The sequence below is a fragment of the Marinomonas sp. S3726 genome (genome assembly GCF_000967665.1).
Classification (GTDB): Bacteria; Pseudomonadota; Gammaproteobacteria; order Pseudomonadales; family Marinomonadaceae; genus Marinomonas.
In genome coordinates this window covers 1-57,671 of sequence record NZ_JXYC01000010.1, presented here as the reverse complement: position 1 = coordinate 57,671, position 57,671 = coordinate 1, and the positions used below count along the sequence as shown (strand labels likewise).

The window sequence follows — 57,671 nt, the reverse complement described above, 5'->3', positions numbered from 1 at the left end:
GGCTTTGTTTATGTTGGCCCAATTGGTGACCATGGCTGGAGCTATGAGCACAACCGAGGGCGAGAAGAGCTACAGTCTTTTTTCGGTGACAAGATAGAAACGACCTTTGTTGAAAACGTACCTGAAGGCGCCGATGCTCAAAGGGTTATCACGCAACTCGCAAAAGCCGGTAACGATCTCATTTTCACTACCTCCTTTGGCTTTATGAACCCAACACTCAAAGTATCTAAGCGTTTCAAGAAAACAACGTTTGAGCATGCCACAGGCTATAAACGTTCTAAAAACATGGGAACTTACACTCTCAGAACCTATGAAGGTCGTTATGTTTCTGGCGTTGCTGCAGGCATGCTAACCAAGACGAATACTATTGGTTACATTGCCTCCTTCCCTATTCCAGAAGTATTTAGAGATATCAATGCCGTCTATATGGGAGCAAAAACTGTCAACCCAGATATTGATATTAAAATCGTTTGGGTTAACACCTGGTACGATCCAGGTAAAGAAACAGATGCCGCTAATGCACTCATCGACCAAGGTGTTGATATCATGCTGCAGCACACAGATAGTCCAGCACCTCTTATTACTGCCCAAAAAAGAGGCATTAAAGGCATAGGTCAAGCTTCCGATATGAGCCATTTCGCACCTGATGCGCATATTTTCTCTATCAGAGATAACTGGTTTCCTTATTATTTAAAAACCACTCAAGCTGTCATGGATGGTACTTACAAGCCACAGGATTTTTGGGGTGGTTTTAAAGACGATATGCTAAATGTCTCTTCTATTAATACAAACCTCCCAATAGAGGTAAGAGCTAAAATAGATGAAACCTATAACGCTATTCGTTCAGGTGAGCTTAAGCCTTTCACAGGTCCGATAAAAGACAACAGCGGCAAGCTGGTGATTGAAGCCAATCACACGCTGACAGATAAAGAGCTCTCACAAGTAAACTGGTATATAGAAGGTATCAAGGCTAAAATGCCTAATTAATTTCTAACCTATTTTGTTGAATTTAAAGGGGTATCACAATTTGGTACCCCTTTTTTGTTTGCAATACTAGCCAATTCTTCTTACCAAGGTTAATATATGAAACTATAATTTCATAATTAATAAAAACGAAAGGAAAGTAACATGGGATATTTAACCACTCACGTACTTGATACAACCAATGGTGTTCCAGCAAGCGGTGTCGCAATTAAACTCTTTAAGATTACCGACACAAAAGAACTCATTGCAGAAACAACAACAAACAGTGATGGTCGTTGCGATAGCCCAATTTTAGCTGAGGCAGACTTTGCTAAAGGCAAATATGAGCTTGAGTTTGCAATTGGCGATTATTACCGTCGTCTTGGCGTTCAACAAGAAGAGCCTCTATTTTTAGATGATGTTGTTCTTCGTTTTGGTATCAATGATGAAACTAGCCACTATCACGTACCTGTTTTAGTTTCTCCATATAGCTACAGCACATATCGCGGCAGCTAGTTTGATATAATAAAAGAGGGTGGCTATTACCCTCTTTTAGGCACACTTTTCATTTACGACAAATAAAGAAGACTTAAGTATGAATACTCATTGGATCAAAGAAGCGGCGAGATTGGAGCAGTCAGGGATAGACTTTGTTATGGTCTCTGTTCTTTCAATCAAAGGCTCTACGCCCCGCGAAGTGGGTGCGCGTATGCTGGTTACAGCCAATCACAGTTTTGGCACAATTGGTGGTGGTCATCTTGAATTTAAGTCTATTGATAGTGCTCGCCAGCAACTGAAACAAAATCAAGCTCAAATTATCACCCAAGACTTTCCTCTTGGTGCAACATTAGGCCAATGCTGCGGTGGCTTTGTAACCGTCTTATTTGAAACTGTGATCCAGCCTAAATTCCACTTGGCCATTTTTGGCGCTGGCCACGTAGGACGAGCTATCATCAATTGCCTAAGTCAGATTCCTTGCCAAGTTAGCTGGATAGATAGCCGAGCTGATGAATATCCAGAGCATATCCCACAACATGTAAATCAAATTATCAGTGATTACCCTGTCGATGAAATCGCCGATATGCCAGAAAATACTTACTATCTTGTCCTTACCCATAATCACCAGTTAGATTTGGAATTAAGTGAAGCAATTTTAAAACGCGAAGATAGTGCTTTCTTAGGTGTCATTGGCTCAAAAACGAAAAGCGCTCGTTTCAAGCATAGATTGAGAGACAAGGGTTTTAACAAAGAGCAGATTGCTCATATGCAATGCCCTATGGGTGAAGTTGAAATTATTTCAAAACAACCAGGCGAAATTGCCATTTCAACACTTTCTCACATATTAAAAGTACGTGCAGAACTTGAAAATAAGCAGAACAAGGCAGAGAATACTGAATTAGAGTCATTGGATATAATAGACGATGTTAAGCTGCAGGAACAAAGCGTTAAGACTGAAAGCAAGGCGGAGTCAAAATAAGAATAGGACCTCCTCTTGATAGAAAAATCTAATTTGTTAGAACTTGCTTTTAGCATGCCAAAAACCGAGCTTCATTTGCACATTGAAGGTACATTTGAAGCTGAACAAATGTTTGAATTTGCCCAGCGCAATAAGATCTCCCTCTCTTACACCTCAATCGAACAACTTAAACAAGCTTACTCATTTAGCAATCTACAAGAATTTTTAGACCTGTATTATCAAGGTATGTCAGTTCTTATCACTGAACAAGATTTTTACGAACTCACTTTAGCCTATTTAACTAAAGTTCATAGCCAAAACGTGGTTCATGTAGAGATATTCTTTGACCCTCAAGGTCACCTTGAAAGAGGCATCTCCTTCTCTACCCAAATTAATGGCATTTATCGCGCCTTAAAAGAAGCAGAAACAAACTGGGGGATGAGCTTTAAACTTATCATGTCCTTCTTACGACATTTAAGTGAAGAGAGTGCTTTTAGCACCTTAGAACAAGCGATTCCTCATCTTGAAAAGATTTATGCCGTTGGATTGGATAGTTCAGAACTTGGCCATCCTCCTGAAAAGTTTTTAAGAGTCTTTAAAGCCTGCAAAAATCTGGGACTAAAAGTGACTGCTCATGCGGGAGAAGAAGGCCCACCTAAATATATATGGCAAGCGGTGAATGACTTAAAAGTAGATCGTATCGATCATGGCAACCGCTGTTTAGAAGATGACGAGCTAGTTCAGCATATTAATCACGAGCAACTTACTTTGACCGTCTGCCCTCTATCAAATCAAAAGCTTTGTGTTGTTAACGATATGAGCCAGCATCCAATTAAAGAGATGCTACATCAAGGCCTAGCGGCAACCGTTAATTCTGATGACCCCGCTTATTTTGGCGGCTATATGAATGACAACTATCAAGCCTTGATAGAGCAAACACAACTGACAAAAGATGAGCTAAAACAATTAGCCAAGAATAGCTTTAACGGTGCTTGGATTAGCCCAGATAGGCGACAACATTTTTTAAATCAAATAGATACTTTATTCGCTTAAAAATTGGGTAGGATTTTTTATTTCGCTAAAGCGTATTATCACCTGCCGCTATAATCATCATTCTTTCAATTAACTCAAAATTTTGATTTTCGTCCTAATCCAATATGATATTATGATGAAAATTTTAAACTAATAGGTATAGCAATGGGCTTTGACAGCCAACAAATCGAAACTTTTTTTCGTCTTCAAACAAACTCTCGTTATGACGCCATTATGAGCCACTGTAAACAGCAAAAAGACCTTTGGGTTTTACATGATGAAGATGGCTGTATTCTTGTTGATCTTGGTAAAGACAAGGTACTTCCAATATGGCATGACCAAGAGCTAGCCAACCAATGGCGTGGAAACGAATATGAAAAGTCCCAAGCTTTACATATTAAGTTTACTGACTTTGTCGATAAATGGTTACCTGGCATGGCAAAAGATGGATTTAACCTAGGTATTGCGCCTAACCTTGCTGGCGAAGGCATTGTTGTCAGCCCTGAAGAGTTCGCGACAGACATAGGCGTTAAGCTTTAATCAAGCTGATTAAAGCTTAAAAAAAGCCCGATTGTTTTACCTCAAACAATCGGGCTTTTTTATTCATCTCAATTAGTCTGTTTTAAACTTGCCCACCAAAGCCTGAATTTTCAAACTCAAATCAGTAGTATGTTGGCTACTATTTGCCGTTTCTTTTGAGCCTGCTGCCGTCTTCTCAACATGCTCATTAATCACTTCAACTGTTCTTCGTATTTCTTCAATTGCAGTATTCTGCTCTTCGGTCGCCGCGGCAATTTGCTGGTTAATATTACTAATAGAAGCAACTGATGTCGTAATTTCAGTCAGTGATTCACCTGAATCACGGCTATTACCAACACAAGCCAATGCACGAGATTTACTTTCATCCATACGCTCTACTGCATTTTTAGCACCTGTTTGCAGCTTTTCTATCATCAACTGTATCTCAGATGTCGAGTCTTGGGTTCGCTTAGCCAAGGTTCTAACCTCATCTGCAACCACAGCAAAACCACGGCCCTGCTCACCTGCTCGAGCAGCTTCAATCGCTGCATTTAGCGCCAGCAAATTAGTCTGATCAGCAATACCTCGAATAACATCTAATACAGATCCTATATCATCTGAGTCTTGAGCCAGTTTGTTAATGACACCCGCAGCACTGTCAATATCAGATTGTAATAGATGGATGTTTTGAATCGTTTCATCGACAACCAATAAGCCTTTACTGGCAGCTTGATCCGAGGTGTTTGCTAAGTCTGCACCTTTAGCCGCATTTGAAGCCACTTCTTGCACAGCCGGTAGAATCTGCTCTAATGCCACCAGCAGTTGCTCGATCCCTACTTTTTGCTCAGCTACAGCGATGTCGGTAGAGTTAGCGGTCGCACTTAATTGAGTTGATGAAGAAGAAATATCATCAATCACTTGGCGCAATTCAATCACCACATGTTGAATTTGATTGGCAAATAAATTGAATCCGCGCCCTAGCGTTGATAATTCATTTGTCCCCTGATCATTCAGACGCTTACTTAAGTCACCGTCTCCTTCTCCAATATTCAACATGGCATTAATCGCTGATTGAAGAGGTTTAAATAACGCCTGCATGATGAAGAAAATCAAACTGATAATTAACAGAGCAACGATAATTTGACTAGCAAAACCCGCTTTTAACCACAACGATGCAGCACCTTGTGATTTAGCTAAGTCGGTAGCAGTTCTTTGATCCAGCGCTTTAAAGAACTTATCGACTGGGCTAAAGATAGCTTTCACTTCCTGATGATATTGATTATCAAATACAATTCTTGCGGCGAAAGCTTCTACTGACTCTCCTGGATAAGGTTTAAAAGGGCCCTCAACAAGGCGACCTTTACGAATCGACTCCATTGCCTGAGTTTCTGTTGCAATTAAAAGGTTAGAGTTTTTTGTTGCCTGATCCAGTAACCTGAATTCAGCGCTGGAGAAGTGTAGCTCCTCCATTATATCGCTTTGCTTTTTTCGTTGGCCTGGATATAGGGCTGGGTTCACATTATTTGGTCTGGCTTTATCGCCTGCTCGCCACTTCGCAATATCCCAATAGGCATCCCAATACTTTTGCTCACCAGTAACCACATAAGTACGACTTAATCTAGTAAGATCCAAGGATGTTTGTCTAAACTCGTCAGCTAATAAATAAGATAAATAACGGGTACGGCTACTTTCGTTTTGTTCTTCATTTTTGTACGTAGCAATATTTTGACAAAGAATTGCAATCAACATGAGTACCATAATGGCAACAAGGATAGCAATTAACCGAGTTTTAATTTTCATCTAGAAACCTTATAAAGAAAAATATAATGAATTTTCCTTAACAAATAAGTAATCACTATTTAAATAGCTAAACAGCCATTCTAATTTGCTAAAGCGAGATTCATTTTCTAACAACACAACATCAACAAAGCGTACATTTCATAACACTTAGTAACAGTGGCGAACGATTATAGAAAATTTTTTTTCATCATAATAGAAAATAAAACAATTAAATCAATAATTAGGTTGGTTTTTCTCACATTTTGAAATTTGAATCTCATTTGATAGAAAAATTTAAATTAAAAATTTAACCAAATAAGAAAAACATAAACTTACAAATAACAATCAATCATAATTGAGATGAATATTTTGCATAGCGCGATTTAAAAAAAGAAAGATGCAGCTGATACAGATGCAGACAAGGTAAGGTGAGATAAACTGTGAAGAGATACTATTGCTTCTCTTTTGATTAAATTAGGAAAAATCTAATTTAGAGATGCTAGCACTACTAGCACTAAATGGTCCGCAAAAAATACGCTCACATCAACATGTGGGTAACAGCTATTACTTTACAATCAAAAGACCATATCAATAGTTACTCTATTAATATGGTCTTCAGTTAAGAAGCAAGGCCCTTAAGCCATGCTCTTAAAGTTAAAGTTTTTGAATCGTGCTTATACAGCATTTCAAATAAGTAATGCTCTTCTATAGCTAGGTAATAAGACACCAACTAGTATTTCAGGCCTATTTTAAGGTAGATAAAACTCATCAACCAAGCAGGTCCTATCATAAGAAACTGTAGATCTTTAAAGAATGATGGCTTCTTCCCTTCAACCTTGTGTCCATAAAACTGTAAAAGCCAAAGAAAGGCGAACCATAAAATAGCAAAGCTGAGTAGAAAACCAGGAAACAAGGCTTCAAAACCTAGCATGGAAAAGTAACAAGCGAATAAAAAAACTGTCATTCCAAGCGTTAAGGATAAAGATAATCTTGAATAAAATAACAAAGTCAGTACACAGGCAAGAGAAGCAAAATTTAGATACGGAGAAACTGAAGCCATTACCTCAGGTATGGGAATGACGTACATAAACACCATTACCGTCCAAACTATTTGAGGGACACAGAACCAGTGAATCGCTTTATTCAATTTATTTTGATGACTCTCACCGTATTCATCAAGCCAGGTTTGCATAGATTTAGACATTTGAAGCACCTTCTTTTTATTTTAATTTCATATCTGCCTTAGCGTTAAGGCGAGTCATATTAAAGATAACAACTCCTTCAAGAAAAACAGTCACCCAAGATAGCCAGCTAATTGACCTTACGAGCCAAAGCAAGATAATCTAATCAAAACTTTGCTAACTATGAGTATCATGAAATCTATAACACGCGTTTCAATTCATTGGATTAAAGCCATACTTGCCTCAGCAAAGTCCCTTGGCATTGAAACAGAAGTAATCTTATCTAAAGCTCAAATAGCACTGGATCTAGATAACAATCAGCCTGAATACTTATCCCTACAGCAAACACAAAAAATCTGGTATCAAGCAGAACAACTCAGCGGCCATGAACATTTTGGGCTAATCATGGGGCAAGCATTTAGACCCTCCTATTTTCATGTGGTTGCTTACCTAGCAATGACAAGCTCAAATTTAAAAGAAGCCTATCAACACTTTATTAAATTTTTACCTCTTATTACTGAAGCTGCAAGTCTGTCTTTGCATTATCAGGGCAATCAAATATGTATTGTCTTCACCCCACAGATAGAGCAAACACCTTTTAGCCGCCATCAGCACGAATCAGCTCTGACACTCTTACTCACCTTCACCCGCTGGTTAGTAGGAGATGTCAGCCTAGTACCTAACAAGGTGATGTTTGAACATGACATCACTTCTAATATAAGCGCCTACCAAGATGCCTTTAAACTCGAACCTGAGTTCAATCAAAAACAAACCTGTATTTATTTTCCCATAACATTATTAGATAAAGAGTTAATCGATAGTGATGCAAGTTTAAATCAGCTGCACTTATCCCATGCTCAAACGTTATTGGCTAGCCACCAAAATCGAAACTGGCGTGATAAAACTCAGTTGGTATTCAGTCAATTTAATGGATTAGACCTGAGCAAAAAAGCGGTAGCAGATCATTTAAATATTAGCCCTAGAACGCTGCAAAGGCGCCTTCAAGAAGAAGGTTGTAGTTTTCAATCCCTATTAGATGAACATAAACGAGAGCAAGCAATACATTTCATTCGTCACACAGATTTAGCGTTTAAAGTCATAGCATTACAACTGGGCTTTGCTGAGCCTTCTACATTTTATCGTGCGATAAATCGCTGGTTTAATAAAACACCTCAAGCATTAAGACAAGAAAGTAAAAAACAGGAATTTAGTGAAAGATAAAGCAATGATTTTTTGCTTACCTTTATTTTTCAACTTTTCTCCCCATCATATAAAACAATAAGTTAATTTTATTCGAGATAGCCTTACTAACAGGAAGCTAGGTATATGCAATATTCAAAACTAGGCAGCAGTAATTTATCCGTTTCAAGAGTATGTTTAGGCTCTATGACTTGGGGCTCACAAAATGTCCAAACAGATGCCGATGAGCAAATAGAGTACGCGCTAGCACAGGGAATCAACTTTATTGATACCGCCGAAATGTACGCGGTTCCCCCAACAGAAAAAACCTATGGCCGTACTGAAGAAATTATTGGTGACTGGATATCACGTCACCCTGAGCGTCGTGGCGAATTTATTCTAGCGACTAAAATTGCAGGCCCGGGCCTTCCCTATATTCGTTCAGGTGCACCTATTAGTGCCGAAGGCATTTTTGCCGCTGTCGATGCCTCTCTAGCTCGATTACAGACAGATTATATTGATTTATACCAGCTTCATTGGCCCAACCGCACGACTCCTCATTTTGCTAAGCATCACCCAGGCACAGTAACATTTAGTGAAGTGAACGGAGCAGAACATTCAAGCCAAATGTTAGAAATTCTACAAGCCCTTGATGAGTGTATTAAGGCCGGCAAGATTCGCCATTATGGTTTGTCAGACGATACACCTTGGGGCATAAATGAATATATCAATTTAAGTGAGAAACACGATCTAGCAAGAGCAGTTTCGATTCAAAATGAGTTTAGCCTATTGCATGCGAAGGATTGGCCTTACCTAATTGAAAACTGCATCCATCAAGATGTGGCATATTTACCTTGGTCTCCTTTAGCAACAGGGGCTTTAACAGGTAAATATCTTAATGGTGCGAGGCCAGAAGGTGCTCGCTGGAGTTTTGCCACACAGCGTCATGGACTCTTTAGAGATACAGATCTAGTCAATCAAGCGGTATCTGAATATATTAATGTGGCGCAAAAGCATCAATTAAGCCCTGCTCAATTAGCGCTAGCTTGGTGTAATCAGGTCGATGGTGTGACATCGACAATTATTGGTGCCACCAGCATGCCTCAATTAAAAGAGAATTTAAGTGCATTTGAGCTAAGCCTTAGCGATGAAGTATTAAAGGATATTAATTCTGTATTTCGTCAGTTCCCTGCACCATTTTAATCGGCTCAAAACTTTTTCAGATTAAGAGTCATAAATAGGAATCTCAATCACATTAAAACCGAATATCAAAAGGAAACCTTTACCGTCTTTTGTGATTAGTATTCACAAAAGACGGTAAATAAGGTAAAACGGCCTCATGAAAATACCAAAACGATTACAGCCACTTGTTGAAGATGGCTTGATAGACGAAGTTATTAGTCGTCTCATGAGCGGCAAAGAAGCCGATGTTTATGTAGTTCGCTCCAATAACGAAATACAATGTGCCAAAGTCTACAAAGAAGCCGCTAAACGCAGCTTTAAAAAAGCCGTTCTTTATCAAGAAGGGCGTCGAGTTGGAAATAGTCGACGTGCGAGAGCGATGGAGAAAGGCTCAAAGTATGGCAGAGCACAGCAGGAAGAAGTTTGGCAAAACGCCGAAGTGGACGCCCTTTATAAATTAGCAGCGGCAGGTGTTAGAGTACCTAAGCCTTACGGTTGCTATGATGGTGTACTTCTAATGGAGTTGGTTGCAGATGATGAAGGGGATGTAGCGCCACGGCTGAGTGATGTTTTTCTCACCCATGAACAAGCCATTGAAGACCATGAACTGGTTATGCATTATGTCAAACTCATGTTATGTGCAGGCATGATACATGGAGACCTTTCAGAGTTTAATGTTTTGGTTGATAGCTATGGCCCTGTGATTATTGATTTACCCCAGGCCGTCAATGCTGCAGCCAACAACAGTGCCTTTGAGATGTTAAAGCGCGATGTTGAAAATATGGCTCTATATTACGGCCAGTATGCGCCTGAACTGAAGCATAGTCGTTATGCAGAAGAAATGTGGTCACTCTATGAAGACGGCAAACTCACACCAGAAACCCAATTAACAGGCTTGTTTGAAGACCCTAGTGACGCGGCAGATGTTGACAGTGTGCTTGAAGAAATTAAAGCGGCTTTCGCAGAAGAAGAGGAAAGAATCGAACGTATTCGTTTTGCTCGCGAGGGCGAAGCAATAGATTAATCCTTATCAAGCCGCTATAACCTTCAGGAAGGTGATAACTCACCTTCCTCCTCTCTTCCTAAGATTATTCGCCTAACTGCCAACCATTCGAAATAGGATAACGACGATCACGGCCAAAGCTTGCTTGTGTTACCCTAACGCCTAAGGGTGATTGGCGTCGCTTGAACTCACTGGCGTTCACCAAAGCCAAAATACGACAAACATTTTTACGACTAATTTGTGTTTGTGCTGCTATCTCTTCTAAATTTAAATTCTGCCCTATATAGAGACTTAGCACCTGATCTAAAGTTTGATAATCATGAAGCGACTGAACACCCAGTAGCTGAATAATGTCGTTATCTAAGCTGTTATCTTGTACCCAATCAGGAGGAATTATTTGCTTAATGCTATTTCGATATTGGCATAAACTAAAAATTTGGCTTTTAAAGATATCCTTCAGCACAGAAAAGCTGCCCGACATGCCCCCATACAAAGTAGTACAACCTAAAGCCATTTCACTCTTGTTTGCATTTGATAATGCCATTACTCCCAAAGAGCTCGCCATTGTCATTAAAGTTAACGTTTTAATACGCGCTTTTAGCTTAGGCCCTGAGCTTTGTTTCTTTTTACCTTCCAAGGGAGCCATAACCTGATAAGCAAGCATCATGGGTTCAATATCAACTTGTTCAATCATGACTTTTAACTTGTTAGATATAGCCACTAATGTATCCGAATCAGCTTTACTTGTTTGCTCATCTAGCATTAATGCCGCTTTTACGCGATTAGCGCCTAAAGCATCAACAGCAATGATAAAGGTCAATAAGGACTCAAGACTCGTATTTAGGGCAACTAACACTCCTTTGAATTGGTTCTTTTCCACATAGTCACGTAACCCCAGCACAAGCGCTTGATATAAGCGGCTTTCAGTTGATAAGTTAGGACTCAAAGTACCAGCAAGAGGCTCTATTAAATATGCATTTTCACCTCGAAGAGTAATGGTAGAATGCGCACTCAAATCTAAATAATACAAACCCGCTTTATACCAAGGTGCTTGAAAAACTTTTACCCCTCTATGATCAACAACAAATGAACCGCCTTCGTACACCAGCTCATCTTGCGCCCCCATATAATTCACATAAAGGATAGGTAGATTTACCTCTAATGCCCTTTTATGCAATAAAGCTTCACGAACATTTACTTTTTCCATATGAAAAGGTGAGGCGTTTAGGTTAAAGATAATTTGCGCACCAGCCTCCTTAGCTAAAGCGCAAGGTTCTTGATGCCAGATATCTTCACTAATGCTTAATCCAACACGAATACCATCAATATCAACAACAAGGGCCTGATTTCCAGCTTCAAAATAACGTTTGTCATCAAACACCCTGTAGTTGGGCAATTTTTGTTTGTTATATTCTGCAATTAAAACCCCATTAAAAAGCACCCCTGCACAGTTAAATAAAGCCCCATCCACATGTCTTGGATAACCTAGAATCACATAGATGTCATGCACCTGATCCAATATGGCATCTAATGCAGTCTCAATTGCCTGCTCTAAACTTGGCTTTAACAACAAATCTTCAGGTGGATAACCCATCAAAGTAAGTTCAGGGAAGACAATGACTCTAGCCTGCCCTTCATCTCTTGCTTTGAGCGCTTTAGTGATCACGGTTTGACTATTTTTATGAATATCACCGACAAGCATATCAACTTGTGCCATAGCTACTTTTAAGGTCATTGCTTTGTTATCCTATCAAGTCTGTTAGAATAGCTTGGTTATGTTTTAGAGACCCAATAAAGGGAATATTGATGATCGTACGCTTAATTGTTTTTACTCTTATTTTTCTTCTTCTCTGGTGGCTATTTAGAAATATTCGAGCCCTCATCAACCAAAGAAGCGAGCAAGTAAATAAAAAAGAAAATAAAAGTAAACCTGAAGAGGAAATGATTTCCTGCAAGGTCTGTGGCGTTTACACCCCAAGAAGTCATGCGGTTAAAGGCCGGAACAATCAATTCTACTGTAGTAAAGAACACTATTTAGAAGATCAATAATTAGAGAATAGGAAACTTCCTCTCATACTTCTAATGATTGATGGGTAAACTTGCGAACCAGTAAAGTTGCCCATCAGATTGCGTTAACCACCAACAATAAGTTAAAGAGTGCAATACAGCTTTAGCACAGAGTCTATAAGTACTCTTGCCACCTAGATACTTTTCAAAAATCCAAACTAAGCTTTCATCCTGATATTCATATACATTAGGCCAAGCTGCTGTCGCCAAATCGCTAATATCTAAAATACAAAAGCCAGCACAAGTTGAATCGCTTGCTTGACTAGGCCCCACATTTGAAACAATTTGAAATTCAAATGCTCGCCATATGAGCTGTTCTTCTAATACTTGTGCTTGTTGGTAACGCCATTGTCTCTGCTGTGATTGCTTTTGATTAAACTGATATGAAAGCGAAATAACAAATAGGAATAAAAGTAAGACAGGTAAGCTGATAAAAGCGAAAGTGACTTTTGGCTGTCGCATTAGCTCACCACAAAACGAATAATAAATTCACACTTAGGGAAAAAGCGCCAGACCTCCCCTCTGTAATTCATAAACTCTTGCTCAATTTCTTTTTCTGCTTGAGTACAAGTCTTCTCTTTAACAATTAACTCTATCCATAACCCCTTTAACTGTGAGACAAAATAAGTCCCATAATTAGTTGTCATGGTGTCAAAAGTGCCATCAGAATCTATATCTAATAAAGGGTAAAATGATAAATAACGAACACCGCTCCAGAGTTCAAGTGAGTTACCAGAAGTCTCTGGTGTGTGCCAAAAAGCGTCCTCTAACTTACCCGGTGCCAGATACCAAATAAAAGCCTGCTTTGATAACACAAAACCACTTCTACCTATCACATCTGAGTCATAGAATTTCACATCGGTACTGATATCACCTACCCGCTCTACAACACCTTGAGAAGACATATCACAGTTTGAAAAAATTATTTCATCTGCCCATTCACAGCCATAATTAATCGTTTGAGATAAATTCGATACTTCAACGGGATACGCGCATGTACCTATATGCGTGGCATTAAGCCAATCACTTTGAGCTAATACTGATTTATTATCTATACGCTCTGGTAAGGTCTGATCAGCAGCTCCAATAGTGAAAGTTAAGTCACTAGCGTTTCCACAAGCTCGCCAAAACATTGGCGCAAGCTGAGATTGAAAGTGGTCTATCACAGCGGCTTCTAATTCAATTCGTGATAACAAACGAAGCTTGATATTAGTTTGCTGTCTTACATTGCTCAAAACAGGCAATAACAATTGCATTAATATCAGAAGTACAGCGAAGGAAACTGCAAGTTCAAACATCAAATAACCTGCAAAAGCATTAGCAGAAATCAAAGGTTTCACTCAGAAACTCCCAATATCTCCTCGCTTGGTAAAAATTCAATCACACCAATAGGCGCTATCCAATACAAAAACCAAGCATCTAAAGACGTATCCGTACAGGTTTCACACTCACTAAAACCGCCAGTATCAAGGCTAGCCTCAAGCCAGGTATAATCCTGCTTTAGTCGGCGCAAGGTTAATATCTGCTGTTCACGGTAGGATTTTTTAGTGGATAGTTTGAGTTCTGTCAGCTGCTCAAAATCATGCTCATTTTGCTGATTCAGTAAACCAACCACCAAGGCGAAAACAGCTAAACTCATTAAGGTTTCTATAAGAACCCAACCAGAAGAGTTTGAGTTATCAACTTTGTAAGTCTTTCTGAAAGTATGATTCATTTGCATCCCTCAATGGACTCAGACAGTTCACTAACAGGATACAGGTAGAAACGACCACTTTGATTAACAACGATTCGCGCCATTAATCCAAACTGACACAAGTAAAAAGTGCCATTTTGATAACCAGAATAACCCGTATGATAAAAATCGATTTGTTGTTTTGTAGCAGGAAAACCAGACCAGATAATCGAAATGCCTGAAGGAAATAAATGATAAGTTTTAATCATACCCTCAGATTGAATAAACCAACCTTTTGACCAATCTCCTTCACATTCTTGATCTTGGTAATCACCAGCACAAAGAGAAATTGTCTGCCTAGCTTGCACAGCATATTGACGGGCTATGGTTAACCCTCGCGCCAAACTTTGTTGAGCAGATGATAGTTTTTCATAATCCGTTTGACTAAACCAACCGAGTAAACTTGAGCCAACAAGCTGCTTTGCTAACAAAATTAAAATGGCGAGTACGACTAAGACCTCAACTAAAGTAAAGGCCTGAATATCGCACTTAGATTTTAAAGACACAGGAAACCTCCTTGTTTCCAACGTTTTAAAACTAAGATAAGTCTTACTAAATTACGACTAGACTTATAAATAAGCACTTCTATTAAGGAAGCTTTTTTACCCTAAAGTGAGAAGCACTATGAGTCAATCTACATCTAAAGTGAAACAGCAAGTATCAAATCAAGCTATTGATCTCACTCAATTTTAGGTCTTTCTATTTATTCAGAAGCAAACCATTTATTCATTTTCTTCGCTATTTGCCTTGGCTTTTGAAAGGGTAAAGAATGATCACAACCAGATAAAGCTTCAAAAGCCCAGCCAGAATGTTGCTGGGCAAGTAGGTCATAATGCTGCTTTAAAGCAGCATGACTTAAATCACCGGCAAGCAATAAGGTGGGTGGGGCAAGTTTTAATAGATCCGCTCTCAAATCATGCGTATCAAGCTGAACATAATCAGTTACTGCATCCAACGCATAAGAGAAGCCATCTGCCCTGTGCGCTAAACGGGATTGAGTCGTTGCTTCTGCAATGGGATGTTTACGCCTATTTGGCGCGACACTGTCAACAAAGTGAGCAATACCCTGCTCCACATCACCCGTTTCTCTAATCGTTTCAGCGGCTTTTTTATAATTCTCTCTCAAGGCAAGCAATTCTTTATTGTCTTCTCTATCTAAACTTGCAGGCTCTAATAAGCACATTTTGGTAATGGTTAAATCTAGTTTTTTTCCGGCTTGATGCTCTTGAGCCAGCAACTGGTTAAGTTTGAGTGAAACAAGGCCTCCTAATGAATAACCAACCAAGTCAAAATGCTTTAATTCTAAATGCTCTATTAGCTGCCACACTTCTTGTGTCAGAGTATCGATAGAAACAGCCTCTTCGCCTTGATGATGCGCATAGGTATCACCCATACCTTTTAAATCAGGCACGATAATTCTGTGCCAACTTGATAGGTGTTCCATGATTGCAGGCCAAGTAATTTCTCCTCCCACTCCAGCCCCATGAATAAAGACACCGGTACGCTGGGCAGAAACATTAGGGTTTTCATAAACTCGATAGGCAAGCTTAGTATTAGCAAGGTTAAGATAAAAAACTTGGGACAATGGGAATATTCCTTTGTGAATGACGTTCAAGTGATACCACTGATGAGCGAGAGTCGATACAATAGCGTTTTTTCTTGTTTCGATATTATTATGACAGATATTAAGCTTGTAAATCTTCCTTACCTAGAAGAACTCTTTCACCTTTACCCTTTTTATCGAGATCTACCACAACCTATACTGTTAGATAGTAACCACCCTAACTTTCCTGATACAAAATGTGACATTCTAGTTGCAGACCCTTTAGCTAAACTAAGTGCGCACCTAAATGACACACAATGCCAGCTTGAATGGCGTGACCTGCCCTTATTTGATCTAGATGGCACCTTACCTGTTATGGAAGGCATTGAAAGCATCATAAATAAAGCATGTCAGTTTGACTGGGCAAAACAAGCAGACGAAGAGCTCCCTTTCACTGGCGGCCTTGTGGGCTATTTTGGCTACGATGGCGGCCACTTTGTTGAGAGCTTGCCCAACACTGTTACACATGATGTTAACCTACCTATCATTCAAGCCGGTCTTTATGGCTGGGCAATTATCAGTCTACATGCATCTAAACAAACCTTTTTAATGTACACCCCTTGGTGTGAGGAAGAGGGAGTTAATGAAATCTTAGATCGCCATAAAAGTTTTCAACAGGCGCAAGCCAATCTAGAGGCTAACAGCACATCAAGCCTAGACCTAGCAGGGCAATCAGAGACAAAGTTTGAGCTGAAACATAAGTTTGAATCAAACATGGAAGCCAATGAGTACGCAACCAAGTTTGAAAAAGTCATGCAATATATTCAGGCTGGTGACTGCTATCAGGTCAATTTAGCTCAACGCTTTAGCAGCCAATACCTTGGTGATACGCTACAGGCTTACCAAAGTCTACGAAAAAGCTGCCCTACGCCGTTTTCAGCCTATATGGAAATCGATAAACTGGGTAGCATTCTCAGCCATTCACCAGAACGTTTCCTGCAAATTGATCAAGGTAAAGTTGAATCAAAGCCAATAAAAGGCACACGAGCTAGAGGTAAAACACCAGCAGAAGACGAAGCATTGGCACAAGAATTGCTAAATTCTACTAAGGATAAAGCAGAAAACTTGATGATAGTCGATTTGCTACGTAACGACATGGGAAGAACCTGTGATACAGGATCAATTAAAGTACCTAAGCTATTTGCCCTAGAAACTTACCCAAATGTCCATCATCTTGTTTCAACTATTACTGGCAGCATCCAAGAAAAGCATAAACACTTTAATGTGTTTAGACATAGCTTTCCGGGTGGCTCAATAACAGGCGCGCCAAAAATTAGAGCCATGCAAATCATAGATGAGCTGGAGCCACACGAGCGTTCAGTTTACTGTGGATCGATTGCATACTTCAGTTTAAACGGGCAAATGGATTCGAGCATCACGATTAGAAGCTTGGTTGCTGATAAAGAAAATATACACTGTTGGGCCGGAGGCGGCCTTGTTGCCGACTCAAAATGCGAAGAAGAATTTCGTGAAACTTTCACAAAAGTGAAGCGTTTGACCCATACTTTGGAAACAGAATTTCTAAGTTAAGGGATACTATGAAGGATGTAGAAACATTTTTGGCTTCCCCTGCGATCTCTCCCAGCATCGAAGAGATCTCACGGGCGCTCGATAGTAAATTTTACACACCTGACGTTCAGAACCCAGATCAGAAATTAGCACCAAGCGAATACGATCTAACCTTTAAACCAGCCTCTGTACTATTGCCTATCTGGCATTCGCCCACGGCAGGTTTACAAGTACTATTAACTCAAAGAGCTAAGCATATGCGTAACCATCCGGGGCAAATTGCCTTCCCGGGTGGTCAAATGGATGCCACAGATGCCACAGTTATTGCCACAGCATTAAGAGAAACAGAAGAGGAAGTGGGTCTAAAACCACAAAACTTTAATGTTATTGGTCAGTTAGGTGACTATTTCACCACATCAGGTTTTTGTGTGAGTCCAGTCATTGCTGAAGTAACCAAACTCACTCCTATTATGATTTGTTATGATGAAGTTGAGTCAGCCTATTGGGTTCCTTTAGATTATTTACTCAACCCAAAAAACTTTAAGTTTGAGCACAGAATACTCGCTGACAAACCAAGAGGCTTTTTTGAAGTGACTTATGAGAATATTCATATATGGGGCGTCACCGCTGGTATTCTATATTGCCTATACCAAGCCCTCACAAATGAGCACTAATTGCACCCAGCTCTGATAAATAAAAATCATTCTCACAGTTAATCCAAGAAAGCATAAGGTTAGTGTGCTTTCTTATTTCATTAGCGTGTCACATCTTGCTATGGTTGCGCTAAAAGAGGCTAACCATTTTAGGCACAATACATGACATCATTTGATTTAGATGCTTTTACTCAAGCAAACACGGAAGATGCGGCACAAAAAATTATTCACAACGCATTAAAAGAATTCGACAACATTGCTATTTCCTTTAGTGGCGCTGAAGATGTTGTTCTAATTGATATGGCGGTAAAGGCAAAAAAAGACATTCAGGTATTTTCACTTGATACTGGACGTTTACACCCTGAAACTTATCGCTTTATCGAGCAAGTTAGAAAACACTATAACCTTAAAATCGATATCCTAAGCCCTGATCGTGAAGAGCTAGAAGCCTTTACCCGTGAAAAGGGATTATTTAGCTTTTTCGATGACGGCCATAAAGAATGCTGCGGTATTCGTAAAGTCGCCCCTCTACGTAAAAAGTTACATACACTTGATGCATGGATCACAGGCCAGCGAAAAGATCAAAGCCATGGCACACGAACTCAGCTTGCTATCGCGGAACTTGATGATGCATTTAGCTTAGAAGATAAGCCTTTGTACAAGTTTAACCCTCTTGCCAATTGGTCATCTGAAGATGTATGGAACTATATCAAGATGTTTGATGTACCTTACAACGAGCTACATGCAAAAGGTTACATCAGCATTGGGTGCGAGCCTTGTACCCGCCCGGTACTTCCTAATCAGCATGAAAGAGAAGGTCGCTGGTGGTGGGAAGAATCTGAGCACAAAGAGTGTGGTCTACACGCTTCAAACCTTATCCCAGTAAACAATCAATAAAACATCTAACGTTATAAAGAGAAGCTTCATAGGCTTCTCTTTATAAGTTGCAGTGTTATCATAGAGCTTTGATAACAAAGAAGCCCTATGTACAAAATTCTTGTAAGTGCCTGCCTTGATGGTCACCCTGTGCGTTATGATGGCAAAGACAATGCTTTACCCTCTCTGATTTGGAAAAAATGGCAGGAAGAAGGACGCCTTATAAGCGTATGCCCTGAAGTAGCTGGAGGGCTCAGCACGCCAAGAGCCGCTGCTGAAATTATCTCAGATAAAGAATCAAGCAATTATCTTGAAGTCATGACCATTGAGGGTGAAACAGTTACCCAAGCATTTAGACATGGCGCTCAACTGGCTTGTGATCTCGCAGTCAAAGAAGAGATTAAGCTTGCCATTTTAAAAGCTAACAGCCCCTCTTGCGGAAATGAAGAAGTTTATAACGGCCAATTTTCAGGCGCAAAAATACCTGGCCAAGGCATTACCGCCGAGGCACTTAACAAACTTCAAATCAAAGTCTTTAATGAAAATCAGTTAGAACAAGCTGAGCAATACCTTAACCTACTTGAGCAAGAGCACTTATCTAAGCAGTCTGTGGCCAACGAGTCATAAGATCTAGATATTCCTTTTCTAAATCTTGAGCATGCTGATACAGGGTTTTACCTGCTACAGTCAGTTCGATTTTACGACCATGACGAATCAACAATACTCGTCCAAGCTCTTGCTCTAACTTTTGAATATGCTGACTAACTGCTGGTTGAGTTATGCCTAGTGAACGTGCTGTTTGGGTAAAACTTTCTTGTTCCACCAAAAGTTTAAACGTAATTAAATGTTGGCTGTTTAACACGGCGTCATCCATAAGATTTCAAATATAAGCTCAAATTATGGCAGCTCTATTTACAACGAACATTGACCTAAATCGTCTTTTCGTGAAAGATGAAGACTAACTGCCTAAATCCTTAGCGAGGAGATCCTAAAGTGGCTGATTCTGAACAGCAGAATATGTTCAATGTATGGCAAGAACGTCAATCAGGTCCGGTTGAGTCAAGAGATAATGACTATCGAACCCCCTACCAAAGAGATAGGGCGAGAATCATTCACAGCGCAGCCTTTAGACGCCTGCAATCAAAAACCCAAATACTCGCTATACGACAAAATGACTATAGTCGTACTAGGTTGACCCACTCTTTAGAAGTCGCTCAAATTGGTAATGGCTTAGTACACCACTTACGAAGTGCCAATTCTAGCCAAGCTGAATTTCAGACCTGGCTACCTGATGAATCTTTGATAGAAACCATTTGTTTAAGTCATGATATTGGTCACCCTCCTTTCGGCCATGGTGGAGAAGTGGCACTAAATTATCTCATGACTGAACATGGAGGCTTTGAAGGTAACGCCCAATCTTTGCGTATTCTAGGAAAACGTGGCTCCTACTCTCTTGAATACGGTATGGATGTTACCCGTCGAAGTTTATTAGGCATTTTAAAATACCCTGTGGCTCATCAAGATGTCGTAGGCAAGTATGAGGGCAAGCAAGCTTCTTTCCGTCAGTTCAAAGCTGAACTTTGGGCACCACCAAAATGTGTTTACAATGATGAAAAAGACTTACTTGACTGGATTTTAGCTCCCTTTTCTCAATCAGATAGGGACACCTTTAAGCAAGTAAAGAAACTACCTGGCAGTCGGCACGCAAAGTCATGCCACTCAGGGTTTGATACCAGCATTATGGACCTTGCAGATGATATTGCTTATGGGGTCCATGACCTTGAAGATGCTATAGTGCTTGGCATGGTAACTTTGAGCATGTGGCAGCAACACTTAGAGCCTAAGTTGTTAGAAGCAAACTGCCCCACTCTTACTGATAATATTGCAATGATTCGAGACAAGCTCTTTAGCGGAAAAAGCCACTTAAGAAAAGATGCTATAGGCTTTCTCGTCAGCCATTTCATCACCTCTTGTCAGATAGTTGAAAACTCAGATTTTGAACACCCTTTACTCAAGTTCCAAGCTAAACTCCCTAACCCCGAAGCAACAGCACTTAGCGCATTAAAAGAGTTTGAGATGAAACATATTATTTTTAAACCAGAGGTACAAATGCTGGTTTATAAAGGACAGCAAATGTTGCTTGAAATGTTTGAAGCTCTTAGCGCTGATCCGCAAAGACTCTTGCCACAAGATCTTGCGGTTGAATGGCTAGAAGCCGAAAAGCAAAGCCAGAATGGCCATAGAATTATCTGTGATTACATGGCATCTATGACTGATGATTATGCCAGTCGACTTTATAACAAACTCTTTGTACCTAGCCTTGGCTCTGTATTTGAACCTATGTAGCCAACCCATTCATTACTCTCATTTAATCAGTACAAAAAAAGGGCCACAGGCCCTTTTTTAAAAATAACAGACTATCTCGTTTAGCTCTCTAAATTCTCAACATCTAGATACTTACCCAAAAGGCAAATATCGAATTGCTGACTCGCAACTTTAGCCGCTTTGGGCAATAAGCCCCACTCTTCAAAGCCGTGTAAATTAAACAAAGCTAAGCTGGATTTATTTTGTTGAAAAACAAATGCCATAAGGTGAGAAACGCCTAATAACGTCATATCTTTTTCTAGCCTTTTTAATAAGGCTTTACCTATTCCTCGCCTATGATTGTCAGGGCAGACATAAACACCCACTTCAACACAATCTGAAAAGGTAGGTAATCCGTGAAAATCATCTACATTTGCCCAGCCAAGCACAGTATTTTCGTACTCAAACACCCAAAAAGGACGCTCTAGATGCCCAGCTTCTAACCAATCAAGAACATCTAAAAGCTGAATAGGTGTCAAATGCCCAGTAGCAAATCCAGTTTCAATTGCCTGATTGTAGATAGATAAGATAGCAGAGGCATCTTCCAACTCGGCGAGTCGAATATGCCCCTGCTGAGATAGGTTCACAACTAGCCTTGCTCTAACAAACGACGAAGATCAATGATGGCAGCATTAGCACGTGAGATATAAGATGCCATTACCAGTGAGTGGTTCGCTAGCATCCCAAAACCACTACCATTCAATATCATTGGCGACCAAACAGTTGCCTGGCTTGCCTCTAGCTCACGAATAATCTGACGAAGACTTACAAGGGCATTCTTGTCTTGCAGAGTAAAGACAAAGTCAACCTCAACGGCTCTCAACATATGAATCAGTGCCCAACTCGCACCTCTTGCCTCATAAAATACATCATCAATTTTAAGCCAAGGTGTTTTTACTTTTTGCTGAGTCATTTCTTGGGTAGATTGTTGTGCATTGGCATCACCAGCTAAATCTGTATTTTCACGTGTCTGAGCAACACTGGCAGATAAACGTTGAGATAAACTTCCTAAACGCGTCTCAACATCTTGCAACCAGTTTTGTAAATTATCAGAACGAGCATAAAACTGAGCACCGCCTTCACCACGTACTGCTAGTCTATCCAGATACTTTAACAACTCTTCATTACCACGCTGATATTCACTTTCACTAGAAGGAAGCGCCCAGCTATTGTGATCAAAGTTAAATTGCGGCTCTACAATTTTGAGGTTTTGGTCCTCTGTAGACTGAGATTGAGAACGACTAAAATCTTTACGTAATGCACGAGACAAGTCACGTACTTGTACCAGAACACCAAACTCCCAAGCAGGAATATTATCAATAAAAACACCGGGCGGAGTGATGTCATTACTTAAAAAGCCACCCGGTTTTTCAAGCAAAGTATCAACCAAGGTATACAAGGTATTTGTTGTGGTATAACCCACCACAAGCTTTTTACTGTTATTAAGATAGCCTCTTTGCTCCGCTTGCTGTTTTGCCGCTGACACAACATCGAACTGATCAGGCTCATTACTCCAATAAATACCGAGAGCAGTCCATACAAGACACAAAACACCCACAAGTATGGCGACCCACTTCCCCACACTAGACAGTCGTCCAGCTCCCTGCAAAAAAGACAACTTATCTGCGAATTTCATCATGTTAAATACACCTTAACCTTGTTTAACTTCAATCATATGTTGTGCACGACGATATATCATTCCTCGCACACGAAAATCTTCCGTACGGCTATTGATAATGCGATAAAGCAATCTCGCCTCTTTATCATTCGGCCAAAAGATCTCGATATTAAGTTGATCTTTTTCAATTCTATCAATAATTGGTTGTAACTTTTGAATTACAAGCGCTTCAGGCAAACTAAACAAGTTCTGCGGCAAATAAAATTTAGTTTGCAAACTTTTTGACTGTTTCTGATCATTTTTAGTCGTTTTTGATGTCCTTTTTATACCTGCGCGCCAATCCTTAATCTCTTGCTTTGTTTGCTTTATTAAAGGGTTAGCCTCATCTACAAAACTTGCCGCGGCAAGATATTTATTGGCATTTCTCGTTTGCCCCTGCTTAGCCTTATCCAATGCCCAAGCTGTGTAATAACGGACAATCTCTTTAATCCCAGTTTGAGCTGCAAGGTTATCAGGTTCTCGACCTAAAGCGGCCTGAAAATAAAGGTTAGCGTTATCTTCTTCTGGTGTAAGTAGCTTTTGTTGCGCTAATGCTGTTTCACCTCTTTCTAATAAGCTTAGGGTTATAGGGTCTATCGAGACAGGTGCTTCATCTAGTTTAGTTGCGATAACTTTCGGTTTCTCGACTACTGCAACCTCTTCACCCACTTTTTCCAGCTGCATTAGACTATCTATTTGCTCAACATCTACAGCCTGCTTCAAACTAACATTAGTGATAAAGCCTGAATTATCACTAACATCTTCGGACACAATAGCCTCAGAAGCATTATTTTGTGCTGCATTTGCTTGTGTGGTTGAAACAGATTGGCAAGCACTCAATAATAAAACTAAAAATACCGCCAGCAATGATTTCAAACGTCTCTCCCCCTAACTTTCATAAAAAGTCATATTATTGGCAACTAATTTCACAATCACGTGTCTGACACGTTAACATTAGCCCGTTTCAGATTTTAGCATCACTATACAGATGGATTTTATGCGATACCTTACCCTGCTTATTTTATTCTTAACCAGTGCATCATTGCACGCATTGGATTTAAAACTTCCATTTAATTCAAAAAATGAATTTTTACCCGTACAAGAAGCTTTTCAGTTTAGTTTTAGTCCAAAGGAGAATAACCAAGTTGAGGTGATGTGGGACATTGCTGATGGCTACTACCTTTATCAGCACCAATTTAAACTAGTTGATCAAAGTGAATTAAATAGTCAAATTCGCTTCGAACCTTTTTCACAAGGCTTAGATAAAACTGATCCTTATTTTGGCGATGTGATAGTTTATCGAGACAAATTCAAAGCGACGCTTGTTTACGATGAAAATTTACCTGCAGGCACATTAATTAAAACGCAAGTTAAGTATCAAGGTTGTGCGGATAAAGGACTTTGCTATCCTCCTCAATCCTTACCTATTGAAGTAACAGTTACAAACAGTCAAGCAACACCCTCTATCTCCCCAGTCTTGAGTCTAGACCCGGCTCTGCCTGCACCCTCTCAAACTAGCGAAATTATCAATCTGATTCAAAGCGGTAGCAGTCTTACTATTATAATGACTCTCTTTGGTTTAGGCCTTCTTCTCTCATTAACACCTTGTGTTTTACCTATGGTGCCTATTGTTTCTGCCATTGTCGTTGGCTCGCAGAAAAAACCTTGGCAAGGTGTTTATTATACCCTTTTATATATTCTTGCCATGGCATCTACCTATGCGGCGTTAGGTGCAATTGCTGGCTTTTTTGGTACCAAATACAATATCCAAGCTTATTTACAAAGCCCGATAGTACTCATGATTAGCGCGAGTATCTTTGTCTTATTATCACTTGCCATGTTCGGTATTTTTGACTTAAAGCTCCCTTCCAGCTTACAGAACAAATTAGAGAATCTAGGCAATAGTAACGGCAAACACAAAAGCATCAGTGTCATCATCACAGGTATCGTCGCAACGTTAATCGTGTCGCCCTGCGTATCTGCACCTTTAGCCGGGATTATTTTATATGTCAGCGCTCAAGCAGACCCTCTTTACGGTGCAGGACTTATGTTTGTATTAGCGCTGGGGATGGCTACACCTTTATTATTGGTTGCACTTTTTGGACGCAAAATTTTACCTCGTGCAGGCGAATGGCTAAATGATATTAAAGCTCTCATGGGTTTTGCACTATTAGGTGTAGCAATCTGGTTGGTTAGTCGCCTAAACCTAGGCCATTACGAATTAATTCTATGGAGTGTTTTCTTTGCTTTTTTGGGTGCTTATTTTCTCATGCGCTACCAGCTTAACAAACACAATGTTTTACGCTTAGGCCTAGGTATCATCACGCTTATGATAGCGCTAATACAAGCTATTGGTGGAGCATCAGGAGGTAGAAACGCTTTAGCACCACTGCACCATTTAACCTTGAATCAAACAATCACTAAAGCAGACGCTAAAGAATTAGACTTTACCGACATTTATTCTCTTGAAGAATTAAACAAAATTATTGCCAATAACCCAAAAGGTAAGCCTATCCTGCTCGACTTTTACGCCGACTGGTGTATTAGCTGCATAGTCATGGAAGAAGAAATATTTTTAGCACCAGATGTTGTCCCTCTACTAAATCAATTCACCCTAGTCAGAGCGGATGTCACAGACAACTCAGCCGATAACAAAGCGCTTCTTCAAGCTTTTTCTTTATATGGGCCTCCAAGTGTTTTGTTTTTCACTGACACAGGTAAGCATTTAAAAGACATAGCCTTGGTTGGTGAACCAAGCAAGAAAGAAGTCGTAGATCGACTAAATTATAGCTTGAAGCAAAATCAGTAACGCAAAAACCAAGCAAAGAGTTTACTAAAGAACAAAAAGCAAACAAGAAAAACAAATTATGTGTTTTTTCCCGAAGAACTAGACAAATTCCTGCTTTTTAACGATAATTTCACGTCAATTATCAATTAAGGGAAAAGTGTATGGCGTCATTTTTAGTGCTAAATGGTCCTAACCTAAATTTGTTAGGTACTCGTGAACCAGAGATTTACGGATCAACAACACTAGCTGACGTAGAAAAAACACTGACTCAACAAGCTCAAAATGCGGGACACTCGTTGGACTTTATGCAATCCAACGCTGAACACGACATCATTAATCGAATCCATGATGCTCGCGGGGCCGTAGACTTTATCATTATTAACCCTGCTGCCTTTACCCACACCAGTGTCGCCATTCGTGATGCTATTTTAGCGATTGATACACCTTTTATAGAAGTTCACCTTTCTAATGTTCATGCCCGAGAACCTTTTAGACATCACTCTTATTTTAATGATGTCGCTAAAGCAGTCATTTGTGGCCTTGGCACCAAAGGGTATGAATATGCACTAGATTTCGCTATGACTTATTGCACTCAGGATAAGCATGGCTAGCGTTCGCGCTCATAATTAACACCAAAAGGCTTAGACTTTTTGGAAAAATAAACACAGACAGAAGAGACCAAACATGGACATTCGTAAAATCAAAAAATTGATCGAACTATTGGAAGAATCCAATGTATACGAAATCGAAATTAAAGAAGGCGAAGAAGCAGTACGCATCAGCCGTGGTGGTGCAACACCTGTAGCTTACGCTGCACCAGCACCTGTTGCGGCTCCAGCTGCACCTGTTGCGGCTCCAGCTGCAGCAGCACCTGCCCCAGCGGCGGCACCTGCTACAATCGCTCCAGCAGCAGCACCAGAAGTATCAGGCCATGCCGTTAAATCTCCTATGGTTGGTACTCACTACAGATCTCCAGCGCCAGGCTCTAAAGCTTTTGTTGAAGTTGGCCAAAAAGTAAATGCTGGTGATACTATTTGTATCGTTGAAGCAATGAAAATGATGAACCAAATCGAAGCTGACAAGTCAGGTACTATCGGTGCCATCCTTGTTGAAGACGGCGAAGCAGTTGAATTCGACCAACCGCTTGTAACTATCGTTTAATTACTTCAATAGGTCCTATCATGCTTGATAAAGTCTTGATTGCTAACCGTGGTGAAATTGCATTGCGTATTTTACGTGCATGTAAAGAACTCGGTATCAAAACAGTGGCTGTCCACTCTAAAATTGACAGCGATTTGCTGCACGTTCGTTTGGCTGATGAGTCAATCTGTATCGGTCCAAACCCATCAGCACAAAGCTATCTAAACATTCCAGCTATCATTAGTGCTGCTGAAGTAACAAACAGTACAGCTATTCACCCAGGCTACGGCTTTTTAGCTGAAAACGCTGACTTTGCAGAGCAAGTTGAAAACTCTGGCTTCGCTTTCATTGGCCCAAAAGCTGAAACCATTCGCCTTATGGGTGACAAGGTTTCTGCCATTGTTGCTATGCGTAAAGCAGGTGTTCCGACTGTTCCTGGCTCTAACGGCCCAGTACCAACAGACGAAAGCGAATGTAAGCGTATTGCGCTAGAAATTGGCTACCCAGTTATCGTAAAAGCGGCTGCCGGTGGTGGTGGTCGTGGTATGCGTGTTGTACATGATGAAGCTAGCCTGCTTAAATCTATCAGTATTACTCAATCGGAAGCGGGTTCTTACTTTGGTGATAGCACGGTTTATATGGAGAAATTCCTTACAAACCCTCGCCACGTTGAAGTACAGGTTCTGGCAGATGGCCAAGGCAATGCAGTTCATCTTTATGACCGTGATTGCTCTTTGCAACGTCGTCACCAAAAAGTATTAGAAGAAGCGCCAGCGCCTCATCTTGATCCAGCTTCACGTGCAGCCTGCTTACAAGCTTGTGTTGACGCTTGTATTGAGATCAACTACCGCGGTGCAGGTACATTTGAATTCTTATATGAAGATGGCCGCTTCTACTTTATCGAAATGAACACTCGTGTTCAGGTAGAGCACCCAGTTACTGAAATGGTTACAGGTGTTGACATCGTTAAAGAACAGCTTCGCATAGCAAGTGGCTTAAAACTTTCTATCAAACAAGAAGATGTTGTACTAAATGGCCATGCGGTTGAGTCTCGTATTAATGCGGAAGACTCTAAAACCTTCATGCCTAGTCCAGGTAAGATCAATTACTTCCATGCTCCTGGTGGCATGGGTGTTCGTGTTGACTCTCACATTTACAGTGGCTACTCAGTACCTCCTACCTATGACTCCATGATAGGTAAAATCATCTGTCATGCTGATGATAGAAGAACAGCACTCAAACGTTTATCTAATGCACTAGATGAAACCTTCATCGATGGCATCAGAACAAACATTGAACTGCAAAAAGAACTAGCGACAGACCCAAGCTTTATCGAAGGTGGTGTTAACATTCACTACCTTGAGAAGAAACTAGGTCTATAAACTTTTACTACACTTCATTTTGAGTAAAGGTTAAGCTAAGAATACGGCTCGACTATCATAGATAGTTCGAGCCGTAATCATGTTTATCAAGCAGCTTTATTTAAACAAAATCAATATACGCACTCTTTCTGTTCTTTTATTATGTGATTAAACAGGAAGTTGATAATGCTATACCGCTTGATCAACAAAACCATTAGGTTGATATTTCACCTAACAAGCATAACAAACAGGAAAACACTATATGCCTTGGCTTCAAATCCGCGTTCAGAGCACGCCAGAACAAGTACCAGAATTAGAAGATCTTTTGCTCGGCTGTGGCGCTATGGTTGTTACATTTGAAGATGTAAATGATGACCCTGTTTATGAGCCAGAATTAAACACAACACCGCTTTGGAACCACACACGTGTTACCGGCCTCTTTGAAGCGGATGCTGATGTAGAACAAATTCGCCCTCTGATCGATGAAAAAGCAACCGAGCTTAAAACAGATTTAGCGACTAAAATCGAAATTTTAGAGGATAAGGACTGGGAACGTGAGTGGATGGATAGCTACCACCCTATTCAGTTTGGTGAACGTTTATGGGTATGCCCAAGCTGGCGAGAGATTCCTGACCCAGAAGCCGTTAACCTTATGTTAGACCCAGGCTTAGCTTTTGGTACAGGCACACACCCAACAACAGCACTTTGCCTTGAATGGTTAGATAGCCTAGATTGCCATAATAAAACCATTATAGATTATGGCTGCGGCTCAGGAATTTTAGGTATAGCTGGCCTGTTACTAGGGGCGAGCAATATGGTCGGTATTGATATTGACCCTCAAGCTGTTCAAGCCACTCAAGATAATGCTGAACGCAACAAGATTGATGCGAAACGCATTGAGGTAAAACTGCCACCTTATGAAAGTGACCTTCAAGCAGAGATTGTTGTAGCAAATATTCTAGCTGGCCCATTAGCCCAACTTGCTGACACTATTTCAGCACTTGTTGCTACGGGTGGCCAACTAGCTCTTTCAGGCATTTTATCAAACCAAGCCCAAGAAGTGATTGATGCTTACAGCCCTTGGTTTACAATTGAATCAGTCGTTGAAAAAGAAGATTGGATCCGCATTGTCGCAACCAAGAACGCTTAACAAGACACTATTGCTTACCATACTCAAGATGATAAGCAATATAAAAGAAAGGCTTTTGTTGACATAGTTTTTGCCCAAATAAGCCATCCCTTTATTTTTAGGCAAAACTTTTTATTATTTTAATCGAGTAGACGAATCGCTTTATTATGCCAGACAGTATGATTACCCAATGCCCAAAATGCTCCACCGCTTTTCGAGTAAGTGCTGATGTACTGACTATGGCAAAAGGTAAAGTACGTTGTGGTCAGTGCTTCCACATCTTTGAAGCACAATCCCATGCTACACAAACATTGGATAGTTCAGCATCAGCATCAGACAAAACGCCAACGGCTAACAACAAAACAAAAAGTAAAAAAACGACAAAAGCAAAACCGAAAGAAGCAGCACCTAAAGAAGCGGCACCTAAAGGCCATAGTCCAAACTTATTTACCGCTGCGGATGATGACGACATAGTTAACCCTGATTGGTTAAACACTCTCATCTCTGATGATGACTTAGAAACACCTGATAACAGTAACAAAACCTCTGACTCGGCATCCGAGCAGCCATCAGAAGACAAAACACGCAAAGTTAACGCTAAGGTTTTAAAAGCCGAAAAAGAACCTGCGCCATGGGAGCTTGAACTTGCAGAACTTGAAGCAGCCCAAAGCCAAGCAAAATCCAATCAAGCAAAAAGCAAAACCAGCACACAGGTTAAATCTACATTAAGCATGGATGATGATGACTTCTTCCTTGATGCTAAAACCTTAACCAGTCCACAAAAGCCACAAACTACAGCCTCAAGCAAACAAACAGTCAACACAAGTGAAAGCCCCACAAAACCTGCGGCTGAACCAGAATATATGCAAGCACTTCAAGAGCTTGCTCAGTCTGTTTCTCAACAAGAAGGCAGCAACAGCAATCAAGGCCTACAATTTAACCATGATGTATCCCACAACTTAGGGGAACTAATGGATGATCCGGAGGATAACGGTGAAAGCAAACCAAAGCATACGTGGCGTTGGGTGCTTGCTTGTTTTGCTTTAATCATTATTAGCGCAGTGCAATTAATCGTTGTTAATTACGAGACTGGCAGCCGCTCAGCTTCTTTTCGACCTATCTATAATATTGTCTGCTCTTATTATGGCTGTGTGCTACCTATATTTGAGGATGTGAAAGCCATTGATATCCAACATGTCAGAGTACAAAGCCATCCAACCAAAGAAAATGCATTAGTAGTTAATGCGATCATGACAAACCACAGCAATTTCTCACAACCTATGCCTAAGATAGCCATGGAGTTTTACGACTTAAATGGCAGCCCAGTTGCCGCTCGACTTTTCTCTCAAAAAGACTTTCTCGATAAAGACTTTTTAGACATTACCTATATGCCGCCGAAAACCCCTATTCATCTGGTTATTCCAATTGCAGATCCAGGTGCAACAGCGGTTACTCATAAGCTAAAAGTATATCGTGCAGAAACGCGTTCTTATTAGAATCAGCGCCTCCCTCTTATCTATTTAAGAGGGAATGACAAAGCAAAACCCCTAACATCAGATAAAACTAATATTATTCTCCTCCCATCTTGCGCTCAAGCTGACGCGCTAATCACCCTTTATATTCAGCGCAATTAAAACAAGACTAAAATTAACGCCTGACTCGAGCTAATTGTTTTAATAGACTTTTTAAACTAATAATCGAAAAAGCACAAAAAACAGTCAATTTTATGCATGTCAAGACTTCAAAAATACCCTTGGCATAGGTATTATTCACGCCCGCTCGACGCTGTAACTGATCTTTAACAATACCGTACCAGTAAACAGGAATATCATGGCTTTCGCTATCGGTCCTTATTCTATTTCATCACCTGTAATTCTTGCCCCTATGGCTGGCATTACGGATATCCCTTTTCGTCGCCTTTGTCATCAACAAGGTGCCGGTCTAGTGGTATCTGAAATGGTTACATCTGATGTGAGATTATGGAACACCAACAAAAGCCGTAATCGCCTCGTACATGATGCAGAAGTCTCACCAAGGTCAGTTCAAATTGCTGGCGGAGATGCTGACATGATGGCACAGGCAGCTCGTCAAAACATTGAGTTTGGCGCCCAGATTATTGATATTAATATGGGGTGTCCAGCCAAAAAAGTATGTAATAAAGCAGCAGGTTCTGCTCTATTAAAAGACGAAGCTTTAATCCGTGACATACTGGAAGCGGTAGTAGAAAGTGTCGATGCACCAGTGACGTTGAAAATTCGTACTGGCTGGAGTGAAGATCAAAAAAATGGTTTACGCATTGCTAGAATGGCAGAAGATATAGGCATCCAAGCCCTAGCAGTACATGGCCGCACTCGAGCATGTAAATTTCAAGGTAATGCTGAGTATGACACCATAGCAGAAATCAAACAGGCTCTCTCAATTCCTGTTTTTGCTAACGGTGACATTAATGATGCCCATAAAGCAAAATTCGTGAAAGATTATACTGGTGCTGATGGCATCATGATTGGACGCGCAGCTCAAGGCAGACCTTGGATTTTTCGAGAAGTCGCACACTTTTTAGAACACAATGAAGAACTTGCAGCGCCAACTTTAGATGAAGTAAAACAACTGGTACTTTCACACGTAGCAGCACTCCATCAATTTTATGGCGATTATTTAGGTGTTCGGATTGCGAGAAAGCATGTGGGTTGGTATCTACGTACTTTATCGGATCAGAGCACATTTAGAGCTGTTTTTAACCGTATTGATAATACGAGTGAACAGCTTGATAAATTAGAAGATTTTTTTGTCGGTCAATAGTCCTACAGAATTTGCACATAGTCGATAAAGCAAAAGTAGCGTCACCCATTTTTGCTTTGTTTGCTAGAAATTGGTTAGCTTTAAACTAAAAGGTTTTTCAGTGGTAGAACAAATTAACACTCAATCGTTTCAATCAACCTCTTCTGAACAGTCACATACACTGCGTGACAATGTCGATAGAGCGTTACAGAATTATTTTGCTCATCTTGATGGGCAACCCATTACTGACTTATATCAGTTAGTACTAGCAGAGGTAGAAGCACCTTTACTAGAGTCAGTGATGAGCTTCACGAAAGATAATCAGACTAAAGCGTCTGCTATTCTTGGCTTAAACCGAGGTACGCTGCGCAAAAAACTAAAGCAGTATGGCATGTTATAGTTTCCAAAAAAGGGCGTTTTCGACGCCCTTTTTTTGTTTTTCTACCCCGTTCTTTGGCTAAATAAATAATTGAGAAATCCACGATGGCAAATCAAAACCCAGTTACTCCGATTAAACGCGCACTAATCAGTGTTTCCGACAAATCAGGCATTGTTGCTTTTGCTGAGCAACTTGTTGCCCAAGGCGTTGAAATTCTGTCTACTGGCGGCACTTTCAAACTTTTAACAGAATCAAATGTTAAAGCGACCGAAGTGTCTGATTACACAGGCTTCCCTGAAATGATGGACGGCCGTGTAAAAACCTTACACCCTAAGATTCATGGCGGTATTCTTGGTCGCCGTGATCTTGATAAAAACATCATGTCAGAGCATGGCATTGATGAAATCGATATGGTGATTGTGAACCTATATCCTTTTGAGGCGACTATTGAACGTCCTGATTGTGATTTACCTATGGCAATAGAGAACATCGACATTGGTGGTCCAACCATGGTTCGCTCTGCGGCTAAAAACCATAAAGACGTTGCTATCGTTGTTAATCCGAATGACTATGAAGGCATTCTTACTAGCCTAAAAGAAAATGGCGGCCTTAGTTACGAACAACGCTTTGACCTAGCTGTACAAGCATTTGAGCATACCTCTCATTATGATGGCGCCATTGCTAACTTCTTAGGCAAAAAAGTATCTGGTGGCAGCGAAGACTTTGCTCGTACTTTCAACTTGCAATTCAACAAGCAAGAAGAAATGCGTTACGGCGAGAACCCTCATCAAAAAGCCGCTTTCTATGTTGAAGCTAATCCACAAGAAGCGTCTATTAGCACAGCAAAACAAATTCAAGGCAAGGCACTGTCTTACAACAACATCGCCGATACTGATGCAGCACTTGAGTGCGTAAAAAGCTTTACAACACCAGCTTGCGTTATCGTTAAGCACGCCAACCCATGTGGCGTCGCTACTGCTGAAAGCCAACTAGCAGCGTATGACAAAGCTTTTGCAACGGATCCTACCTCTGCTTTTGGCGGCATCATTGCTTTCAACCAAGAGTTGGATGCAGAAACTGCAAAAGCCATTGTAGATCGCCAATTCGTTGAAGTAATCATTGCCCCTAGTGTCAGCGCTGAAGCCGCTGAAATCGTTAGTGCGAAACAAAATGTTCGCCTTCTTAGCTGTGGTCAATGGCAAGCTGATAAACCAGCTGCACTTGATTACAAGCGTGTTAATGGCGGTTTATTGGTTCAAGATCGTGACGATGGCAACATCACACTAGCAGACCTTAAAGTCGTTTCTAAACGCCAGCCAAGTGAAACAGAACTAAATGATCTTTTATTTGCTTGGAAAGTTGCTAAGTTTGTTAAATCCAACGCCATTGTTTACGCTAAAGCAGGCCAAACAATTGGTGTGGGCGCAGGCCAAATGAGTCGCGTTTATAGCGCTAAAATTGCAGGCATTAAAGCGGCTGACGAAAATCTACAAGTTGAAGGTTCTGTGATGGCATCTGATGCCTTCTTCCCTTTCCGTGACGGTATTGATGCTGCCGCTGCCGCAGGTATTTCTGCAGTTATCCAACCAGGTGGCTCTATGCGTGATGAAGAAGTTATAGCTGCAGCAGATGAAGCTGGCATGGCGATGGTCTTTACTGGCATGCGTCACTTCCGCCACTAAGCCAAACAAAATTAATTAACATTGTGATAGCAGGTGGTGTAAAGCACCATCTGCAAACTCAAGGAGAAATTCCATGCAAGTATTAGTTATTGGTAATGGCGGTCGCGAACACGCTCTGGCTTGGAAAGTCGCAGAAGCAAAAGACATCACTAAAGTGTTTGTTGCTCCTGGAAACGCTGGCACAGCACTAGAAAACAAAGTAGAAAATGTTGATATTGGTGTTACTGACACTGACGCATTGGTTGCTTTTGCATTAGAAAACAAAATTGACCTTACGATTGTTGGCCCTGAAGCACCACTTGTTATTGGCGTAGTCGATGCATTTGAAAAAGCTGGCTTGGCTATTTTTGGCCCGACAGCGGCAGCAGCACAGCTTGAAGGCTCAAAAGCCTTTACCAAAGACTTCTTAGCACGTCACAACATTCCGACTGCAGCTTATGGCAACTTTACTCAAATTGACGAAGCTGTCGCTTATATCAAGCAACAGGGTGCACCAATTGTTGTTAAAGCCGACGGTTTAGCAGCAGGTAAAGGTGTTATCTTAGCGCAAACAGAAGCTGAAGCGATCGCTGCGGTTGAAGACATGCTACAGGGCAACAGCTTTGGCGATGCTGGTAGTCGTGTCGTTATTGAAGAGTTTTTAACCGGCGAAGAAGCCAGCTTTATCTGCATGGTAGATGGCGAAACGGTTCTACCTCTTGCCTCTAGCCAAGACCATAAAGCACGTGATAATGGCGACCTTGGTCCAAACACTGGCGGCATGGGTGCGTATTCTCCAGCCCCTGTTGTTACCCCTGAAATTCATGATCGCATCATGAACGAAGTCATTATGCCAACCGTAAAAGGCATGAATGCCGAAGGCAATCGCTACCGTGGTTTCTTGTACGCAGGCGTAATGGTTGCCGCTGATGGCACACCAAAAACACTTGAATACAATTGCCGTTTTGGTGATCCAGAAACACAACCTATTTTAATGCGTTTACGTTCCAACCTAACTGAGCTTTGTTTAGCCGCTATCAATGGCAAACTAGATCAAGTTTCTGCTGATTGGGACCCTAGAGCCAGCGTAGGCGTAGTACTTGCTGCCGGTGGTTACCCTGAAGCTTACGCTAAAGGTGATACTATTTCTGGTCACGATGCACAGCTTCCTAGCCATCAAAAAATATTCCACGCTGGCACACGCCAACAAGATGGTAATGTTGTGACTAATGGTGGCCGTGTTCTATGTGCAGTTTCTCTAGGTGATACTGTTTCACAAGCACAGGCTGCCGCTTATGATGTTGTAAACAAAGTAAGCTGGGATAAGGTTTACTTTAGAACAGACATTGCTCACAGAGCAATTAAGCGCGAACAATCAAACTAGTTTGAAAAAGCGTTCATAGCTTAATTAAGCACAAAAAAACCGTGACCTCAAAGTCACGGTTTTTTTATATCTTGACTAAACCCTACTACCTCTTAAGTTGCTCAGCTTTTTTATCTAACCAACGTCTTAACAATCGACCTAATTCCAATAGTATCAAGCCAAAAATAACGCCTCCCATCCAATCAAGCGCTAATAAAAAGCCTAGCGCGGAAAGCAAACCATACCCGTATAATAAATTTGTTCTCAGTGACGGCTTTGTAGCACGGGTAAACCAAGTAATCGCCAGTAAGGCAAAACAAAAATATAAATAATACTCAAGCAAAATCGGATATAGCATTTAATCCCCTATCTAGTTAATAATATGGCTTTGACAACTCTTGTTCATGGACTAACACAGTGATCATTCGACTCTGCATTGTATTTCTTTTGTTTTTATCAAATCAGGCATTTGCGCAATTTGAAGTCAGCTTGTTAGATAACCGTAATTCCCGTGTTGATATTGGTTTAGTAGGTGATTACCTGCATGACCCTTCTGGCCAATTAAATCTCGCTCAACTCATGAATGAGAAATATAGCTCACAATTTTTACCTATCAATAAAAGCTTTATGCAATTCGGCCTCAATGAAGGCAACATTTGGATTCGAGCCAAACTTGCAATACACCTAACTGAACAAAACAGTCTCGCACTTCAAGTCCAAGCGCCTAGACTGCAAATTCTCGATATCTATATGCCCCATCTAAGCATAGCTTTTCCCATTGCAGAACTGGGGGAGTTACGCCCTTATAGTAATAGACCACTTAACCATCCTCACTATTTAGTACCGTTTCCTACCCGAAACCCACCTATTACTAATGTGTATATTAAGCTGGCTTCCAGTACACCCATTAATGCTCAAATTGACATTTTACCACTCAATGATATCGCCAGTGACTTTCAGGTTGAGTCCTTAATTACCGGAATCTTAATTGGTATTATCGTATTACTAATGGCGGCAAATATTTTATTCTTTTCCTTTTCCCGTAACCCCATGTATCTATTTTACAGCATGTTACTGGCGGGGATGATTATCTTACATCTCTCTTTACATGGCTACCTGATCCAGCTTTTCCCCAATAGTATTGGCATTCAAATACGAAGCTATAATTTTGCAGCACTCTTCTCAGCGATGGCTTTGGTATTTTTCTCTCGTTATTACCTTGATAGTAAAAACACCTTACCGAAAATTGATAAATTTTTAGTTGCCTTAGGCATAACAAATGGCGCTCTCGCTCTACTCTATAGCTTGGCACCAGATAGGTTTAGTATCTTCCTCTTATCAACAGCGACGGTGACAACAGTAACCAGCTTAACCATTTTAAGTATTATCGCTAGCTTCAAGCACATTCCATATTCAGGCTATTACTTAGCCGCTCGCCTCTTGCTCTTTATTGGCCATAGTTTTTGGATACTAACCATGTATGGCATTCTTGCTAGCCCTACCTTCTTTATTTGGGGATTAATGGTCACGGTTATATTAGAGGGCTTAATTCACTTTGTTGCCATGCTACTAAAGCTCAACTCACTCAATGGCAGCCGCATTGAAAAAAGCAATTTTCATGACTCTCAGTTATTCGACTTTGTGAATGACTTGGCCTCAAGAATGCGCCGCCAGACCAATATTATCAGTGGAGCCTTTAACGAAAAGGACAAACTCAATACTGACTTATCATCAGATAACAAAGATACCGCCTTACTTGCGAACCGCAATTTAGAGAACATGCTAGAAAGGTTAGATAACCTTGGGCAAATGAACACCAACCTCAAAGATACATCAAGTGACTTTGCTGACATTGATACTCTAATTGATGAGACACTCAATTTATTCCATGAAATAGATCAAGACGGTGTCTTAGTTGAGATTAATACAGCTAATACTCAAGCCTACGAGCAAATTGACCAAGGTAAAAAGATCCAACATTTACTCTTAACATTATTGTTAGAACTAAAGCATTATGGAGATAAGGCATTAACTATCACCTTAAAAAAATTGGATGATAACAGAGACAACCTAAGTCATTTAGATATCAGCATCTCCCCTTTACCAAGACGCTTCACCCAACTACAGGACCATCTACTTAATCTTGGCCTAGGTTATGTGGAATATTTACTAAGCAGCATGCATGGAAAAATGAGCATTTCGGGCGATAAACAGCAAAGACGCCTTAATATACATTTTCCTGCTAGATACCGAATTCAAAGCCGCCTACCTGACAATGACCTTATTTACGCTTGCCAGTTGTTTATCATGGGGAATGATTCAATTGCTTGCCAAAAGCTATTAAGCTTATTACAGTCTTGGCCAATTAATATTATACAAATTAAGAACATCAGCGAGCTCTCATCACTACAGCCAGCTCAAGCAGATAAGAAGGTTATAAATTTGGTTGTATTGTTTGAACACGATGGCTACATACCACAGCTTGTTGTTCGCCAGATAAAACCACTACTAAGATTAGAAGATCAGTGCTTACTGGTAAGTGACAATGTTAAAATGCCCAAAGATTTTGCTCTTACCTTAGGTTTTGATGAGCTAATACACACACTAGAGCTGCCCCAGCAGCTTAAACACACCATTACCCGACTCACAGCAAAAGGTTTACGCTTACAAAAAGCAACCCTGCTCTAAGTCAAGATGAACCAGCTTAAAGCTTGCTTCAATGAAGCGAGTCACAGACTATTACGGAGTTAATATGGATTGCTTATTTTGTTCCATCAGTGCGGGAAAGATCCCTGCTACTGTGCTTTATGAAGATGATGATGTCATTGCATTTGAAGATATTATGCCGGCAGCCCCAGTACATTTTTTGGTCATCCCTAAAAAGCATATCAGCACACTCAATGACCTCACCGAGGAAGATATTCCATTAATCGGTAAAATGCATTTTGTTGCCAAAACGATTGCAAAAGCTAAAGGAGTGGATGAATCAGGTTTTAGAACTGTGATGAACTGCAACCAAGACGGTGGCCAAACCGTATATCATATTCATATGCACGTACTTGGTGAACGCAAGCTGACTTGGCCACCAGGTTAGCAATAGACATTTTCCTTTCCTTACAGATATGAGGGAAGTCACACAGAAGAGTATTACCAGAGTTTATTTATGATGTCTTTTATTGATAACAGCATTTTAAATCTTGACCGAGCATTACGCACTCTTGTCCCTAATGCCGCAAAAGCCAACCGTCCTTCGCCAGCAAATACAGTGGATGAAACACCTATGGATGAGCAAGACAAGCGTCATAGTATAGGCCTAATGCGGATTAATCATACTGGTGAAGTCTGTGCTCAAGCCCTTTATTCTGGCCAAGCCCTAACGGCGAAGTTATCCAGTGTTAGAGAAGAAATGGATGAGGCCGCAGCTGAAGAGATCGACCACCTTGTTTGGTGTGAACAAAGGCTGCATGAGCTTGATAGCCATACAAGCCTACTCAACCCTTTATTTTTTGGTGCCTCTTTTGCAATCGGAGCAGGTGCAGGTTTAATCAGTGATCGTCTAAGCTTAGGTTTTGTTGCTGCAACAGAAGAGCAGGTCTGTCTTCATATAGACAAGCACCTAGACTCTCTGCCCCATGAGGATGAAAAGAGCAAAGCGATACTTAACCAAATGCGTATTGATGAAGCTAAACATAAAATTGCAGCTTTAGAATCGGGTGGTTTAGTTTTTCCTGAGACCGTAATGAAAACCATGACTTTAATTTCCAAAGTGATGACAAAATCGACTTATAGAGTTTAATTATGAACCGAGATATTAGTGCTATTCGACGTGATTACCAATTCAAAGACTTATTAGAAGATGAGTCTAACCTTGATCCAATGGCGTTTTTTGACGCCTGGCTAAAAGACGCTATAGAAGCTTGCCCGAATGATCCAACCGCTATGGTATTTAGCTCTGTGGACCAAACAGGTGCCCCCCACTCTCGCATAGTGCTACTGAAGCAAAGAGATGAGCAGGGCTTCTCCTTTTTTACTAACTATGACAGTGATAAAGGGCAGGATCTTGCAAATAACAATAAGGCCTGCATGAATTTTTTCTGGTCTGAATTAAGTCGCCAAGTGCGTATAGAAGGCGAGATAGTAAAAGTATCTCGCAAAGTGTCTGAAGACTATTTTGCTTCGCGCCCTCAAGGCAGCAAGTTAGCGGCATCTGTCTCTCCACAAAGTCACACAATAGAAAGAGATGAACTGCATAAACGTTTTCATGATCTGGAACAGAAAATACAAGAAGACACAGTACCTTGCCCAGAAAATTGGGGTGGATATGTTTTAAAAGCAAATTTCATTGAATTCTGGCAAGGCAGACCAAGTCGCCTGCATGACCGCCTATGTTATAGGCTCGATTCAAATGACCATTGGGTAAGGTCTCGTAAAGCGCCTTAATCTTAATTTGTAATACTCAATATCCTAATAGGTATTGAGTATTCATTCCCACCTTGGTGCTTTTAAGTCTCCAAAGCTTATATCACAAATCCTATCCAGCTCTATTTTCGGCTTCTGCCATTGCGTATAATAAATCTAGGCGCTTTTATCCACACGCTGAGGCGGGAGGACTTATTCGCAGGTTCCTTAAACGTTTACCAAGGTAAGATATGAAATCTCTCTCTCAGAAATGGATATCATGGACAGGCTATAACAAGCATACTTCAACTCAGCGCAGTTCTAGTCTTGATATATATCGAGGCATCGCCGTTTTACTCATGATTGTCTTCCACCTTTGCTGGGATTTACGAGAGTTTGACTATATAGACTATTCACTAAGAGACCCTTTCTGGGTGGGATTTCGTAGCGTTATTATCACCCTATTTATGACAGCTGTTGGTTGGTCGACCTATATCAGCTGCCAAAATGGCTACCAATGGCCGAACATTTTCAAACGACAATTCAAGCTCTTCCTGGCTGCCGGTGGTATCTCACTGGCGACTTACTTAACTGTGCCCCAAAATTGGATCTTCTTTGGCATCTTACATTTTATCTTTTTAGCGAGTTGGCTAGTGCTTCCAGTTGCTAGAAAGCCTTGGTTGAGTTTGGCCATAGGCATAGGCCTACTTGCCGCCTACTTTGGTATAGACAGTGTTCGTAACTTTAGTTTGCATACTTATCTCACAGGCGAGTTTGGTTTCCCTCAACGTACTCTAGATATAGTGAATCTATTCCCTTGGATTGGCGTTGTATTTCTCGGTCCTATAATGGGGCATTTCAAACTTCATAAAATGCGTCTTCCTAGTGTGCTAAATAGTAAATTGCTTACCTTTTTAGGTAGGCATGCCCTACCCGTTTACCTTTGCCACCAACTTGTGCTCTATACTTTGGTCGCCTTATTTAGCCAATTCGTTCTGTTGGTATTTTGACCAAAGAACAACTAGTTGAATATTTTTAAATCAGTCATGAATTGGCTCAAAAAAATTAAAAATTTAATTTAAAAGAGTTGCAATAAGCAGTTAACGAAGACTTAAGGCGGCTCAAGTAAGTAACCACTTATTAGTTAAGCAAGACCTAAATTCAGGTCTTTTTCAAGGCTTGATTTTCACCTCAATGCACACTATCGTCTGCATCAACAAATCAAATTAATTACTATATCTAGTGCTTCATATTGGATTAAGACACTAGATACAGTATTTTAAATCAAATCAGCATTTATCTTAGGCATGGGCATGACCACACTGACAGTCACTAAGCGTAACGGCGAAACAGAGTCGATTAATCTAGAAAAAATACACAAGGTTGTAACATGGGCTGCAGAAGGCTTAGACAATGTTTCTGTTTCTCAAGTTGAACTAAAAGCACAGATTCAATTCTTCGAAGGAATCAAAACCACAGACATTCATGAAACACTAATAAAGTCTGCTGCGGATCTGATTTCTGAAGATACGCCTGATTATCAGTACATGGCAGCACGCCTTGCTATCTTCCACTTACGTAAGAAAGCATTTGGCGAATTTGAACCGCCACATTTACTTGCCCACGTACAAAACCTAGTAGAACAAAAGCGTTATGATGCTGATATTCTAACGGCTTATACAGCAGAAGAGTTCGACCAGCTAAATAGCTTCCTAGATCACAGCCGTGATATGAACTTCTCTTACGCAGCAGTGAAACAACTTGAAGGTAAGTACCTAGTTCAAAACCGTGTCACAGGTGATATTTACGAAAGCCCTCAGTTCATCTACTTGTTAGTTGCAGCTTGCTTATTTGCAAACTACGACACGAGTGTTCGTCTTGATTATATCCGTCGTTTTTACGATGCCGTATCTAATTTCAAGATTTCACTACCAACGCCTATTATGGCGGGCATTCGTACACCAACCCGTCAATTCAGCTCATGTGTCCTAATTGAATGTGGTGACTCTCTAGATTCTATCAATGCAACTTCTAGCGCAATTGTTAAATATGTAAGTCAGCGTGCTGGTATTGGCGTGAATGCTGGTGCAATTCGTGCGCTAGGAAGTGCGATTCGTGGTGGTGAAGCTTTCCACACAGGTTGTATTCCTTTCTACAAACACTTCCAAACAGCGGTTAAGAGCTGCTCTCAAGGCGGTGTGCGCGGTGGTGCAGCAACCGTTTTCTATCCTATTTGGCACCTTGAAGTTGAAAGCCTATTAGTATTGAAGAACAACCGTGGTGTTGAAGAAAACCGTGTTCGTCACCTTGATTATGGCGTTCAGTTCAACCGTCTTATGTACCAACGCCTTATTTCTGGTGGCAACATTACATTGTTTAGCCCATCAGATGTACCAGGCCTTTACGATGCTTTCTTCGCAAACCAAGAAGAATTTGAGCGTTTATACGTTCAGTACGAAGCTGACGACAGCATTCGTAAGCAAACAATAAAAGCCTCAGAGCTATTCACCTTATTTGCGTCTGAGCGTGCAAGTACTGGCCGTATTTACCTACAAAACGTCGACCACTGTAATACTCACAGTCCTTTCGATCCTGCTGTAGCGCCAGTGAAACAAAGTAATCTATGCCTTGAGATTGCTTTACCGACTAAGCCTTTAGAGCATATCTATGACGAAAATGGTGAGATCGCACTTTGTACTCTATCTGCGTTTAACCTAGGGTCTCTTGAAAGCTTAGATGAGCTAGAAGAGTTATCTGACTTAATCGTACGTGCACTAGACTCCTTGTTAGATTATCAGAACTACCCAGTTCCTGCGGCGCAAAGAGCAACAGACTTACGTAGAACATTGGGTGTTGGTGTTATCAACTATGCTTACTACCTTGCTAAGAATGGCGTACGTTATTCTGATGGCAGTGCGAATGAGCTTACTCACAAAACATTTGAAGCGATTCAGTACAACTTACTTAAAGCGTCTAACAACTTGTCTAAAGAACGTGGTGCATGTGAAGCTTTCCATGAGACCACATACTCTAAAGGCATTTTGCCAATCGATAGCTATAAGAAAGAAATCGACAAAGTTTGCTCACCAGAACTGTATTATGATTGGGAAACTTTGCGTAAAGACATCGTTGAACACGGTCTACGTAACTCAACACTGACAGCACTTATGCCATCTGAAACCTCGTCTCAGATCCATAATGCAACAAACGGTATTGAGCCACCACGCGGTTTCGTCTCGGTTAAAGCCAGTAAAGACGGTATCCTAAAGCAGGTAGTACCAGAATTTGAACGCCTTAAAGATGAGTATGAGCTATTATGGTCTATCCCATCTAATGATGGTTACTTGCAGCTTGTTGGTATCATGCAAAAGTTTGTTGACCAAGCAATTTCGGCTAATACAAACTATGACCCAGCTAAGTTCGAGTCTTCAAAAGTGCCTATGAAGCTACTTCTTAAAGACCTTCTAACTGCTTATAAACTGGGTATTAAGACCCTCTATTACCATAACACCCGTGATGGTGCAGACGATCAGCAAGATGACTTAGAAGATGATTGCGCTGGTGGTGCTTGTAAAATATAGGCTCTCCAGGGCCTGTATACTCATGACACCGAGTCAAATTTAGCCATATCATAGTTTAAAAACGCAGCACAAAAGACACCTTGTGCTGCGTTTTTATGTGATAATTAACACATGTTAAACTTGTGTTTACTCAGCCATACCTGCAAACCGATTAAAGGACACCTTATTTAAATGAGCTACTCTACTTTCAACCGCAAACGCTTTGATAGTATGAAAGAACCTATGTTCTTTGGTGAGAATGTTAACGTCGCACGTTACGACCAACAAAAGCACCCTATCTTTGAGAAGCTCATTGAAAAGCAATTATCTTTCTTTTGGCGTCCTGAAGAGGTTGATCTATCTTCAGATAGAAAAGACTTCCAACGTCTTGAAGCACACGAGCAGCACATCTTTTTGAGCAACCTAAAATACCAAACACTACTAGACAGTGTACAAGGCCGCTCACCTAACGTTGCCCTTTTACCTATTGTTTCTATTCCTGAACTTGAAACTTGGATTGAAACTTGGTCTTTTAGTGAAACTATTCACAGTCGCTCTTACACTCATATTATCCGTAACATTGTTAATGACCCAAGTTTGGTTTTCGACGATATCACTGAAAATGCCGAAATCACAAAACGTGCTGAAAGTGTTTCAAAATGGTATGACGATCTCATCTTGTTAGTCGGTTTATACAACACCTTAGGCCCAGGCGTTCATAATGTTCCAGGCAAAGGCGAAGTTGATGTAAACATAAAAGCGCTTAAAAAAGCCCTTTATCTAACCATGGTGTCAGTCAATGTATTAGAAGCCATTCGCTTCTACGTGAGCTTTGCTTGTAGCTTTGCTTTTGCAGAACGTACCTTAATGGAAGGTAATGCAAAAATTATTAAATTGATTGCCCGTGATGAAGCCCTACATTTAACAGGGACTCAACACATACTCAATTTGATGGCATCAGGCAAAGATGATCCAGAAATGGAAGAAATTGCAAAAGAGTGTGAAGACGAAGCCTACCAAATCTTTTTTGAAGCAGCAGAGCAAGAAAAAGAATGGGCAAGTTACCTTTTCAAAGATGGCTCTATGATTGGTTTGAATGCACAAATTCTAGGCCAATATGTTGAATACATTACTAACATTCGTATGCAAGCCATTGGTTTATTACCAACCTTTGAAACCAAGCATAACCCTATCCCTTGGATTAACGCTTGGTTGGTTAGTGACAATGTACAGGTTGCACCTCAAGAAGCAGAAATCAGCTCTTACTTAGTCGGCCAAATCGATAACGATTTGGATGAATCTGATTTTGATGATTTCGACCTTTAATAAGGAAGACAGCTTTAATGACAGCAATTTCTAACAACCAAGACCTATTACATAGGGTACTTTTGGGAAAGAAAGAAATTCTTGTTACTGAAGACGAGCCTCTACTTGCTCAGCTTGAACGCGCTGGTATTCTCGTTGAATACCAGTGTCGTGAAGGCTACTGCAGCTCATGCTCCCTTAAGCTTCTACGAGGCAATGTAATCTATTTAGAAGAGCCACTGGCTTGGGTACAAAGCGGCTATCTACTCGCTTGCTGTGCCATCGTCAAAAGTGATATCGAAATCGCTTTTTTTAGCAATGACTAATATCTGACTCCACTCCCTTTTATTTTTTTAGCAATCCGACTCAAATTTCTGCTATTTTCTTAATCTAAGTTACTCTGATCGAACTTTTACAACTATTATTGATTATGCAGCTCGTAATCTATGAAATAGCCCTGTTAATATCTGCTGACATAGATGTTGGCAGGCTCGGTCCTGCTAAGTTCACCTTCAAAAGGATATAGAATGGCTTCACTACCTGGCACGCTTAATGATTTGATGATGGCTCAGCAGCCCATTTTTGACAAAAAAAGTAAGTTGTTTGGCTATGAATTATTATTTCGTAATAATGACGAAACTATGGCGAATGTCATCGATGGCGAAGATGCTACCAGTCAGGTGCTAGTGAATTTATGTATTGGTATTACCGAGTTAGAAACGCAAATGCGAACACCTTACTTTGTTAATATCACCCGTGACTTATTAATGTCCGACGCCTTTTTTCCAATCGATCCAACCTTAGTCTATATAGAAATTCTTGAAGATCAAAAAATCACGCCAGCCTTTGTTGAATCCGTTGCCAAGTGGCATAAGGCAGGCTATCGATTTGTACTGGATGATTATAATTTTGATCCAAGCTACGCAGACCTCTTCCCTTATATACAAATGGTCAAAATTGATGTTTTACACACAGATCCTTATAAACATCACAAGCAAATTCAAGCACTCAAAGATCAAAAACTCATTCTAGTGGCAGAAAAGGTTGAAGACCAAAAAATGTACGATGAGTGCAAAGAATTAGGCTTTGATCTTTTTCAGGGTTATTACCTACAAAAACCCTCCATTGTGAAAGGTCGGCGTATCAACTCAAGCATGAGTAACGCTTTAGAATTAGTGAGTGAATTATCCAATGAAAACATCACTGTCGAAAAAGTGACTAAGTTGGTAAGCAAAGATCCTAGGCTGTCTTACCAATTATTGCGTATCCTAAATAGCCCTATCTGTGGACTACAGCGCAAAGTCACTAACCTCAAAGAAGCGGTTGTTTTTCTTGGTTTAAAACAAATTAAAAAGTGGGCTCTGCTCATTACGATTACAGCCAACTCAAAACACTCAAACGAAATATTTCGGTTTTTGCTTATACGAGCCAAATGCTGCGAAGCGCTTGCAGTTCAAGAAAAATCCCCGAGTCCAGATACGGATTTTATGGCGGGTATCATGTCAGGCATTGACCTAGTACTTCAGGTTGAAAAAAAGATAGTGTTTGAACAGATCAATTTAGACGATGAAGTGCTTGAAGCAATCAAGCATTATCGTGGTGACATTGGTGCACGTTTACGTAAGGCCTGCGCCTTAGAGAAACAAGATTGGAACTATATTGCGGTTCTACCTTCTTCTGAAAGAATCGCGCTAAGTCGCTCTTATGGTGAAGCCAGTCTATGGGCAAATGACACCTTAAAGTACGTTTAATATCCAATTAACGCACTTTGGGCAGATCCTGCCAGTTAGTCGTATAGGCTGGCGATAAATACTCTCGCTTCATCTGCCAAACTGGGGCGGTTCCCTGTGCGGCAAAGTACACATGCCCTAGGCCTTTTTGATTAATCTTATCCAATACCTGCATAAGTTCTTTGGATTTTTCCTGTGGTCGAGAAGAAGAAAACAGCTCGCACTGTCCTTGCTCTGCATCATATAAATCTAGTAACACGACTCCCGCTTTGGCGTAATAAAAGCCTTCTCTCCATAACTTATCTAAACTCGTCTCTACAATGGCAATAAGATCTCTGGTGTCATCACTAGGGCAAGCAAGTTCAGCCACGAGAGAGTTTGCATATTGCGCCTCATTTGGGCTATAAGCACTGGTTCGAATAAACACACTGACTAGTTTAGCGGTACGTTTTTGTTCTCTTAACCTTTCCGCTGCACGGGTCACATATTTACAAAGGGCTTCACGCATTTGGCTTTTTTCCGTAATGCGATAAGCAAAAGAGCGACTACAAATAACTTGCTGCCTACTAGGAGGCACCTGCTCAAGGTCAATACAAGCAACACCATTCAACTCTCGCACTGTCCGCTCAAGCACAACTGAAAACTGTTCACGTATCATATTCACATCCGCTTGAGCTAAATCTAACGCGGTATGTATTCCTAATTGATACAACTTTTTAGATAAACGCCTACCTACTCCCCAAACTTCGACCACATCAATTAAAGCTAACAGACGTGTTTGCCGCTCAGGAGGCATAAGGTTCACCACACCTCCTGTCGCTCGATATTTTTTAGCGGCATGATTGGCCAATTTAGCCAATGTTTTAGAAGGCGCCATACCAATACATACAGGAATACCTGTGTTTTTATCTACTTTGCGCTTCAAGTTTTGGGAGAAGGTGAGTAAATCAGTACAAGCGTCTATTCCTGATAAATCTAAAAAAGCCTCATCAATAGAATAAATTTCAATGGCAGGCGCAGCTTCCTCTAGCAAGGTCATCACGCGATTCGACATATCTGCATATAAGGCGTAATTAGAGGAAAAGCAGGTAATGCCATAACGTTTAATATCGTCCGCCAACTTAAAGACAGGCCCACCCATTTTGATTCCTAGAGCTTTAACTTCTTGAGAGCGTGCAACAACACAACCATCATTATTCGACAAGACGACAATGGGCTTATGCTTTAAATCGGGTCGAAACAGTTTTTCACAACTGGCATAAAAGTTATTACAATCTACCAGAGCAAATACCTTGCTCATTCTTGCCTCTGAATATTACGAACAACGCTAATCACAACACCAAAGATGGCCAGTTCAGACTCTTCTGTAATAGCGATTGCAGAATAGGCTTTGTTTTTTGGCCTTAAAGCCACGTTAGGCTTGAGCACAAGCTCTTTCACCGTCATCTCCCCATGAACACAAGCTATAACAAAATCCCCATGGCGAGCCGTTAAGGAGCGATCTATCACAAGTACATCTTGATTATAAATCCCTGCCTCAGACATAGAGTCTCCCTGCACTCGTACAAAGAAGGTGGATTGTGGGTGTTTAATACAAAGTTCATTCAAATCTAGTTTACGCTCGACAAAGTCTTGCGCGGGTGATGGAAATCCAGCTGAAACAGATTCCATATAAAGAGGGATTTGGATGCTATTCGCATCAATAAAAGCACGGGATTCTGATGTACCTAAATAAGAAACTCGCATATCAACTCCAAAAAAAACTGTATATACATACAGTATAGTTTAAAGTTTTTTCGAGCAATAGCCCTAATTACCGACTAATTTAAAATTCCGCTAGCGCAGCTGCCCAAAAAACATGCTCTAATAAGCAGTCCAAACATACGAGAACAATATAAAGGAGTACTTATGTTTGCCATGGAAGTGGATCAAGATATTAAACTAGGACTAGTTGATCCAAGCTTTTCAGAAGCTTATTCAGCACTCGCTAAAGCGAATTATGACTATTTAAAACAATGGCTTGCTTGGCCTGTCTTTTGCCAATCTGCGGATGATTTTAAAGGATTCGCCCAAAAGTCATTACATGACTATGCCGATGGTAAGAGCCTAACCTGTGGTATTTTTTATCAAGAAGAGTTAGTTGGTAACATCAGTTTCAATAGCATTGATCATAAACTTAAAAAAGCCGAGATAGGTTATTGGTTAAGTGCAGATTATCAAGGTAAAGGGATTATCACTCGTTCATGCCAGCACCTGATTCAATACGCTTTTACAGAGCTTGATATACAGAAAATACAAATCAGTGCAGCAAAAGATAACCTTGCCAGTCGCGCTGTGTGTGAACGTCTAAATATGACGTTAGAAGGCACTATTACCCATGCAGAAAAAGTCGGTGATCGTATTTTAGATCATGCTGTTTATGGTTTGTATAAAACCAATTAAAACCAATCTAGGTGATACTAATAGGTATCACCTAATAAAAAATAAACCCTTATTTTTCAGCAAACTAGACCCAAAAGTACCTAAGCAACCTATTTGTGCCTACTGCTTTTTTTATGTGATTTAACGATACAATAAGAGTATCAGAAATTCATAGGAACAAATCCCATGCTTAATATGCAGTTTCAACAACGTCTTGTCATAGAAAGCCAAAAGCAAGATTGGCAAGCAAGCCCTAGCCCTTTGGTACATAGAAAACCATTAGAAAGAGAAGCCAAAGAATCTGGCCATACCACCAGCTTAGTAAAATATCAGGCCCGAGCCAGTTTTGCTCAACACCCTCACCCTCAGGGGGAAGAGATCTTCGTCTTAGAAGGTGTGTTTAGTGATGAACACGGTGATTATCCTGCTGGATCTTATTTACGTCACCCAGCCAACTCTGTACATACCCCTCATAGTGAGAACGGCTGTACCTTATTTGTAAAACTCAATCAATTTCAGCAAGGTGACAATGCAAAGGTAAATATCAATACTCAAGAACAAACATGGCTTGCAGGTATTGGAGGATTAGAAGTCATGCCCCTGCATAAATTTGGAGGTGAACATACGGCCCTAGTTAAGTGGCCTGCTGGAGAACGTTTTCAGCCCCATAGACATTTTGGTGGTGAAGAGATTTTAGTACTTGAAGGTGAGTTTCGAGATGAGCATGGCGCTTATCCAAAACACACTTGGTTACGCAGCCCTCATATGAGTGAACACAACCCTTATGTAGAGGAAGAGACCATCATTCTAGTGAAAACAGGCCATCTCCCTCTTATCTAGAGAACCTAAAATACTCTACACACTTAAAAGAACAGGCGAAGAAGAGGTGACTTAATCACAGCGTCCCTAGCACTAATTAAGTTGAATCAGCTCATTAGGCCAGATTCAGCTTAATTAAAGTTGTGCTGTATTGCAGTATACAAGCCCCTAGAAAAATCCTCACAATGACATAATTCCACCCTGTCATCTGGCTTGCCAAACGCTGAATAGTAAGGGTTAAAACCGAGTTTTGTAAAAAACAAGGAAACTTCTCTAACTCAATTAAAGGCATCAGAATCAGCAAGGTGCTGATACCTGATACAAGCGACATTTGTCCCCAAAAGTAATCAATATTACGAGCAGCAAACCAAAGCACATTCCAAAGCGCCACAAAGGCAATCAAGCGATAACACTGGGGTAAAAATTTATTTAAAAAGCCTGGTAAATAGCTGGCATAGTTACCTTGTTTAAAGCTTGCTATTAAAGCCAGTATCATACAAATGTCAGTTAAGATGCCCATGTTTTTCCTATTGTTTACGTAAAGATGAAGTCTTAATTAGACTCTTGTGCATTTGTTTTTAACGCCAAGTAAGAAGCATAAATTCGAGTGCCTGTGGTGAGCCAGCAGAGAGAGGCAAACAGCCAAGCAGCGCTCGTAAAGTAAGCCGGCATTAAACAGATAAAAATAAAGAGCCCAATGGTTTCGGCACCTTCGGTAAGTCCACCTAAATAAAATAAAGACTTCTTACCATAATCTAACTGCTTAATTTGACGTTTTTCTGCCATGATGGCAAACGCTAAGAAGCTGCTACCGGTTCCCATAAAACTAAAAATTAAAAAGGCCGCAGGTAAAGCATTCATCTCTGGATTTGCCAAAGCAAAACCAAAAATCACTCCTGAATAGAAGATAAAATCTAACGTAATATCAAGGTAACCGCCCAAATCAGTTGGTTGTGTTTGACGAGCAATTGCCCCATCCAACCCATCGCAAAGGCGATTAATAATGATAAAGAGCAGCGCAAGACTATAAGCCTGAAAAGCCAAACTCGGAATCACCATCATGCCAACAATAAAACCAAACACTGTGACCTTGTTGGCACTAACTTGCTGTTTTACTAAGTAAGCCGCCGTAGTATCAAGGGGCCATTTAAGCAGTTTAATAAAATGTCTATCTAACATAGTTTCCCATTTATTTTGATCGAGTATTAAAGCTATCTAAGAAATACTCATCAATTTATTTCATCAAGCAGACACAGATTGTATCCTGCTTAATTGAAGGTATGATTACATGATTTTATGCGTTACTCATTGCAGGTTGAGCATAATACACAAACCCACTCTCAAGCGCCCAGAACGAGCATAACAAGCCCATGATACATTTTAAAAAGTATGGTCAGAACAAAGTCCCCCTAGTTGTGATTCACGGATTATTTGGTAACAGTGATAATTGGCATTCAATTGCGCAATCCCTGAGTGAGCACTTCACCGTTTATTGCTTAGACCTACCCAACCATGGCAAATCAGATGCCTTAGAAAATGCCGCTTACGACATCATGGCAAATCACATCAACACCTGGATGCAAACAGAGGGAATTGAGACCTGCTTCTTGCTAGGACACTCTATGGGTGGAAAAGTTGCAATGCAGTTCGCTTCTCAATTCCCTGACAAGGTAAAGCGTTTAATCGTTGCTGATATTGCTCCCGTTGATTATGAATCAAGTCATCACAGTATCTTTGATGGACTTAAAGCGATTGATCTTAATCAGATCAAAAACCGCAAAGAAGCCGATACTATTTTGGCTGGGTACGTTGCAACCCTCGGTGTCAGGCAGTTTTTATTAAAGAGCCTAATCAAGGCAGATACAGGCTTTGCTTGGCAAGTAAATATCGACAACCTCTTTAACAATTACGCCCAAATCCGCGCAACTCCTCCTTTCGAAAAAGCCTACCAAGGTGAAACCTTATTTATAAAAGGTGAGAATTCAGACTATATTCAGGCTCAGCACAAGGATGCTATTTTACACTGGTTCCCTAATGCTCAAGTTAAAATGATCCCTGCAACAGGCCATTGGTTACATGCCGAAAAACCTTTGCCATTCACAAGTCTTGTTAAGCGTTTCTGTCAAAAAGCATAAAATAAATAGACCGATTAAAAGGAGGCTCAAACCTCCTTTTTCAGTTCCCTTTGATGCCTAAGCTTCCTTACTAGTTGCATAATTGAACGAAAAAAGAAGTCACTTAAAAAAGTGAATTTCTATATACTCTTGCCTCAATTATTTACAAGGAGAGTGGCATGAGTCAGCTTGCAGCAGAATCAATGCAAAAACAGAAAATGTCGGCTAAAGAATTTACCGCATTAACCGCAGTGCTAATGTCTATAGTGGCTATTTCTATTGATGCCCTACTCCCTGCCTTGGGTATGATTACTCAAGACTTGCAGATGGAAAACCCAAACAAAGTACAACTACTTATTGGCGCTCTATTCTTAGGTATGGCAAGTGGTCAACTTATCGCTGGCCCACTATCCGACGCTCTAGGTCGTAAGCCTGTCCTTTATACTGGTCTATTTATCTACTTTATTGGCACCTTGGTTTGCTTTTTTGCTCAAAGCTTCGAGATGTTACTTGCTGGCCGCATTATTCAAGGCCTAGGTGCAGCAGGCCCTTATATTTCAGCGGTTTCTTTAGTACGAGACCAATATGAAGGCCGAGAAATGGCTAAAGTGATGTCCTTGGTCATGATGATTTTTATTCTGGTGCCCGCCTTAGCGCCTAGTCTGGGTGAGTTAATTCTACTCTTCACTAATTGGCACGGCATTTTCATCATGTATGGTCTTTACGCCATTATCATTTTAACTTGGATTAACTTTCGTTTAGAGGAAACACTCAAACCAGAGCAGCGAATCCCCTTTACTAAAGCAGGTTTTATCTCAGGTTTTAAAGAAGTTATCTCAAACAAAAGCACCATTAGCCTGACATTTTGCTCAGGTTTGATGTTTGGCTGCCTTATCGGCTATATCAGTTCAGCACAGCAGATCTTTCAAGTTCAATTTGAAACAGGAAAGCTGTTTAGCATCTATTTTGGCGGGCTTGCTCTACTGGTTGGCGTCTCTTCGTTGGTCAACTCTAAAATTGTAGGCCGACTAGGCATGCACCTCATAAGTAAGCGCGCATTTGGCATCATCATTCTTAATTCACTCATCTTCCTTGGTGTACAATCTGTATTTGAAGTACAGCTTTGGATGTTCTTAATCTTTGCTGGAATTTTGTTTTTCTGCTTCGGTTTATTATTTGGCAACATCAATGCTATGGCGATGGAACCTATGGGTCATGTTGCGGGTATCGCTGCTGCTGTAATAGGTGCCATCTCTTCTATTATGTCGAACATTGTCGGCACCAGCATAGGCCAGATGTATAACAACACCTTAGTGCCAATGACAATTGCCTACATTCTCTTGTGCTCATTAGCCTTAGCGCTTTTGTATTATGCTGAAAAGAAAACGAATCAAGCTAAACAAGCGCAAACACTGGCCAATGACCATGCTTAAAGCCATACATCATGCTGCTATCATTTGCTCTGACTATGAAACATCAAAACACTTTTATAGTCAGATATTAGGGCTTAAGATCATTGCGAAAAACTATCGCGTTGAGCGTCGTTCTTATAAACTTGATTTAGCCTTACCTGATGGCGGCCAAATAGAGCTTTTTTCGTTTGAAGGAGCACCAGCAAGGCCAAGCCGCCCAGAAGCTCAAGGCTTAAGACATCTAGCCTTTGTGGTGGACTCTGTTGCTGAATACAAGGCTTATTTAATTGGCCAAGGTATTGAAGTAGAAGATATACGTATCGATGAATACACAGGGAAAGCCTTTACTTTTTTCCAAGATCCAGATGGCCTTCCCCTAGAGCTTTATCAAGCTAAATGAATGTTAAACTAGAAACAAAAAAGGGATGCATCAGCATCCCTTTTTTGTGAAAAGAGCTAAATCAAAAATAAAGATTTAAACAGGCTTTTTCGCAACACGATATTCATCAGCACGATAGGTACCAAGCATACGAATTTCCTCAGAGAAGAAACGTAACTCCTCCAATGCGGATTGCATTTCAGGTGCTTGAAAATGGCTCTCTACATCCACATAAAACTGAGTCGCCGTAAAAGCACCATTAACCATATAACTCTCAAGCTTCAGCATGTTAATACCATGTGTCGCAAAGCCACCCATAGCCTTGTATAAAGCAGCGGGTATGTTACGTACACGAAACATAAAAGAGGTGATATACACTTGCTCAGGGTCTAAAGGAGGTAATTTATGCTGCTTCGCAAATACTAAGAAGCGGGTGGTATTCCCTTCTCTATCATTAAAGTGTGACTTTAAAATTTCCAGTCCATACAACTCAGCAGCTAATTCAGACGAAATAACACCTAGCCCCTCCTCACCAGTTTCAGCCAAATGCTTAGCCGCGCCTGCCGTATCATACATAGCAAGATTAGTCGCACCTAAAGCCTTAATACCTTCATCACACTGTGCAAGTGCTTGAGGGTGGCTGCCGATTTGCTTGATATCTTCAAGCTTGGTACCTGCTTTTGCCATCAAACAATGGTTAACGGGTTCGAAATGTTCTTTCACCACATAAAGCTCGGTTTTACGTAGTTCACGGTAAATCTCTTCCACTCGACCTGCTGTTGAGTTTTCGACTGGAATCATGGCATACAAGGCTTCGCCCTGTTCAACCATTTGCATAGCCTGTGCAAATGTCGCGCAATTGACCATTTTTGAATCTGGAAAAGTATGCTTACAAGCAAGGTGAGAATAAGCACCGGGCTCACCTTGATAAGCAACAATATGGCTAGCATCAAGGGCAAGTAAAGAATCTGGCATAGGTTAAACGTCTTCTACTGAAAATTTATAACTAAATGTGGGATAATCCCCTACAGTAACAAACAATCAAACTAAAGCAAGAGACTCATTCAGAGCTATCTCTGACTCAGCTTAAAAGGTATAAAAAAACAAACATGATTAAGTGGGTTGCGATTAAACTAATCCGCGGCTATCAGATTCTGATTAGCCCCCTAATAGGCAGTAATTGCCGTTTCTATCCTAGCTGTTCAGCCTACATGATAGAAGCAATGGAGCGCTTTGGCTTTTTTAAAGGCCTATATTTAGGGCTCAGGCGTTTAGGTAAATGTCACCCACTAAACGAGGGCGGAATGGATCCTGTGCCTGAAAAGAAATGTTCCAAGCACAAATGTAAATAATAAGAGGTTAGCCCTGAGGCGTAACTTGCAGCTTTAACTCACTGGCAATTAACACAGCTTGAGTACGATTATTGATACCCAATTTTTTGAAAATAGCGGTAATATGCGCCTTAATCGTTGCCTCTGAAATATTTAATTCATAAGCAATTTGCTTATTCAATAAACCTTCATGCAAATAGCATAAAACCCTATATTGAGAAGGCGTTAGTTCAGACACACGCTTAACCATATCCAAGTCAGGCTTAGGCTGATTTAAAACAGCTTCTTTAAGATGTTCAGGTAACCAGATTTCACCTTCTAGAATGGCGTTAATGGCGTTCGCTATATCAACAGGTTGACTGGTCTTAGGAATAAAGCCCAAAGCCCCTGCTTCTAATACTTTTGCCATCACACTAGTATCTTCTTCACCAGAAATAACTGCCACAGGTAAATCAACAAAATCAGATCGAATACGAATGAGGCCATAAAGGTCACCACTGCCAGGCATATTAAGGTCCAACAGCAAAAGATCTAGATCAGGATTTGTCGCTAAAAAAGTAAGGGTGCTATCAAGATCTTGGGTTTCATTGATCTCAATATTTTCAAATAGCTCCGACAGCGCACCTTTTAAGGCACCACGAAACAAAGGATGGTCATCAGCAATTAGCAGTGAATACATAAGTCCCTTCACCTTCTTTTTATTGTTTTATAAATAATAGGGAGCAAAAAACCGCGCTACCCTTATCTCAAAAGTGTAACACTAAAGAGAACAAGAATAGAGCGGTCAGATCAAGTTGGATTATTGATTTAAACGATTTTTGATCAGATCATCAACCACACTAGGGTCAGCTAGCGTACTGGTATCACCAAGAGAGTCATGCTCATTAGCGGCTATCTTACGTAAAATTCGTCGCATGATTTTTCCTGATCGTGTTTTTGGTAGGCCTTGACCTGCCCACTGCATCAAATCAGGAGTAGCGATTGGACCAATTTCATCACGTACAAATTGACGTATTTCTTTAGTCAGAGCGTCTGTAATCTCAACCCCATCAACCTGACTTAAATAAACATATAAGCCTTGTCCTTTAATATCATGAGGGTAACCAACAACGGCTGCCTCAGCTACAGCAGGGTGAGCGACTAAAGCACTCTCAATTTCTGCCGTACCAAGACGGTGGCCGGAAACATTGAGAACATCATCTACACGACCTGTGATCCAATAGTAATCGTCTGCATCACGTCGTGCACCATCGCCAGTGAAATACATGCCATCATAAGTACTAAAATAGGTCTGCATGAAACGTTCATGATCCCCATAAACGGTACGCGCTTGAGAAGGCCAAGAATCCAATAAGACTAAGCCCCCTTCTACATCTTCTCCCTCAGCAGCAACAAAGTTACCTTCGCTGTCTACCAAAGCAGGTTGCACGCCAAACAAAGGCCCAACACAAGAACCTGGCTTCATGTCTTTTCCACCAACTCTTGGAGTCATCATGATGCCACCTGTTTCTGTCTGCCACCAAGTATCAACAACAGCACAATTTTCTTTACCCACTTTAGTGTAATACCACCACCAAGCTTCAGGGTTAATTGGCTCACCAACACTACCTAGCACTCTTAAGGAATCTCTGTGGCTGGTTTGAATAGGTTCATCACCTTTGGACATTAGGGCACGGATGGCGGTTGGTGCTGTATATAAAATATTAACATTATATTTATCAACGATACGCCCTACTCGACCACAATCAGGATAAGTGGGAACCCCTTCAAACATAACGCTACTAGTACCATTCGCCAATGGCCCATAAACAATATAGCTATGTCCTGTGATCCAACCTACATCGGCAGCACACCAATAAACGTCATCTGGTTGTAGGTCAAAAACAACTTCGTGAGACAAGCTAGCATAAACCATATAGCCGCCTGTCGTATGTACTACGCCTTTTGGCTTACCGGTTGAACCAGATGTATAAAGAATGAAAAGAGGATCTTCGGCTTGCATAGGCTCAACTGGGCAAGTTGGCTCACATGAGGATATTAAATCTTTCCAATCCACATCCAGTTTATCGTTCCACTCCACCTCTTTTTGGGTATGAGGGAAGACCACAACATGTTCAACACTTGGGCAAGCATCATTTGCAACAGCAAGGTCAACATTATGTTTCAGTGGTACCTTATTACCTGCTCGTAAGCCTTCATCAGCTGTAAGCACTAGCTTCACATCGCAATCATTAAGACGATCGGCAATAGCATGAGCAGAAAAACCGCCAAAAATAACTGTATGAATTGCGCCAATACGAGCACATGCCAACATGGCATAAACGGCTTGAGGAATCATAGGCATATAGATAGCAATACGATCACCCTTGGTCACACCAAGTTTTTTCAAGCCATTAGATAATAAAGCCACTTCGTCATGTAATTGCTGGTAGGTAATTTGTTCAGCAGAGTCTTCTGAATCACCTTCCCAAAAAAAGGCGACCTTGTCTGCTTTATCGCCTAAGTGTCTATCAATACAGTTATAACTTGCATTAAGTACACCATCTTCGTACCAACGGATATCCACATTATCTCGTTCGAAGCTGGTATTTTTAACTTTTGTATAATCTTTAATCCAATCAATTCGCTTACCTTGCTCTCCCCAAAAACCATCAGGGTTGGTAATCGACTCTTGGTACATACGCTCAAATGTTTCTTGATCTATGCCGACGTTTTTCTTGCTGGCACTTGGTACGGCAACTGTCAAAGGTTCCATTGATTTTGCTCCTGTTCTTAAATTTTTTATCAAGGATGCTGTCATCACTATATCTTTCTAAAGACTAAGAGCCATTACACTTTAGTCTTAATC

Annotated in this window: 59 protein-coding genes (1 of these 59 running past the window's edge); 39 read left to right on the top strand and 20 right to left on the bottom strand. The window is 40.7% G+C overall.

From position 1 onward, the window contains the following. The 5 genes from TW85_RS09065 to TW85_RS09045 all read left to right on the top strand — a co-directional run. Nucleotides 1-987, top strand: partial view of a BMP family ABC transporter substrate-binding protein gene (locus TW85_RS09065; protein ID WP_046016802.1) — the 3' portion only. The gene continues 81 nt to the left of window position 1, outside the view; 987 of the gene's 1,068 nt are visible here — the last part of the coding sequence; its start codon lies beyond the left edge, outside the window; its stop codon occupies nucleotides 985-987. A 141-nt stretch (nucleotides 988-1,128) separates the two neighbouring features. Continuing rightward, on the top strand, nucleotides 1,129-1,479 hold the full coding sequence (uraH, locus tag TW85_RS09060) for a hydroxyisourate hydrolase (protein WP_046016801.1): 351 nt from the start codon (nucleotides 1,129-1,131) through the stop codon (nucleotides 1,477-1,479). 79 nt (nucleotides 1,480-1,558) lie between these two features. After that, nucleotides 1,559-2,440 (top strand): xanthine dehydrogenase accessory protein XdhC, encoded by an 882-nt coding sequence (gene xdhC / locus TW85_RS09055; RefSeq protein ID WP_046016800.1) that lies wholly within the window; start codon nucleotides 1,559-1,561, stop codon nucleotides 2,438-2,440. A 15-nt stretch (nucleotides 2,441-2,455) separates the two neighbouring features. Continuing rightward, nucleotides 2,456-3,472, top strand: coding sequence for an adenosine deaminase (locus tag TW85_RS09050; RefSeq protein ID WP_157196915.1), 1,017 nt, complete (start codon nucleotides 2,456-2,458; stop codon nucleotides 3,470-3,472). Between the two features lie 144 nt (nucleotides 3,473-3,616). Then, complete coding sequence (locus TW85_RS09045) at nucleotides 3,617-3,991, top strand: DUF2750 domain-containing protein (RefSeq protein WP_046016799.1); 375 nt, start codon at nucleotides 3,617-3,619, stop codon at nucleotides 3,989-3,991. A 72-nt stretch (nucleotides 3,992-4,063) separates the two neighbouring features. On the opposite strand, the gene TW85_RS09040 is transcribed toward TW85_RS09045, so the two are convergent. Then, nucleotides 4,064-5,770 (bottom strand): methyl-accepting chemotaxis protein, encoded by a 1,707-nt coding sequence (locus tag TW85_RS09040; protein ID WP_046016798.1) that lies wholly within the window; start codon nucleotides 5,768-5,770, stop codon nucleotides 4,064-4,066. A 709-nt stretch (nucleotides 5,771-6,479) separates the two neighbouring features. After that, the gene (locus tag TW85_RS09035; RefSeq protein WP_046016797.1) at nucleotides 6,480-6,953 is read right to left on the bottom strand and encodes an Mpo1-like protein; all 474 of its coding nucleotides are present in this window, start codon (nucleotides 6,951-6,953) and stop codon (nucleotides 6,480-6,482) included. A gap of 169 nt (nucleotides 6,954-7,122) precedes the next feature. Here TW85_RS09035 and TW85_RS09030 point away from each other — a divergent pair, with 169 nt between their 5' ends. The 3 genes from TW85_RS09030 (at nucleotide 7,123) to TW85_RS09020 (ending at nucleotide 10,315) form a co-directional block, all read left to right on the top strand. Further along, nucleotides 7,123-8,151: an AraC family transcriptional regulator gene (locus tag TW85_RS09030; RefSeq protein WP_046016796.1), complete on the top strand. Its 1,029-nt coding sequence runs from the start codon at nucleotides 7,123-7,125 to the stop codon at nucleotides 8,149-8,151. 105 nt (nucleotides 8,152-8,256) lie between these two features. Continuing rightward, nucleotides 8,257-9,312 (top strand): aldo/keto reductase, encoded by a 1,056-nt coding sequence (locus TW85_RS09025; protein ID WP_046016795.1) that lies wholly within the window; start codon nucleotides 8,257-8,259, stop codon nucleotides 9,310-9,312. A 136-nt stretch (nucleotides 9,313-9,448) separates the two neighbouring features. After that, on the top strand, nucleotides 9,449-10,315 hold the full coding sequence (locus TW85_RS09020; protein WP_046016794.1) for a PA4780 family RIO1-like protein kinase: 867 nt from the start codon (nucleotides 9,449-9,451) through the stop codon (nucleotides 10,313-10,315). Between the two features lie 64 nt (nucleotides 10,316-10,379). Here TW85_RS09020 and TW85_RS09015 read toward each other — a convergent pair whose 3' ends face one another. Further along, entirely contained in the window at nucleotides 10,380-12,029 is a 1,650-nt protein-coding gene (locus tag TW85_RS09015) for an NAD+ synthase (protein WP_046016793.1), read from the bottom strand. 71 nt (nucleotides 12,030-12,100) lie between these two features. Between TW85_RS09015 and TW85_RS09010 the strand changes: the two genes are divergently transcribed. Next, the gene (locus tag TW85_RS09010) at nucleotides 12,101-12,343 is read left to right on the top strand and encodes a PP0621 family protein (protein ID WP_046016792.1); all 243 of its coding nucleotides are present in this window, start codon (nucleotides 12,101-12,103) and stop codon (nucleotides 12,341-12,343) included. Between the two features lie 30 nt (nucleotides 12,344-12,373). Here the strand turns inward: TW85_RS09010 and TW85_RS09005 are convergent, their stop codons facing one another. The 5 genes from TW85_RS09005 to TW85_RS08985 form a co-directional block, all read right to left on the bottom strand. Continuing rightward, nucleotides 12,374-12,823, bottom strand: a complete 450-nt coding sequence (locus TW85_RS09005) for a hypothetical protein (protein ID WP_046016791.1) — start codon at nucleotides 12,821-12,823, stop codon at nucleotides 12,374-12,376. Continuing rightward, a complete protein-coding gene (locus TW85_RS09000) occupies nucleotides 12,823-13,701 on the bottom strand; it encodes a hypothetical protein (RefSeq protein WP_046016790.1) in 879 nt (292 codons plus the stop codon). The genes TW85_RS09005 and TW85_RS09000 overlap by 1 nt, the downstream gene beginning before the upstream one ends. After that, nucleotides 13,698-14,075 (bottom strand): hypothetical protein, encoded by a 378-nt coding sequence (locus TW85_RS08995; RefSeq protein WP_046016789.1) that lies wholly within the window; start codon nucleotides 14,073-14,075, stop codon nucleotides 13,698-13,700. Before TW85_RS08995 ends, TW85_RS09000 begins: the two co-directional genes overlap by 4 nt. Beyond that, complete coding sequence (locus tag TW85_RS08990; protein ID WP_046016788.1) at nucleotides 14,072-14,599, bottom strand: GspH/FimT family protein; 528 nt, start codon at nucleotides 14,597-14,599, stop codon at nucleotides 14,072-14,074. Before TW85_RS08990 ends, TW85_RS08995 begins: the two co-directional genes overlap by 4 nt. 197 nt (nucleotides 14,600-14,796) lie before the next feature. Continuing rightward, nucleotides 14,797-15,678, bottom strand: coding sequence for an alpha/beta fold hydrolase (locus TW85_RS08985; RefSeq protein ID WP_046016787.1), 882 nt, complete (start codon nucleotides 15,676-15,678; stop codon nucleotides 14,797-14,799). Between the two features lie 90 nt (nucleotides 15,679-15,768). Here TW85_RS08985 and pabB point away from each other — a divergent pair, with 90 nt between their 5' ends. The 4 genes from pabB to TW85_RS08965 all read left to right on the top strand — a co-directional run bounded on the left by pabB (nucleotide 15,769) and on the right by TW85_RS08965 (nucleotide 19,361). Then, entirely contained in the window at nucleotides 15,769-17,226 is a 1,458-nt protein-coding gene (gene pabB, locus TW85_RS08980; RefSeq protein ID WP_046016869.1) for an aminodeoxychorismate synthase component I, read from the top strand. A gap of 8 nt (nucleotides 17,227-17,234) precedes the next feature. Beyond that, entirely contained in the window at nucleotides 17,235-17,879 is a 645-nt protein-coding gene (locus TW85_RS08975) for a CoA pyrophosphatase (RefSeq protein WP_046016786.1), read from the top strand. A gap of 141 nt (nucleotides 17,880-18,020) precedes the next feature. Then, complete coding sequence (locus TW85_RS08970) at nucleotides 18,021-18,755, top strand: phosphoadenylyl-sulfate reductase (protein WP_046016785.1); 735 nt, start codon at nucleotides 18,021-18,023, stop codon at nucleotides 18,753-18,755. A gap of 87 nt (nucleotides 18,756-18,842) precedes the next feature. Next, nucleotides 18,843-19,361, top strand: a complete 519-nt coding sequence (locus TW85_RS08965) for a DUF523 domain-containing protein (RefSeq protein ID WP_046016784.1) — start codon at nucleotides 18,843-18,845, stop codon at nucleotides 19,359-19,361. Here TW85_RS08965 and TW85_RS08960 read toward each other — a convergent pair. Next, nucleotides 19,333-19,608, bottom strand: a complete 276-nt coding sequence (locus TW85_RS08960; protein ID WP_052702046.1) for a LysR family transcriptional regulator — start codon at nucleotides 19,606-19,608, stop codon at nucleotides 19,333-19,335. The genes TW85_RS08965 and TW85_RS08960 overlap by 29 nt on opposite strands. Nucleotides 19,609-19,727: 119 nt before the next feature. On the opposite strand from TW85_RS08960, the gene TW85_RS08955 reads away from it, so the two are divergent. Beyond that, entirely contained in the window at nucleotides 19,728-21,080 is a 1,353-nt protein-coding gene (locus TW85_RS08955) for an anti-phage deoxyguanosine triphosphatase (RefSeq protein ID WP_238326192.1), read from the top strand. A gap of 80 nt (nucleotides 21,081-21,160) precedes the next feature. Here the strand turns inward: TW85_RS08955 and TW85_RS08950 are convergent, their stop codons facing one another. From TW85_RS08950 to TW85_RS08940, 3 genes are read right to left on the bottom strand one after another with little or no spacing between them, the layout of a single operon-like run. Then, nucleotides 21,161-21,685: a GNAT family N-acetyltransferase gene (locus tag TW85_RS08950; RefSeq protein ID WP_046016783.1), complete on the bottom strand. Its 525-nt coding sequence runs from the start codon at nucleotides 21,683-21,685 to the stop codon at nucleotides 21,161-21,163. Between the two features lie 2 nt (nucleotides 21,686-21,687). Continuing rightward, nucleotides 21,688-22,737 (bottom strand): DUF2333 family protein, encoded by a 1,050-nt coding sequence (locus TW85_RS08945; RefSeq protein WP_046016782.1) that lies wholly within the window; start codon nucleotides 22,735-22,737, stop codon nucleotides 21,688-21,690. 12 nt (nucleotides 22,738-22,749) lie between these two features. After that, nucleotides 22,750-23,631 (bottom strand): hypothetical protein, encoded by an 882-nt coding sequence (locus TW85_RS08940; protein WP_052702045.1) that lies wholly within the window; start codon nucleotides 23,629-23,631, stop codon nucleotides 22,750-22,752. Between the two features lie 121 nt (nucleotides 23,632-23,752). On the opposite strand from TW85_RS08940, the gene dsbD reads away from it, so the two are divergent. From dsbD to purD, 10 genes are all read left to right on the top strand, one after another. Next, entirely contained in the window at nucleotides 23,753-25,564 is a 1,812-nt protein-coding gene (gene dsbD, locus TW85_RS08935) for a protein-disulfide reductase DsbD (RefSeq protein WP_046016781.1), read from the top strand. Between the two features lie 140 nt (nucleotides 25,565-25,704). Further along, entirely contained in the window at nucleotides 25,705-26,154 is a 450-nt protein-coding gene (gene aroQ / locus TW85_RS08930) for a type II 3-dehydroquinate dehydratase (RefSeq protein WP_046016780.1), read from the top strand. Between the two features lie 73 nt (nucleotides 26,155-26,227). Continuing rightward, on the top strand, nucleotides 26,228-26,704 hold the full coding sequence (accB, locus tag TW85_RS08925; RefSeq protein ID WP_046016779.1) for an acetyl-CoA carboxylase biotin carboxyl carrier protein: 477 nt from the start codon (nucleotides 26,228-26,230) through the stop codon (nucleotides 26,702-26,704). 20 nt (nucleotides 26,705-26,724) lie between these two features. Beyond that, a complete protein-coding gene (accC, locus tag TW85_RS08920) occupies nucleotides 26,725-28,065 on the top strand; it encodes an acetyl-CoA carboxylase biotin carboxylase subunit (protein ID WP_046016778.1) in 1,341 nt (446 codons plus the stop codon). 241 nt (nucleotides 28,066-28,306) lie between these two features. Further along, nucleotides 28,307-29,194 carry a 50S ribosomal protein L11 methyltransferase gene (gene prmA, locus TW85_RS08915; RefSeq protein WP_046016777.1) on the top strand — a complete coding sequence of 296 codons (888 nt, stop codon included), beginning with the start codon at nucleotides 28,307-28,309 and terminating at the stop codon, nucleotides 29,192-29,194. A gap of 146 nt (nucleotides 29,195-29,340) precedes the next feature. Next, nucleotides 29,341-30,669 carry a zinc-ribbon and DUF3426 domain-containing protein gene (locus TW85_RS08910; RefSeq protein ID WP_046016776.1) on the top strand — a complete coding sequence of 443 codons (1,329 nt, stop codon included), beginning with the start codon at nucleotides 29,341-29,343 and terminating at the stop codon, nucleotides 30,667-30,669. 331 nt (nucleotides 30,670-31,000) lie between these two features. After that, nucleotides 31,001-31,972 (top strand): tRNA dihydrouridine synthase DusB, encoded by a 972-nt coding sequence (dusB, locus tag TW85_RS08905; RefSeq protein ID WP_046016775.1) that lies wholly within the window; start codon nucleotides 31,001-31,003, stop codon nucleotides 31,970-31,972. 100 nt (nucleotides 31,973-32,072) lie between these two features. Then, a complete protein-coding gene (gene fis / locus TW85_RS08900) occupies nucleotides 32,073-32,351 on the top strand; it encodes a DNA-binding transcriptional regulator Fis (protein ID WP_046016774.1) in 279 nt (92 codons plus the stop codon). Between the two features lie 83 nt (nucleotides 32,352-32,434). After that, complete coding sequence (gene purH, locus TW85_RS08895; protein ID WP_046016773.1) at nucleotides 32,435-34,012, top strand: bifunctional phosphoribosylaminoimidazolecarboxamide formyltransferase/IMP cyclohydrolase; 1,578 nt, start codon at nucleotides 32,435-32,437, stop codon at nucleotides 34,010-34,012. Nucleotides 34,013-34,085: 73 nt separating this feature from the next. Then, nucleotides 34,086-35,375, top strand: coding sequence for a phosphoribosylamine--glycine ligase (purD, locus tag TW85_RS08890; RefSeq protein ID WP_046016772.1), 1,290 nt, complete (start codon nucleotides 34,086-34,088; stop codon nucleotides 35,373-35,375). Between the two features lie 85 nt (nucleotides 35,376-35,460). Here purD and TW85_RS08885 read toward each other — a convergent pair whose 3' ends face one another. After that, nucleotides 35,461-35,712: a hypothetical protein gene (locus TW85_RS08885; protein ID WP_046016771.1), complete on the bottom strand. Its 252-nt coding sequence runs from the start codon at nucleotides 35,710-35,712 to the stop codon at nucleotides 35,461-35,463. Between the two features lie 59 nt (nucleotides 35,713-35,771). On the opposite strand from TW85_RS08885, the gene TW85_RS08880 reads away from it, so the two are divergent. The 9 genes from TW85_RS08880 (at nucleotide 35,772) to TW85_RS08840 (ending at nucleotide 46,368) form a co-directional block, all read left to right on the top strand. Continuing rightward, entirely contained in the window at nucleotides 35,772-38,042 is a 2,271-nt protein-coding gene (locus TW85_RS08880; RefSeq protein WP_046016770.1) for a 7TM diverse intracellular signaling domain-containing protein, read from the top strand. Between the two features lie 64 nt (nucleotides 38,043-38,106). After that, entirely contained in the window at nucleotides 38,107-38,448 is a 342-nt protein-coding gene (locus TW85_RS08875) for a histidine triad nucleotide-binding protein (RefSeq protein WP_046016769.1), read from the top strand. A gap of 69 nt (nucleotides 38,449-38,517) precedes the next feature. Further along, nucleotides 38,518-39,150, top strand: a complete 633-nt coding sequence (gene coq7 / locus TW85_RS08870) for a 2-polyprenyl-3-methyl-6-methoxy-1,4-benzoquinone monooxygenase (RefSeq protein WP_046016768.1) — start codon at nucleotides 38,518-38,520, stop codon at nucleotides 39,148-39,150. A 2-nt stretch (nucleotides 39,151-39,152) separates the two neighbouring features. Beyond that, complete coding sequence (pdxH, locus tag TW85_RS08865) at nucleotides 39,153-39,794, top strand: pyridoxamine 5'-phosphate oxidase (protein WP_046016767.1); 642 nt, start codon at nucleotides 39,153-39,155, stop codon at nucleotides 39,792-39,794. Nucleotides 39,795-40,003: 209 nt separating this feature from the next. Further along, the gene (locus tag TW85_RS08860) at nucleotides 40,004-40,762 is read left to right on the top strand and encodes a heparan-alpha-glucosaminide N-acetyltransferase (protein ID WP_238326191.1); all 759 of its coding nucleotides are present in this window, start codon (nucleotides 40,004-40,006) and stop codon (nucleotides 40,760-40,762) included. A 303-nt stretch (nucleotides 40,763-41,065) separates the two neighbouring features. Then, nucleotides 41,066-43,333 (top strand): class 1a ribonucleoside-diphosphate reductase subunit alpha, encoded by a 2,268-nt coding sequence (gene nrdA, locus TW85_RS08855; RefSeq protein ID WP_046016766.1) that lies wholly within the window; start codon nucleotides 41,066-41,068, stop codon nucleotides 43,331-43,333. A 171-nt stretch (nucleotides 43,334-43,504) separates the two neighbouring features. Further along, nucleotides 43,505-44,638, top strand: a complete 1,134-nt coding sequence (gene nrdB, locus TW85_RS08850) for a class Ia ribonucleoside-diphosphate reductase subunit beta (protein ID WP_046016765.1) — start codon at nucleotides 43,505-43,507, stop codon at nucleotides 44,636-44,638. Nucleotides 44,639-44,655: 17 nt separating this feature from the next. After that, nucleotides 44,656-44,943 (top strand): class I ribonucleotide reductase maintenance protein YfaE, encoded by a 288-nt coding sequence (gene yfaE / locus TW85_RS08845; protein ID WP_046016764.1) that lies wholly within the window; start codon nucleotides 44,656-44,658, stop codon nucleotides 44,941-44,943. Nucleotides 44,944-45,144: 201 nt separating this feature from the next. After that, complete coding sequence (locus TW85_RS08840) at nucleotides 45,145-46,368, top strand: HDOD domain-containing protein (protein ID WP_046016763.1); 1,224 nt, start codon at nucleotides 45,145-45,147, stop codon at nucleotides 46,366-46,368. 7 nt (nucleotides 46,369-46,375) lie between these two features. Here the strand turns inward: TW85_RS08840 and umuC are convergent, their stop codons facing one another. Together umuC and umuD are read right to left on the bottom strand one after the other, a co-directional pair. Then, nucleotides 46,376-47,647, bottom strand: a complete 1,272-nt coding sequence (gene umuC, locus TW85_RS08835) for a translesion error-prone DNA polymerase V subunit UmuC (RefSeq protein ID WP_046016762.1) — start codon at nucleotides 47,645-47,647, stop codon at nucleotides 46,376-46,378. Then, nucleotides 47,644-48,093, bottom strand: a complete 450-nt coding sequence (gene umuD / locus TW85_RS08830) for a translesion error-prone DNA polymerase V autoproteolytic subunit (protein ID WP_046016761.1) — start codon at nucleotides 48,091-48,093, stop codon at nucleotides 47,644-47,646. The genes umuC and umuD overlap by 4 nt, the downstream gene beginning before the upstream one ends. Nucleotides 48,094-48,255: 162 nt before the next feature. Here umuD and TW85_RS08825 point away from each other — a divergent pair, with 162 nt between their 5' ends. Beyond that, nucleotides 48,256-48,789 (top strand): GNAT family N-acetyltransferase, encoded by a 534-nt coding sequence (locus tag TW85_RS08825; protein ID WP_046016760.1) that lies wholly within the window; start codon nucleotides 48,256-48,258, stop codon nucleotides 48,787-48,789. Between the two features lie 165 nt (nucleotides 48,790-48,954). Next, nucleotides 48,955-49,608 (top strand): cupin domain-containing protein, encoded by a 654-nt coding sequence (locus tag TW85_RS08820; RefSeq protein WP_046016759.1) that lies wholly within the window; start codon nucleotides 48,955-48,957, stop codon nucleotides 49,606-49,608. Nucleotides 49,609-49,702: 94 nt separating this feature from the next. Here TW85_RS08820 and TW85_RS08815 read toward each other — a convergent pair whose 3' ends face one another. Both TW85_RS08815 and TW85_RS08810 read right to left on the bottom strand, forming a co-directional pair. Then, nucleotides 49,703-50,107 (bottom strand): hypothetical protein, encoded by a 405-nt coding sequence (locus TW85_RS08815; protein WP_046016758.1) that lies wholly within the window; start codon nucleotides 50,105-50,107, stop codon nucleotides 49,703-49,705. 32 nt (nucleotides 50,108-50,139) lie between these two features. Further along, complete coding sequence (locus tag TW85_RS08810; RefSeq protein ID WP_046016757.1) at nucleotides 50,140-50,766, bottom strand: CDP-alcohol phosphatidyltransferase family protein; 627 nt, start codon at nucleotides 50,764-50,766, stop codon at nucleotides 50,140-50,142. A gap of 191 nt (nucleotides 50,767-50,957) precedes the next feature. On the opposite strand from TW85_RS08810, the gene TW85_RS08805 reads away from it, so the two are divergent. The 3 genes from TW85_RS08805 to TW85_RS08795 all read left to right on the top strand — a co-directional run bounded on the left by TW85_RS08805 (nucleotide 50,958) and on the right by TW85_RS08795 (nucleotide 53,513). Further along, a complete protein-coding gene (locus tag TW85_RS08805) occupies nucleotides 50,958-51,722 on the top strand; it encodes an alpha/beta fold hydrolase (protein WP_046016756.1) in 765 nt (254 codons plus the stop codon). 158 nt (nucleotides 51,723-51,880) lie between these two features. After that, nucleotides 51,881-53,134 carry a multidrug effflux MFS transporter gene (locus tag TW85_RS08800; RefSeq protein WP_084616208.1) on the top strand — a complete coding sequence of 418 codons (1,254 nt, stop codon included), beginning with the start codon at nucleotides 51,881-51,883 and terminating at the stop codon, nucleotides 53,132-53,134. Then, entirely contained in the window at nucleotides 53,127-53,513 is a 387-nt protein-coding gene (locus TW85_RS08795; RefSeq protein WP_046016863.1) for a VOC family protein, read from the top strand. Before TW85_RS08800 ends, TW85_RS08795 begins: the two co-directional genes overlap by 8 nt. Nucleotides 53,514-53,588: 75 nt before the next feature. Here TW85_RS08795 and TW85_RS08790 read toward each other — a convergent pair whose 3' ends face one another. Then, nucleotides 53,589-54,467, bottom strand: coding sequence for a prephenate dehydratase (locus TW85_RS08790; RefSeq protein WP_046016755.1), 879 nt, complete (start codon nucleotides 54,465-54,467; stop codon nucleotides 53,589-53,591). 134 nt (nucleotides 54,468-54,601) lie between these two features. Here TW85_RS08790 and yidD point away from each other — a divergent pair, with 134 nt between their 5' ends. After that, nucleotides 54,602-54,844: a membrane protein insertion efficiency factor YidD gene (gene yidD / locus TW85_RS25925; RefSeq protein ID WP_082827921.1), complete on the top strand. Its 243-nt coding sequence runs from the start codon at nucleotides 54,602-54,604 to the stop codon at nucleotides 54,842-54,844. Nucleotides 54,845-54,851: 7 nt separating this feature from the next. Here the strand turns inward: yidD and TW85_RS08785 are convergent, their stop codons facing one another. Then, the gene (locus tag TW85_RS08785) at nucleotides 54,852-55,502 is read right to left on the bottom strand and encodes a response regulator transcription factor (protein WP_046016754.1); all 651 of its coding nucleotides are present in this window, start codon (nucleotides 55,500-55,502) and stop codon (nucleotides 54,852-54,854) included. Between the two features lie 120 nt (nucleotides 55,503-55,622). After that, entirely contained in the window at nucleotides 55,623-57,578 is a 1,956-nt protein-coding gene (gene acs, locus TW85_RS08780) for an acetate--CoA ligase (RefSeq protein WP_046016753.1), read from the bottom strand. Nucleotides 57,579-57,671 lie beyond the last annotated feature (93 nt).

Bases quoted from the DNA above. Each gene is read 5' to 3' on its own strand.
- uraH (WP_046016801.1), top strand. From the start codon at position 1,129: ATGGGATATTTAACCACTCACGTACTTGATACAACCAATGGTGTTCCA.
- xdhC (WP_046016800.1), top strand. From the start codon at position 1,559: ATGAATACTCATTGGATCAAAGAAGCGGCGAGATTGGAGCAGTCAGGG.
- TW85_RS09045 (WP_046016799.1), top strand. From the start codon at position 3,617: ATGGGCTTTGACAGCCAACAAATCGAAACTTTTTTTCGTCTTCAAACA.
- TW85_RS09040 (WP_046016798.1), bottom strand. From the start codon at position 5,770: ATGAAAATTAAAACTCGGTTAATTGCTATCCTTGTTGCCATTATGGTA.
- TW85_RS09035 (WP_046016797.1), bottom strand. From the start codon at position 6,953: ATGTCTAAATCTATGCAAACCTGGCTTGATGAATACGGTGAGAGTCAT.
- TW85_RS09030 (WP_046016796.1), top strand. From the start codon at position 7,123: ATGAAATCTATAACACGCGTTTCAATTCATTGGATTAAAGCCATACTT.
- TW85_RS09025 (WP_046016795.1), top strand. From the start codon at position 8,257: ATGCAATATTCAAAACTAGGCAGCAGTAATTTATCCGTTTCAAGAGTA.
- TW85_RS09020 (WP_046016794.1), top strand. From the start codon at position 9,449: ATGAAAATACCAAAACGATTACAGCCACTTGTTGAAGATGGCTTGATA.
- TW85_RS09015 (WP_046016793.1), bottom strand. From the start codon at position 12,029: ATGACCTTAAAAGTAGCTATGGCACAAGTTGATATGCTTGTCGGTGAT.
- TW85_RS09010 (WP_046016792.1), top strand. From the start codon at position 12,101: ATGATCGTACGCTTAATTGTTTTTACTCTTATTTTTCTTCTTCTCTGG.
- TW85_RS09005 (WP_046016791.1), bottom strand. From the start codon at position 12,823: ATGCGACAGCCAAAAGTCACTTTCGCTTTTATCAGCTTACCTGTCTTA.
- TW85_RS08995 (WP_046016789.1), bottom strand. From the start codon at position 14,075: ATGAATCATACTTTCAGAAAGACTTACAAAGTTGATAACTCAAACTCT.
- pabB (WP_046016869.1), top strand. From the start codon at position 15,769: ATGACAGATATTAAGCTTGTAAATCTTCCTTACCTAGAAGAACTCTTT.
- TW85_RS08975 (WP_046016786.1), top strand. From the start codon at position 17,235: ATGAAGGATGTAGAAACATTTTTGGCTTCCCCTGCGATCTCTCCCAGC.
- TW85_RS08970 (WP_046016785.1), top strand. From the start codon at position 18,021: ATGACATCATTTGATTTAGATGCTTTTACTCAAGCAAACACGGAAGAT.
- TW85_RS08965 (WP_046016784.1), top strand. From the start codon at position 18,843: ATGTACAAAATTCTTGTAAGTGCCTGCCTTGATGGTCACCCTGTGCGT.
- TW85_RS08960 (WP_052702046.1), bottom strand. From the start codon at position 19,608: ATGGATGACGCCGTGTTAAACAGCCAACATTTAATTACGTTTAAACTT.
- TW85_RS08945 (WP_046016782.1), bottom strand. From the start codon at position 22,737: ATGATGAAATTCGCAGATAAGTTGTCTTTTTTGCAGGGAGCTGGACGA.
- dsbD (WP_046016781.1), top strand. From the start codon at position 23,753: ATGCGATACCTTACCCTGCTTATTTTATTCTTAACCAGTGCATCATTG.
- aroQ (WP_046016780.1), top strand. From the start codon at position 25,705: ATGGCGTCATTTTTAGTGCTAAATGGTCCTAACCTAAATTTGTTAGGT.
- accB (WP_046016779.1), top strand. From the start codon at position 26,228: ATGGACATTCGTAAAATCAAAAAATTGATCGAACTATTGGAAGAATCC.
- accC (WP_046016778.1), top strand. From the start codon at position 26,725: ATGCTTGATAAAGTCTTGATTGCTAACCGTGGTGAAATTGCATTGCGT.
- prmA (WP_046016777.1), top strand. From the start codon at position 28,307: ATGCCTTGGCTTCAAATCCGCGTTCAGAGCACGCCAGAACAAGTACCA.
- TW85_RS08910 (WP_046016776.1), top strand. From the start codon at position 29,341: ATGCCAGACAGTATGATTACCCAATGCCCAAAATGCTCCACCGCTTTT.
- purH (WP_046016773.1), top strand. From the start codon at position 32,435: ATGGCAAATCAAAACCCAGTTACTCCGATTAAACGCGCACTAATCAGT.
- purD (WP_046016772.1), top strand. From the start codon at position 34,086: ATGCAAGTATTAGTTATTGGTAATGGCGGTCGCGAACACGCTCTGGCT.
- TW85_RS08885 (WP_046016771.1), bottom strand. From the start codon at position 35,712: ATGCTATATCCGATTTTGCTTGAGTATTATTTATATTTTTGTTTTGCC.
- TW85_RS08875 (WP_046016769.1), top strand. From the start codon at position 38,107: ATGGATTGCTTATTTTGTTCCATCAGTGCGGGAAAGATCCCTGCTACT.
- coq7 (WP_046016768.1), top strand. From the start codon at position 38,518: ATGATGTCTTTTATTGATAACAGCATTTTAAATCTTGACCGAGCATTA.
- pdxH (WP_046016767.1), top strand. From the start codon at position 39,153: ATGAACCGAGATATTAGTGCTATTCGACGTGATTACCAATTCAAAGAC.
- TW85_RS08860 (WP_238326191.1), top strand. From the start codon at position 40,004: ATGAAATCTCTCTCTCAGAAATGGATATCATGGACAGGCTATAACAAG.
- nrdA (WP_046016766.1), top strand. From the start codon at position 41,066: ATGACCACACTGACAGTCACTAAGCGTAACGGCGAAACAGAGTCGATT.
- nrdB (WP_046016765.1), top strand. From the start codon at position 43,505: ATGAGCTACTCTACTTTCAACCGCAAACGCTTTGATAGTATGAAAGAA.
- yfaE (WP_046016764.1), top strand. From the start codon at position 44,656: ATGACAGCAATTTCTAACAACCAAGACCTATTACATAGGGTACTTTTG.
- TW85_RS08840 (WP_046016763.1), top strand. From the start codon at position 45,145: ATGGCTTCACTACCTGGCACGCTTAATGATTTGATGATGGCTCAGCAG.
- umuC (WP_046016762.1), bottom strand. From the start codon at position 47,647: ATGAGCAAGGTATTTGCTCTGGTAGATTGTAATAACTTTTATGCCAGT.
- umuD (WP_046016761.1), bottom strand. From the start codon at position 48,093: ATGCGAGTTTCTTATTTAGGTACATCAGAATCCCGTGCTTTTATTGAT.
- TW85_RS08825 (WP_046016760.1), top strand. From the start codon at position 48,256: ATGTTTGCCATGGAAGTGGATCAAGATATTAAACTAGGACTAGTTGAT.
- TW85_RS08820 (WP_046016759.1), top strand. From the start codon at position 48,955: ATGCTTAATATGCAGTTTCAACAACGTCTTGTCATAGAAAGCCAAAAG.
- TW85_RS08815 (WP_046016758.1), bottom strand. From the start codon at position 50,107: ATGGGCATCTTAACTGACATTTGTATGATACTGGCTTTAATAGCAAGC.
- TW85_RS08810 (WP_046016757.1), bottom strand. From the start codon at position 50,766: ATGTTAGATAGACATTTTATTAAACTGCTTAAATGGCCCCTTGATACT.
- TW85_RS08805 (WP_046016756.1), top strand. From the start codon at position 50,958: ATGATACATTTTAAAAAGTATGGTCAGAACAAAGTCCCCCTAGTTGTG.
- TW85_RS08800 (WP_084616208.1), top strand. From the start codon at position 51,881: ATGAGTCAGCTTGCAGCAGAATCAATGCAAAAACAGAAAATGTCGGCT.
- TW85_RS08795 (WP_046016863.1), top strand. From the start codon at position 53,127: ATGCTTAAAGCCATACATCATGCTGCTATCATTTGCTCTGACTATGAA.
- TW85_RS08790 (WP_046016755.1), bottom strand. From the start codon at position 54,467: ATGCCAGATTCTTTACTTGCCCTTGATGCTAGCCATATTGTTGCTTAT.
- yidD (WP_082827921.1), top strand. From the start codon at position 54,602: ATGATTAAGTGGGTTGCGATTAAACTAATCCGCGGCTATCAGATTCTG.
- TW85_RS08785 (WP_046016754.1), bottom strand. From the start codon at position 55,502: ATGTATTCACTGCTAATTGCTGATGACCATCCTTTGTTTCGTGGTGCC.
- acs (WP_046016753.1), bottom strand. From the start codon at position 57,578: ATGGAACCTTTGACAGTTGCCGTACCAAGTGCCAGCAAGAAAAACGTC.